53 protein-coding genes (1 of these 53 running past the window's edge) are annotated in these 57,671 nt (G+C 61.6%); 34 read left to right on the forward strand and 19 right to left on the reverse strand.

Going from position 1 to position 57,671, the window contains the following annotated elements:
* Positions 1-103 precede the first annotated feature (103 nt).
* A complete protein-coding gene (trxA, locus tag R4P64_RS09450; RefSeq protein WP_317820448.1) occupies positions 104-475 on the reverse strand; it encodes a thioredoxin in 372 nt (123 codons plus the stop codon).
* Between the two features lie 422 nt (positions 476-897).
* Between trxA and R4P64_RS09455 the strand changes: the two genes are divergently transcribed.
* Positions 898-1,416 (forward strand): C40 family peptidase, encoded by a 519-nt coding sequence (locus tag R4P64_RS09455; protein ID WP_051730183.1) that lies wholly within the window; start codon positions 898-900, stop codon positions 1,414-1,416.
* Between the two features lie 379 nt (positions 1,417-1,795).
* Here R4P64_RS09455 and R4P64_RS09460 read toward each other — a convergent pair whose 3' ends face one another.
* Both R4P64_RS09460 and R4P64_RS09465 read right to left on the reverse strand, forming a co-directional pair.
* Positions 1,796-5,110: a protein kinase domain-containing protein gene (locus tag R4P64_RS09460; protein WP_317820449.1), complete on the reverse strand. Its 3,315-nt coding sequence runs from the start codon at positions 5,108-5,110 to the stop codon at positions 1,796-1,798.
* 149 nt (positions 5,111-5,259) lie between these two features.
* Positions 5,260-6,264 carry a helix-turn-helix domain-containing protein gene (locus R4P64_RS09465; RefSeq protein ID WP_317820451.1) on the reverse strand — a complete coding sequence of 335 codons (1,005 nt, stop codon included), beginning with the start codon at positions 6,262-6,264 and terminating at the stop codon, positions 5,260-5,262.
* Positions 6,265-6,313: 49 nt separating this feature from the next.
* On the opposite strand from R4P64_RS09465, the gene R4P64_RS09470 reads away from it, so the two are divergent.
* Together R4P64_RS09470 and R4P64_RS09475 are read left to right on the forward strand one after the other, a co-directional pair.
* On the forward strand, positions 6,314-6,481 hold the full coding sequence (locus R4P64_RS09470) for a hypothetical protein (RefSeq protein WP_196246688.1): 168 nt from the start codon (positions 6,314-6,316) through the stop codon (positions 6,479-6,481).
* Positions 6,478-7,407: a DMT family transporter gene (locus R4P64_RS09475; RefSeq protein ID WP_317820454.1), complete on the forward strand. Its 930-nt coding sequence runs from the start codon at positions 6,478-6,480 to the stop codon at positions 7,405-7,407. The genes R4P64_RS09470 and R4P64_RS09475 overlap by 4 nt, the downstream gene beginning before the upstream one ends.
* Here R4P64_RS09475 and R4P64_RS09480 read toward each other — a convergent pair.
* The gene (locus tag R4P64_RS09480) at positions 7,352-7,873 is read right to left on the reverse strand and encodes a 2'-5' RNA ligase family protein (protein ID WP_033230829.1); all 522 of its coding nucleotides are present in this window, start codon (positions 7,871-7,873) and stop codon (positions 7,352-7,354) included. The genes R4P64_RS09475 and R4P64_RS09480 overlap by 56 nt on opposite strands.
* 19 nt (positions 7,874-7,892) lie before the next feature.
* Here R4P64_RS09480 and R4P64_RS09485 point away from each other — a divergent pair, with 19 nt between their 5' ends.
* From R4P64_RS09485 to R4P64_RS09500, 4 genes are all read left to right on the forward strand, one after another.
* Entirely contained in the window at positions 7,893-8,990 is a 1,098-nt protein-coding gene (locus R4P64_RS09485) for an isocitrate/isopropylmalate dehydrogenase family protein (protein ID WP_317820456.1), read from the forward strand.
* Between the two features lie 85 nt (positions 8,991-9,075).
* Positions 9,076-10,050: an ABC transporter substrate-binding protein gene (locus tag R4P64_RS09490; protein WP_242484549.1), complete on the forward strand. Its 975-nt coding sequence runs from the start codon at positions 9,076-9,078 to the stop codon at positions 10,048-10,050.
* Positions 10,050-11,006: an amino acid ABC transporter permease gene (locus R4P64_RS09495; RefSeq protein ID WP_084702999.1), complete on the forward strand. Its 957-nt coding sequence runs from the start codon at positions 10,050-10,052 to the stop codon at positions 11,004-11,006. Before R4P64_RS09490 ends, R4P64_RS09495 begins: the two co-directional genes overlap by 1 nt.
* Complete coding sequence (locus R4P64_RS09500; protein ID WP_033230826.1) at positions 11,003-11,764, forward strand: amino acid ABC transporter ATP-binding protein; 762 nt, start codon at positions 11,003-11,005, stop codon at positions 11,762-11,764. The genes R4P64_RS09495 and R4P64_RS09500 overlap by 4 nt, the downstream gene beginning before the upstream one ends.
* Positions 11,765-11,767: 3 nt before the next feature.
* Here R4P64_RS09500 and R4P64_RS09505 read toward each other — a convergent pair whose 3' ends face one another.
* Positions 11,768-12,613, reverse strand: coding sequence for a class I SAM-dependent methyltransferase (locus tag R4P64_RS09505; RefSeq protein WP_033230825.1), 846 nt, complete (start codon positions 12,611-12,613; stop codon positions 11,768-11,770).
* 307 nt (positions 12,614-12,920) lie between these two features.
* On the opposite strand from R4P64_RS09505, the gene rpsA reads away from it, so the two are divergent.
* On the forward strand, positions 12,921-14,408 hold the full coding sequence (rpsA, locus tag R4P64_RS09510) for a 30S ribosomal protein S1 (protein WP_033230824.1): 1,488 nt from the start codon (positions 12,921-12,923) through the stop codon (positions 14,406-14,408).
* 186 nt (positions 14,409-14,594) lie between these two features.
* On the opposite strand, the gene R4P64_RS09515 is transcribed toward rpsA, so the two are convergent.
* On the reverse strand, positions 14,595-14,816 hold the full coding sequence (locus R4P64_RS09515) for a hypothetical protein (RefSeq protein ID WP_033230823.1): 222 nt from the start codon (positions 14,814-14,816) through the stop codon (positions 14,595-14,597).
* 152 nt (positions 14,817-14,968) lie between these two features.
* On the opposite strand from R4P64_RS09515, the gene coaE reads away from it, so the two are divergent.
* Positions 14,969-16,183, forward strand: coding sequence for a dephospho-CoA kinase (gene coaE / locus R4P64_RS09520; RefSeq protein WP_317820553.1), 1,215 nt, complete (start codon positions 14,969-14,971; stop codon positions 16,181-16,183).
* Positions 16,184-16,186: 3 nt separating this feature from the next.
* Here the strand turns inward: coaE and R4P64_RS09525 are convergent, their stop codons facing one another.
* The gene (locus R4P64_RS09525; protein WP_045071025.1) at positions 16,187-16,705 is read right to left on the reverse strand and encodes a DUF402 domain-containing protein; all 519 of its coding nucleotides are present in this window, start codon (positions 16,703-16,705) and stop codon (positions 16,187-16,189) included.
* A 72-nt stretch (positions 16,706-16,777) separates the two neighbouring features.
* On the opposite strand from R4P64_RS09525, the gene uvrB reads away from it, so the two are divergent.
* From uvrB to R4P64_RS09540, 3 genes are all read left to right on the forward strand, one after another.
* Positions 16,778-18,940 carry an excinuclease ABC subunit UvrB gene (gene uvrB, locus R4P64_RS09530; RefSeq protein ID WP_317820462.1) on the forward strand — a complete coding sequence of 721 codons (2,163 nt, stop codon included), beginning with the start codon at positions 16,778-16,780 and terminating at the stop codon, positions 18,938-18,940.
* 46 nt (positions 18,941-18,986) lie between these two features.
* Positions 18,987-19,862: an SCO6745 family protein gene (locus tag R4P64_RS09535; RefSeq protein ID WP_045070036.1), complete on the forward strand. Its 876-nt coding sequence runs from the start codon at positions 18,987-18,989 to the stop codon at positions 19,860-19,862.
* A 160-nt stretch (positions 19,863-20,022) separates the two neighbouring features.
* Positions 20,023-20,475 carry a universal stress protein gene (locus R4P64_RS09540; RefSeq protein ID WP_033230819.1) on the forward strand — a complete coding sequence of 151 codons (453 nt, stop codon included), beginning with the start codon at positions 20,023-20,025 and terminating at the stop codon, positions 20,473-20,475.
* 6 nt (positions 20,476-20,481) lie between these two features.
* On the opposite strand, the gene R4P64_RS09545 is transcribed toward R4P64_RS09540, so the two are convergent.
* From R4P64_RS09545 to R4P64_RS09555, 3 genes are all read right to left on the reverse strand, one after another.
* Complete coding sequence (locus tag R4P64_RS09545; RefSeq protein WP_317820465.1) at positions 20,482-20,964, reverse strand: hypothetical protein; 483 nt, start codon at positions 20,962-20,964, stop codon at positions 20,482-20,484.
* A gap of 50 nt (positions 20,965-21,014) precedes the next feature.
* On the reverse strand, positions 21,015-23,297 hold the full coding sequence (locus R4P64_RS09550; RefSeq protein ID WP_317820467.1) for a HelD family protein: 2,283 nt from the start codon (positions 23,295-23,297) through the stop codon (positions 21,015-21,017).
* 133 nt (positions 23,298-23,430) lie between these two features.
* A complete protein-coding gene (locus tag R4P64_RS09555) occupies positions 23,431-24,300 on the reverse strand; it encodes a DoxX family protein (RefSeq protein WP_033230817.1) in 870 nt (289 codons plus the stop codon).
* A 174-nt stretch (positions 24,301-24,474) separates the two neighbouring features.
* Here R4P64_RS09555 and R4P64_RS09560 point away from each other — a divergent pair, with 174 nt between their 5' ends.
* On the forward strand, positions 24,475-25,953 hold the full coding sequence (locus tag R4P64_RS09560) for an FAD-dependent monooxygenase (RefSeq protein WP_317820468.1): 1,479 nt from the start codon (positions 24,475-24,477) through the stop codon (positions 25,951-25,953).
* Here R4P64_RS09560 and R4P64_RS09565 read toward each other — a convergent pair whose 3' ends face one another.
* The 5 genes from R4P64_RS09565 to R4P64_RS09585 all read right to left on the reverse strand — a co-directional run bounded on the left by R4P64_RS09565 (position 25,954) and on the right by R4P64_RS09585 (position 30,600).
* Positions 25,954-26,892 carry a DUF5996 family protein gene (locus tag R4P64_RS09565; RefSeq protein WP_317820469.1) on the reverse strand — a complete coding sequence of 313 codons (939 nt, stop codon included), beginning with the start codon at positions 26,890-26,892 and terminating at the stop codon, positions 25,954-25,956. It abuts the gene before it with no gap.
* 319 nt (positions 26,893-27,211) lie between these two features.
* Positions 27,212-27,580, reverse strand: a complete 369-nt coding sequence (locus tag R4P64_RS09570) for a nuclear transport factor 2 family protein (protein WP_317543916.1) — start codon at positions 27,578-27,580, stop codon at positions 27,212-27,214.
* A gap of 356 nt (positions 27,581-27,936) precedes the next feature.
* Entirely contained in the window at positions 27,937-29,379 is a 1,443-nt protein-coding gene (locus R4P64_RS09575) for a phospholipase D-like domain-containing protein (protein ID WP_317820471.1), read from the reverse strand.
* Positions 29,376-29,615, reverse strand: a complete 240-nt coding sequence (locus R4P64_RS09580) for a hypothetical protein (protein ID WP_317543920.1) — start codon at positions 29,613-29,615, stop codon at positions 29,376-29,378. The genes R4P64_RS09575 and R4P64_RS09580 overlap by 4 nt, the downstream gene beginning before the upstream one ends.
* Positions 29,616-29,913: 298 nt before the next feature.
* Positions 29,914-30,600, reverse strand: a complete 687-nt coding sequence (locus R4P64_RS09585) for an MBL fold metallo-hydrolase (RefSeq protein ID WP_317820473.1) — start codon at positions 30,598-30,600, stop codon at positions 29,914-29,916.
* A 179-nt stretch (positions 30,601-30,779) separates the two neighbouring features.
* Here R4P64_RS09585 and uvrA point away from each other — a divergent pair, with 179 nt between their 5' ends.
* The gene (uvrA, locus tag R4P64_RS09590) at positions 30,780-33,740 is read left to right on the forward strand and encodes an excinuclease ABC subunit UvrA (RefSeq protein ID WP_181317478.1); all 2,961 of its coding nucleotides are present in this window, start codon (positions 30,780-30,782) and stop codon (positions 33,738-33,740) included.
* 73 nt (positions 33,741-33,813) lie between these two features.
* Here uvrA and R4P64_RS09595 read toward each other — a convergent pair whose 3' ends face one another.
* Positions 33,814-34,521: an alpha/beta hydrolase gene (locus tag R4P64_RS09595; protein ID WP_317543922.1), complete on the reverse strand. Its 708-nt coding sequence runs from the start codon at positions 34,519-34,521 to the stop codon at positions 33,814-33,816.
* Between the two features lie 86 nt (positions 34,522-34,607).
* On the opposite strand from R4P64_RS09595, the gene R4P64_RS09600 reads away from it, so the two are divergent.
* Positions 34,608-35,312: a helix-turn-helix transcriptional regulator gene (locus tag R4P64_RS09600; RefSeq protein ID WP_033230798.1), complete on the forward strand. Its 705-nt coding sequence runs from the start codon at positions 34,608-34,610 to the stop codon at positions 35,310-35,312.
* Between the two features lie 4 nt (positions 35,313-35,316).
* Here R4P64_RS09600 and R4P64_RS09605 read toward each other — a convergent pair whose 3' ends face one another.
* Together R4P64_RS09605 and R4P64_RS09610 are read right to left on the reverse strand one after the other, a co-directional pair.
* A complete protein-coding gene (locus tag R4P64_RS09605) occupies positions 35,317-35,736 on the reverse strand; it encodes a DUF1801 domain-containing protein (RefSeq protein WP_317543925.1) in 420 nt (139 codons plus the stop codon).
* Between the two features lie 22 nt (positions 35,737-35,758).
* Positions 35,759-36,124, reverse strand: a complete 366-nt coding sequence (locus tag R4P64_RS09610; protein WP_033230796.1) for a DUF1844 domain-containing protein — start codon at positions 36,122-36,124, stop codon at positions 35,759-35,761.
* Positions 36,125-36,509: 385 nt separating this feature from the next.
* Here R4P64_RS09610 and infC point away from each other — a divergent pair, with 385 nt between their 5' ends.
* The 6 genes from infC (at position 36,510) to pheT (ending at position 42,461) form a co-directional block, all read left to right on the forward strand.
* Positions 36,510-37,166 (forward strand): translation initiation factor IF-3, encoded by a 657-nt coding sequence (gene infC, locus R4P64_RS09615; RefSeq protein ID WP_172936241.1) that lies wholly within the window; start codon positions 36,510-36,512, stop codon positions 37,164-37,166.
* 44 nt (positions 37,167-37,210) lie between these two features.
* On the forward strand, positions 37,211-37,405 hold the full coding sequence (rpmI, locus tag R4P64_RS09620; protein ID WP_033230795.1) for a 50S ribosomal protein L35: 195 nt from the start codon (positions 37,211-37,213) through the stop codon (positions 37,403-37,405).
* 62 nt (positions 37,406-37,467) lie between these two features.
* Positions 37,468-37,857 (forward strand): 50S ribosomal protein L20, encoded by a 390-nt coding sequence (rplT, locus tag R4P64_RS09625; RefSeq protein ID WP_033230794.1) that lies wholly within the window; start codon positions 37,468-37,470, stop codon positions 37,855-37,857.
* A 23-nt stretch (positions 37,858-37,880) separates the two neighbouring features.
* Positions 37,881-38,705, forward strand: a complete 825-nt coding sequence (locus tag R4P64_RS09630; protein WP_317820479.1) for an RNA methyltransferase — start codon at positions 37,881-37,883, stop codon at positions 38,703-38,705.
* A gap of 133 nt (positions 38,706-38,838) precedes the next feature.
* The gene (pheS, locus tag R4P64_RS09635; RefSeq protein WP_033230792.1) at positions 38,839-39,909 is read left to right on the forward strand and encodes a phenylalanine--tRNA ligase subunit alpha; all 1,071 of its coding nucleotides are present in this window, start codon (positions 38,839-38,841) and stop codon (positions 39,907-39,909) included.
* A 65-nt stretch (positions 39,910-39,974) separates the two neighbouring features.
* Positions 39,975-42,461: a phenylalanine--tRNA ligase subunit beta gene (pheT, locus tag R4P64_RS09640; RefSeq protein WP_317820481.1), complete on the forward strand. Its 2,487-nt coding sequence runs from the start codon at positions 39,975-39,977 to the stop codon at positions 42,459-42,461.
* A 74-nt stretch (positions 42,462-42,535) separates the two neighbouring features.
* Here pheT and R4P64_RS09645 read toward each other — a convergent pair whose 3' ends face one another.
* Positions 42,536-43,585: an Lrp/AsnC family transcriptional regulator gene (locus tag R4P64_RS09645; protein ID WP_317820482.1), complete on the reverse strand. Its 1,050-nt coding sequence runs from the start codon at positions 43,583-43,585 to the stop codon at positions 42,536-42,538.
* Between the two features lie 102 nt (positions 43,586-43,687).
* Here R4P64_RS09645 and R4P64_RS09650 point away from each other — a divergent pair, with 102 nt between their 5' ends.
* The 13 genes from R4P64_RS09650 to R4P64_RS09710 form a co-directional block, all read left to right on the forward strand.
* A complete protein-coding gene (locus R4P64_RS09650) occupies positions 43,688-45,007 on the forward strand; it encodes a flavin-containing monooxygenase (RefSeq protein WP_317820484.1) in 1,320 nt (439 codons plus the stop codon).
* Entirely contained in the window at positions 45,007-45,918 is a 912-nt protein-coding gene (locus R4P64_RS09655; protein WP_033230789.1) for a bile acid:sodium symporter family protein, read from the forward strand. Before R4P64_RS09650 ends, R4P64_RS09655 begins: the two co-directional genes overlap by 1 nt.
* Positions 45,915-46,850: an SDR family oxidoreductase gene (locus R4P64_RS09660; RefSeq protein ID WP_317820486.1), complete on the forward strand. Its 936-nt coding sequence runs from the start codon at positions 45,915-45,917 to the stop codon at positions 46,848-46,850. The genes R4P64_RS09655 and R4P64_RS09660 overlap by 4 nt, the downstream gene beginning before the upstream one ends.
* 65 nt (positions 46,851-46,915) lie before the next feature.
* Positions 46,916-47,428, forward strand: coding sequence for a hypothetical protein (locus R4P64_RS09665; protein ID WP_317820555.1), 513 nt, complete (start codon positions 46,916-46,918; stop codon positions 47,426-47,428).
* A gap of 54 nt (positions 47,429-47,482) precedes the next feature.
* Complete coding sequence (gene argC, locus R4P64_RS09670) at positions 47,483-48,538, forward strand: N-acetyl-gamma-glutamyl-phosphate reductase (protein WP_116101328.1); 1,056 nt, start codon at positions 47,483-47,485, stop codon at positions 48,536-48,538.
* Entirely contained in the window at positions 48,535-49,794 is a 1,260-nt protein-coding gene (gene argJ, locus R4P64_RS09675) for a bifunctional glutamate N-acetyltransferase/amino-acid acetyltransferase ArgJ (RefSeq protein WP_317820489.1), read from the forward strand. The genes argC and argJ overlap by 4 nt, the downstream gene beginning before the upstream one ends.
* Positions 49,791-50,708, forward strand: a complete 918-nt coding sequence (gene argB, locus R4P64_RS09680; RefSeq protein WP_317820491.1) for an acetylglutamate kinase — start codon at positions 49,791-49,793, stop codon at positions 50,706-50,708. The genes argJ and argB overlap by 4 nt, the downstream gene beginning before the upstream one ends.
* Complete coding sequence (locus tag R4P64_RS09685) at positions 50,705-51,904, forward strand: acetylornithine transaminase (protein ID WP_141484361.1); 1,200 nt, start codon at positions 50,705-50,707, stop codon at positions 51,902-51,904. Before argB ends, R4P64_RS09685 begins: the two co-directional genes overlap by 4 nt.
* 5 nt (positions 51,905-51,909) lie before the next feature.
* Positions 51,910-52,848 carry an ornithine carbamoyltransferase gene (gene argF / locus R4P64_RS09690; protein WP_317543944.1) on the forward strand — a complete coding sequence of 313 codons (939 nt, stop codon included), beginning with the start codon at positions 51,910-51,912 and terminating at the stop codon, positions 52,846-52,848.
* The gene (locus R4P64_RS09695) at positions 52,845-53,324 is read left to right on the forward strand and encodes an arginine repressor (protein ID WP_033230782.1); all 480 of its coding nucleotides are present in this window, start codon (positions 52,845-52,847) and stop codon (positions 53,322-53,324) included. The genes argF and R4P64_RS09695 overlap by 4 nt, the downstream gene beginning before the upstream one ends.
* A 47-nt stretch (positions 53,325-53,371) precedes the next feature.
* On the forward strand, positions 53,372-54,571 hold the full coding sequence (locus R4P64_RS09700; RefSeq protein ID WP_033230781.1) for an argininosuccinate synthase: 1,200 nt from the start codon (positions 53,372-53,374) through the stop codon (positions 54,569-54,571).
* Positions 54,572-54,574: 3 nt separating this feature from the next.
* Positions 54,575-56,017 carry an argininosuccinate lyase gene (gene argH / locus R4P64_RS09705; protein ID WP_095886403.1) on the forward strand — a complete coding sequence of 481 codons (1,443 nt, stop codon included), beginning with the start codon at positions 54,575-54,577 and terminating at the stop codon, positions 56,015-56,017.
* 144 nt (positions 56,018-56,161) lie between these two features.
* Positions 56,162-57,671: the 5' portion of an acyl-CoA synthetase gene (locus tag R4P64_RS09710; protein ID WP_095886402.1), read on the forward strand. The gene runs 1,472 nt beyond the window's last position; 1,510 of the gene's 2,982 nt are visible here — the first part of the coding sequence; the start codon lies at positions 56,162-56,164; its stop codon lies off the right edge, out of view.

Here is a 57,671-nt window from a genome sequence, read left to right on the forward strand (position 1 = left end):
CCCCGGGCGTTTTTGGGCCCCGCCCCCCACTGTTTTTTTTCAAATAAATTGGGGCGCTGGCATTAATATTGGGTGGCCCGGCCGCCACTTTTTGTTGTAACAGTTACTCGGCGGAAGTCGACTGCTCTGCGATCTGCTTGCGAACCTCGTCCATGTCGAGCGCCTTGACCTGAGTGATCAGATCCTCGAGCGCGGGGGCGGGCAGAGCGCCGGCCTGGTTGAACACGAGGACGCCTTCGCGGAAAGCCATGATCGTCGGGATGGAGCGGATGTTCGCCGCTGCTGCGATACCTTGCTCGGCCTCGGTGTCGACCTTCGCATGGACCACGTCGGAGTGCTTGTCCGCGGAAGCCTCGAAAGTGGGAGCGAACTGGCGGCACGGGCCGCACCACGAAGCCCAGAAGTCCACGAGCACGACATCGCTGCCGTTGATGGTTTCGTCGAAGTTTGCCTGGGTGAGTGTCTGGGTGGCCACGAGGGTCCTTTCCATAGTTCGGTGCGCTGTGAAGCAGCAGCTGTTGAGGTGTGCAACGCCGAGGAATCGCCAATTCTTCCCTGCTGCGCCGACCGGACTGCGCACGAGGCCGCGTGGACGGGGCCGAAGTACCCGGTCAGGTACCTACGTCTACCTTTCTGAAGAGTCTTGTTAGTGCATCTACCTGCATAAATGCATATTTGTCTGGGGTTGAACGAACTCGTAGGTCTGGAGATCTGCACCAAATTTGCGGCTCCGGGTGACGCGCGGCACATAAATTACGTGGTACCAGGCGGAAAACCGAAACAGGTATGCCATGGGCAGTTCAGCGGAAGTCAGGAGCGCGAACCGCCGACAGAGTTGTGGGCATCGCCGCAACCCGATCGGGCAGCGGGACATCCTGAAGGGAAATCCACAAGCTCATGGCTGTACGCACAACCTCTCGAACCAACGCCGCTCTGACCCGCATTCTTCGAAGCGCCATCATTATCGGTGCACTCACCGCAGGAGCCTTTGCCTCGACTACCGCCGGCGCGAGTGCTCAACCGCTGGCGGCTCCGTCTCAGTCGACGCACGTTCAGCAGGTTGCGTTCTACTCGTCAGCCGGATCGCAGGCGGTGAGCGCGGCGGAGTCGAAGGTCGGGGCACCGTACGTGTGGGGCGCGACCGGACCTAGCTCGTTCGACTGCTCCGGATTGGTTCAGTGGGCATACGCGCAGGCCGGAGTGTCCATTCCCCGGACGACCTACGCACAGGAAGCCGGTGGTGTCCCCGTATCTCGAGGAGACCTGCAGCCGGGTGACCTGGTGCTCTACTACGGCGGCGACCACGTTGGCATCTACGCCGGCAACGGCACGGTAGTGCACGCGCCGACGTCCGGACAGTCGGTCACGTACGCGCCGGTCGACTCGATGCCTTTCCACGCCGCACGCCGGTACTGATCCAACGCCCCACAACGTCGCGAGGTGCAGAGAGTGATGGACAGTCGAACTACAGATATTCGATGCCTGACAATTCTGCACTGCGATGGGTGCGGAAGGTTGTCCGCACCACTGACGCAGTCCTGCCCTGAATGTGGCTGTCGGTTTCTCCACTCGGTTCCGTGCTGCGGCACAGGCACCATCGTCTCCTGGCGATATGTGCAAGGAGAGAATTGCGGGTCAGCATCTGCGCGGATTCCGATCATCGCGATTGTCGAGTTGGATGAAGGTCCGTGGTTGTACACGCTGATCGATTCTGTCCGGCACGCGATGCCTGACAAGCAGTCGCGAGTCGAGTTTCGGTGCAAGGAGCCGGGCGATCGGTTTCCCCACTTCAGCCTCACGTGACGTTTCGTGCCTGTTCGACAACCCATCCGGCGATCTGAGCACGCGAGCTGAACCCGAGCTTGGTCAGAATATGTTCGACGTGTCCCTGAGCAGTGCGAATCGAAATCACCAGTTTCGCGGCGATCGCTTTGTTCGTCAGCCCTTGGGCAACGAGGTCGGCGACTTCCGACTCGCGTTTGGTCAGGCTCGGTCCGATTTGGTTCGACGGAACAGTGACCGGTGGATTCTCGTCGAGCGCCAACGCCGTGGCCTCCGAGATCTTCAGCTTCGCGCCCTTCTTGAACTCGGTGTCGAATTTTCGAGCACCGAGCTGGAGTTTTGACACTCGTGCGCACTCCTCGTGATTGGCAGTCATGCCGAGAACACGGATCGCCGGAGTATCGATCTCGTCCAATAACGTCTGCACTGCGCCCATCAGCGCAGCGGCATGTCCGTAGCGCTTCGCGTCTGCCGCGATCCATGCCAGCACTTCCATGCACCATGCCGAACCGAACGGATCGTCCACGAGCCGAGCCAGTGTCAGCCCCTTCTTCAGCTGCGATTCCGCTCGCGCTTGGTTACCGTCGGACCACAATGCGAGCCCGAGATTCCAGCACGAACGTCCCCGGTACACGATCTCGCCCAGCGGTTCGGTGATCGAGAGCGACTCCTCGTAGCACTCGATGGCCCGGCTGGTGTCGCCAATTTGGTGGTAGGCCAGGCCGAGATGGTTCAGTGCCCAGACATGTCTCAGCAGGTTGTCCTCGGGGCGGAACACTTCGAATGCATGTGAGATGTCCGTGACTGCCTGCTTCGGGTTGCCGCTGAAGAGGGCAAGAACACCGCAGGCGTACGACGCGAGCGCATCCGCGTCCGGACTTCCCAGTGACTCCGCGCTCGCGCGCGCTTCCTCGGCAAGAGCAGCGCCCGCCTCGGTGTCGCCTTGGATGGATGCAAGCCGACAGTCAGCGTAGAGCGCTTCCAATCGGGCGACCGTCGGTGTCTCGGAGTCGCAGGCAAGGATTCGGTCGAACCAGTGTCGAGCTTCGCTGAACAGCCCTCGGGAGAACCAGAACGGAAAAATTGCCACGGCCATCCGAAGCCCAGCCTCCGTATGGTCTACGCCTGATTCCGAGATGCACAGCTCCATGGCCTCGTGCAGATTCGGCTGTTCCCGCCCCAACCGATCGATCCAGTCCAGTTGATTGGGTCCGATCCACTCGGCTGCTGCCCGTAATGCCAACTGCTCGAACCACTCTCGATGTCGACGTTGTAATTGTCCGGCTTCGCCGCATTCTTTCAATTTCTCCGCGCCGTACTCTCGCAGGGTCTCGAGGAATCGATACCGAACCACGGACGTCGGCTCCTCTCGAATGAGGATCGACTTGTCGATCAGCGATACAAGCACGTCCAGCACATCGGCCGATGTCAACTCGTCAGCGCAGATTCCCTCCACAGCATCCAACTCGAAGCCGCCGGTGAACACGGACAGCCGGGCCCACAGCTTCTGTTCGAGCGGGGTGCATAATTCGTAACTCCAGTCCATACACAACTGAAGGGTTTGCTGGCGCGTCGGAGCCGTGCGGTTGCCTCCGGTCAGAAGCCGGTACCTGTCAGTGAGATGCTCGAGAATCTGAGTGGTGGACATCGAACGCAATCGGGCCGCCGCCAACTCGATGGGAAGTGGAAGCCCGTCGAGTTGATGGCAGATCTGCGTCACCGAGGCCCTGTTGTCCTCGGTGATCGCGAAGGTCGGAAGCACAGCGCATGCACGTTCGATGAACAACGTCACCGCGTCGTATCCCGACAATCCCTGCAGGGAGGGTGTTTGATCGTGATCCGGGACGGTCAGTGGTGACAGTCGGAGCACGCTCTCCCCGCCGATTCCGAGTGGTTCGCGGCTCGTGGCCAGGATTCGCAGCTCCGGGCAGGTCTGCAATAACGCTTGTGCCAGTGCAGCAATAGCATCGAGCATCTGCTCACAATTGTCGAGCACCAACAACGTTCGATGTGGACGCAGGTGCTCGACCAACGTCTGCTGTACCGGTCGGGCGGAGAGGTTCCGTAGCCCGAGGGAGGCGGTCACTGTTTCGGCCACCAGGGGCTCGTCTCGGATCTCGCCCAGTTCGACCAACCAGACTCCGTCGGGAAATGCTTGCCGGCAACTTCTCGCAACTTGCAGCGCAAGTCTGGTTTTACCGACACCGCCGACCCCGGCCAGTGTCACCAGCCTGTTGGCGGCCAGCGCCTTCTTCGTTTCGGTCAACTCGCGGCGACGCCCGACGAAACTGGTCAGATCGAGCGGTAGGTTCCCCATGTCGTCTCGGCCACGCGTCGAGGCGTTTCCGGACACGGGGTCGGTTCCACGTGGTGGCGCGAAACTGGTGCGAGGCTTCGAGCTGTTCGAATTCGGGTCACCGAGTTCGGGACTCAATGCCATCTCGTCCAATGACCATCCGCGACGGCGTTGAGTTTGCCTGAGTTCCTCGCCGAATTCTGCGGCAGATGTGGGTCTGTCACCGGGATACACGGCCATCGCGTGTTCGAGGACTACACGTAAGTCGTGGGGGAGGTCGGGTTCGGTGGCGACGTCCGGAACCTGTCTGCCGGAAATGGCTGCGAGCAAGGTCGCGCCGAGGCTGTAAATGTCAGCAGCGGCATCCGACTGATCTCCGCGCAGGATCTCCGGAGCCGTGAACGCCGGCGAACCGGTGACGATGCCCTTGGCGGTTTCGAAGGCGTCGACCACGTGTACCCGCGGCCGGTCGTTGCGATAGCCGTTCACGTGAGCAATGCCGAAATCGGCAAGTTCAGGTTCGCCGTAGTCGCTCAGAAGCACGTTGGCCGGCTTCACGTCCCGATGGAGGATCCCCGCGCGGTGCGCAGTTTCCAACGCGCCCGCGACCTTGATTCCCAGGCGACATGCCGCCTCGCATTCGAACCGGCCATGGGCGTGGATCCACGCTGCCATCGAACCTTGAAGGTGGTACGGCATCACAATGTACGGCCGACCGCTGCTGGTCGCGCCCACCGACAGGACATTGAGAATATTCGGGTGCCCGGTCAATCGGCCCATCGCACGCTGTTCACGAAGGAATCGGGCGAGATTCTCGCTGTCGAATTCGCCGGTCAACACCTTGACGGCCACGACGCGGTCCAGAGCGGGCTGGGAACAACGGAATACCACACCGAATCCGCCGCGGCCGATCTCGCGGGCATCTGCGAATCCGGCCACCGTCAGTTCCGCGGTGACCAGGTCAGCCCGTACCGGGCCGTCGTGCTGTGTTACTTCGCCGAGCTGCGTCGGCGGTGGATGATTCTCGATCATCAGTTACTTCGATCCGGTGCACTTGCTTTCGGTGTGTAAACGTCACCGAGAAAGCCTCGAGCGGACCGCAGCGCGGTCGCTTGAACATGCACACGTCACTTCTCGGCGAGTATCTACAGGGTAACTCTGCGCGCGAATTGTGGGGAAAATCACGCCAGGGATTCGGGCTGTGTGACAGCCCGGAATGTTCGCCGGTAAGCCTGTGGTGTCGTGCACCGCAGCCGGAGAAAGTGTTGGCGAAGGACTGCGCCACCGCCGAAACCCACCCGCTCGGCTATGACGTCGATGGGCAGATCACTGTTTTCGAGTAATTGCTGCGCCGCGAGGACGCGTTGATCGCTGAGCCAGCGAGCCGGGGTTGCACCTGTTTCTGATTGGAAACGGCGGGCGAAGGTTCGAGGCGACATGTTGGCGCGCGCCGCCACCCGCGTCACTGTGAGGTTCTCGGCAAGGTGTGCCGTCATCCAGTCGAGTAACGGACTCAGCGTTGTATCGGGAACTGTGGCAAGGGGACTGGCGACGTACTGGGCTTGTCCACCGTCGCGGTGTGGCGGAACAACCATGCGTCTGGCGATCCCGTTCGCGACGCGACTGCCCTGTTCTTTCCGGACAATATGCAGACACAGGTCGATGCCCGCAGCTGTTCCGGCACTCGTGAAAACAGGATCCTCGTCGACGTACAACACGTCTGGATCGACCTTGGCGTCCGGATAGGCGTCGGCCAATCGCTTGGCGTGGCGCCAATGGGTGGTGCACCGCTTTCCGTCGAGTAAGCCTGCCGCTCCCAATATGAAGGCGCCGGTACACAGACTTGCCACCTTCGCGCCGCGGCTCACCGCGTCCTGGAGTTTGAGAAGGAGCGGATCGGCGCTCGAATCGGGGCGCGGGGCGCACATGTAGTCGTCGTCTGCGGCGTAGGTCCCGCCGGCCGACACGATGATCAGATCCGCGTCGTCGAGAGCGTCCAGGTTGTACGGAACGTCGATGCCGTATCCGAACCGGGTTCGGATCGGTCCTGGAACAGCTGCGACCAACGAGAAATCGTACGTCGGCAAGTTCTCGTCCGAGCGATCGAATCCGAACACCTCGCAGGCCACCCCGAGTTCGAAAGCCTCCGTCATCGGCATCAGTGGGACCACCACTTTTTCGAGCATGTGTCGAGTCTGACAGAAAAATGACGTCGTGGCAGAAAATCGTTCAAGTATGGCATTTCTGCCACTATTGCTGCATGTACTACTGCGTCAAGCTTTGTACATGGCAATCATCATCGTCAGTCTGATCGTCCTCGTCACCCTCAACGTCCTGGCTCTGACCGGGCGCACTCCCGACACTCGCCGCGACGTGAGCCCCCACGGCGAATTCACCTTGTGAGGGCGAGCCTGCTCTTCCAGTACGTCGCCGCGTCGATGGTGTGGGGCGCAAGCTTCCTCTTCATGAAGATCGGCCTCGAAGGATTGTCCTTCACTCAAGTTGTCCTGTGGCGCTTGGTTTTCGGTGCACTGGCGTTGGTGATCGTTTCGGCGATCAATCGGATCGGATTGCCGCAGGATCGTCGAATCTGGAAGCACATGTCCTTTCTGGCGGCGATGCAATGTGTAGCTCCGTGGCTGTTGTTCAGTTGGGCCGAGCAGAGCATGTCGTCGGGGCTCGCCAGCATATACAACGCCACGACACCGCTCATGACGATGGCGGCGTCCCTCGCATTCCTGCCCGGGGAGAGCTTGACCAGATTCAAAGCCACAGGCCTCATGCTCGGGTTCTTCGGTGTTCTGATTGTGCTGTCCCCGTGGAACATCGGAGTTGGTGGAAGCGTCAGCGCGCAGATCGCCTGTCTTGGAGCTACCGCGTCGTATGGCGTCTCGTTTGTCTACCTCCGTCGCTTCGTCCTTCCGCTCGGTGTTGATACCCGCACCATCGCGTCGCTGCAGATCAGCATCGGGGCATTGTTCATGGTGCTCGCGTCGCCGGTCATCGCGAACACACCGATGCACCTGACACCGGCAATCATCGGGTCGATGATCGCTCTCGGCGCATTCGGAACAGGATTGGCATTTATCTGGAACACCAACGTCGTGCAGGGGTGGGGTCCGACAGCGGCCTCGACTGTCACCTATCTCAGCCCAGTCGTCGGCGTTGCGCTCGGCGGGCTAGTGCTCGGCGAGAGCATCGGCTGGAATCAACCACTCGGGGCGTTGATCGTGATCGCGGGAATCCTGGTCACCAGGCGGGCAACTCGATCGCTCACGCCGGCGGTGTCAGTGACCACTCCAATTTCTGTTCGCCGTCCCACCGTCTGATCGGACCGCAATCGCCGGCGATCACGTCCTTGCTCAGTAGGGAGATCGCGCCGCCCAGTTGATCCGGCTCGATCCGCCGAGCCAACGTCACATGTGGCGTCCACGTACCCGGTTCGATGTGCCCGGGAATGCCACTGGACCCGGCTGCGGCGTCGAAGACATCACGGTGAAGTCGCAGGAGAGCTCTCGACGGGATGACAGAACGTGCCAATACGAACTGCCTGCCGCCGAACACGATGTAACCACCCAATCTGATTTCGAAGGGTGGTAGCGAGAACCGTCTGGTCAGGACCTCGTCGACCTCAGGCGGAATCGCGCGCGCGACAAACAACGTGATGTGCGGTCGATTGCTCTCGCGCACCATTTTTCCCTGACTCGGTAGACCTGCGTCAGCGAGCGCAGACCACTGACCGCGTATCGCCGACTCACTCGACTCGCCGAGTAACAACTCCACCGACTGGACCATGATGGGTAATGATTGCCCGATGACAGGTACGAGTGCAATCGGATCATCGGGCCTGCGGCTGGGACTCATGCGCGGCGACGGAATCGGTCAGGACATAGTCCCGGCCACTCGGGAGATCGTGGACGGCGCAATGTCCTCGGTTCACGCCCAACCCGTGGAGTGGGTGGAACTGCCGCTCGGCTTCGAAGCCATCGACAGTCACGGGACACCGATTCCCGACGAGACACTCACCGCACTCGAGCAGCTACCCGGATGGATCCTCGGACCACATGACAGCGCGTCGTACCCGAGCGAGTTTCGTGGACAGCTGACGCCCGGCGGTGTGATCCGAAAGAAGTTCGAACTCTTTGCGAACATCCGTCCGGCCGCTGTTCTGAGCGGAGTGAAGGCGACCGTTCCGGGCATGGACTTGGTGATCGTCCGCGAGAACACCGAGGGGCTGTACGCAGACCGCAACATGGCTGTCGGTAGCGGTGAATTCATGCCGACGCCGGACCTCGCACTCTCGGTTGGCGTTTTCACGCGCGCAGCGTGCGAGCGAATAGCCCGAACGGCGTTCGCTCTGGCGACGCGTCGACGCAATCACGTCACCATCGTCCACAAAGCGAATGTCCTCACCCTCACCACCGGGCTTTTCCGCGATGCCTGCCGCACTGTGGCCGCCGATTTCCCTCATGTCGTTGTCGACGACGAACATGTCGATGCCATGGCCGCACTTCTGGTTCGGCGAGGTGGAGAATTCGATGTCGTAGTCACCGAGAACATGTTCGGCGACATCCTGTCAGACCTGGCAGGAGAGTTGGCCGGCTCGCTCGGGACAGCGCCGTCGATCAATGTCTCGGACACTCGAGTCATGGCGCAGGCTGCGCACGGAGCGGCGCCGGACATAGCGGGCAAGAACCGAGCCAACCCCACAGCCATGTTTCTCTCGAGTGCGATGATGCTGGACTGGCTGGCAGATGTCCGTCGCGAACCTGTGTTGTCGGCTGCGGCGAGTCGAATCAGAAATGCGGTGAACGCCACTATTTCCTCGGGAATCGCGACCGCTGACCTTGGCGGCCTTGCGTCCACCAGCGAATTCGCCGAAGTGGTGTACGCGCATACACTTCGTCGCTGATTCTTGTATCGCACGGGTGGGGAAGGAGTTCGGAATCGTTAGTCGAGGAAGTCCTGCCGTACCCTACCGTTCTACTGAATTTCGAATGAGCGTTGCTCGATGCGGCGATCGACGAGTGGAGAGCAGAGTCGTGGTCGGTGAAAACGCGCGAGCAAGAGTGTTTCGTCGCGGGGGAGTACGCATACATCTCGTTCGGCTCCTGTTGGTCGGCGTGATTGTCGCGCTCTGCGGGGGATGTGTGGTCAACGACGAAGGTCTTGTGCCGGAAGGTCCTCCACTCACGGTGCAGAAGGTGCCTGAGATTGCGGCGCTGTTGCCACCGAAGGTCGCTGAAACCGGCAAGCTCCAGATCGGGGTGAACATTCCCTACGCGCCCAACGAATTCAAGGACGCGGACGGCAACATCGTCGGATTCGACGTCGACTTGATGAAAGCTGTTGCGGCAGTGCTCGGAGTCGAGGCGGTCTTCAACCAAGCGGACTTCGACAAGATCATTCCCGCAATCCAATCGGGGAGCTACGACATGGGAATGTCGTCGTTCACCGATTCCAAGGAGCGCGAGAAGACGGTCGACTTCGTGACCTACTACAGCGCAGGCATTCAATGGGCGCAGCGCCCGGACAATCCTGTCGATCCGAACAATGCGTGTGGGCTGCGGGTCGCGGTTCAAACCACGACAACCGAGGACATCGACGAAGTGCCTGCAAAGAGCGAGGCATGTGTTGCCGCAGGCAAACCGCCGATCGAGAAGGTCAAGTACGACAGCCAGGACGACGCGGCGAATGCGCTCATCCTCGGCCGAGTCGACGCACTGTCCGCGGACTCGCCGGTCACCGGCTACGCGATCAAGCGCAGCAAGGGCCGAATGGAAGCGGCGGGTGAGCCCTTCGATTCGGCACCGTACGGTTGGCCGATCGTCAAGGGCTCGGAGCTGGGTCCCGCACTTCAGCAGGCCATGCAGTACCTGATCGACAACGGCGTCTATCAACAGATCGCTCAGACGTGGAGCGTCGAGGCCGGCGTCATCGAAGTATCCAAGATCAACGGCGCGGAGAGCTGATGAACATGACAACAACCGAGAGTGGCGATCCGGCGCCGATCAAGGCGATCCCACTGCGCAGACCTGGTCGCTGGATCGCTGCGATCGTCGTAGTGGTGTTGTTCGGACTGTTCGTCTACGGGGCGGCGACCAACGACGCGTTCGGATGGGGGACCTACGGTCGGTATCTGTTCGACTCGCGAATCAGCGCGGCCGCATGGAAGACCATCCAACTGACAGTGCTGTCGATGGTGATCGCGATAGTCCTTGGCGTGATTTTGGCTGTGATGAGGTTGTCACCCAACCCTGTCCTCAGGACAGCCGCTTGGGGGTATCTCTGGATTTTTCGTGGCACGCCCGTCTACGTCCAATTGGTGTTCTGGGGGCTGTTTCCGTCGATCTACAAGAGCCTCGATCTCGGTATCCCGTTTGTGCATCAGTTCGTGCACATCGATCTACAGGGAATCCAGGCGGCGTTCCTTTTTGCCGTCATCGGGTTGGCATTGAACGAGGCTGCCTACATGGCGGAAATCGTCCGAGCCGGAGTGAGTTCGGTCAACGAGGGACAGACCGAAGCATCCATCGCGTTGGGCATGACGTGGAGCCAGACCATGCGCCGAACGGTTCTCCCACAGGCAATGCGCGTGATTATCCCGCCGACGGGCAACGAGTTGATCAGCATGCTCAAGACGACGTCGCTGGTGTCCGCAGTTCCGTACAGCTTGGAGTTGTACGGTCGGGCCAGAGATATTTCGGGTGCAAACTTCGAGCCGATTCCATTGCTCATGGTTGCGGCAACCTGGTACCTCGCGATCACCAGCCTGCTGATGATCGGCCAGTTCTACGTCGAGCGGTACTACTCGAAGGGTGCCACGCGAGCACTGACCACACGCCAGCTTCAGGCGCTTGCCGATGCACAAGGCAACGCGACGGTAGTGGAGACACTCCCGGACACTCCCGGAGGAGAACGCAAATGACACCGATGGTCAAGGCAGATCGAGTATGCAAGAACTTCGGCGCACTCCAGGTCCTCAAAGGCGTGTCACTCGAAATCGATCGTGGGCAGGTGCTCTGCCTGGTCGGTCCGTCCGGGTCGGGCAAGTCGACTTTCTTGCGCTGCATCAACCACCTCGAACAGGTCAATGCCGGACGCCTGTATGTCGACGGCGACCTCGTCGGTTACTCGGAGAAGAACGGCAAGCTTTACGAACTGCACCCACGGGCGGCGGCGAAGCAACGTCAGGACATCGGCATGGTGTTCCAGCACTTCAACTTGTTCCCGCACCGAACTGCGTTGGAAAACATCATCGAAGCGCCCACCCAGGTGAAGCGCGTCAGCAAGAAGAAGGCAATCGAGCGGGCAAAGGATCTGCTCGATCAGGTCGGTTTGAGCGCCAAGGCAAACGCATACCCCGCCCAGTTGTCCGGTGGACAGCAACAGCGCGTTGCCATCGCGCGGGCACTCGCGATGGACCCGAAACTGATGCTCTTCGACGAGCCGACGTCGGCTCTCGATCCGGAACTTGTCGGTGAAGTTCTGACAGTCATGAAACAACTCGCCAAAGACGGAATGACGATGGTCGTCGTCACTCACGAGATGGGCTTCGCCCGTGAGGTTGCCGATCAGCTGGTGTTCATGGACGGCGGAGTTGTCGTCGAATCCGGTGAGCCGCGACAACTTCTGGCCAACCCGCAGCAGGATCGCACCAAGGCATTCCTGTCGAATCTGCTGTAGCTCTCAGGGTTTGACGGCGCTGAATATCGCGGTGCCCGGAAAGAGCTGGCCGCGTAGGGGACTCCACTGTCCCCACTCGCGGTCCAGCCACTCCGGCCACTCCGGTTCGATGATGTCGTGAACCTGCAAGCCGGCCGCCACTAATTCGCGGACGCGGTCGCCGATCGTGCGGTGGTGCTCGACGTAGGTGGGCACGCCGTTGTCGTCGACCTCGACGTAGGGCGTTCGGTCGAAGTAGGGGAGTGTCGCGGTCAGTCCCTTGGGACCTGGATCGTCGGGGAAGATCCAGCGAATCGGATGGTTGACCGCGAACACCCACTTGCCGCCCGGCCGTAGAACTCGCGCTACTTCGTTCATCACTTGCTGCGAATCGGCCACGAACGGAACGGCTCCGAAAGCGGAGCAGACGATGTCGAAGCTCGCGTCGGCAAACGGCAGCAATTCGGCGCTCGCCTGGATCAGCGGTACGCGTGGTCCGCCGGCAGTCATAGCGTCGACTCCGCGCGAGAGCATGCCCATCGAAATGTCGAGTCCGACGGCCCGGGCGCCGTGACCGGCCAGCCACCGGGCGCAGGGTGCGGAGCCGCACCCTACTTCGAGGATGTCCTTGTCGACGATGTCGCCGAGCAGGTGGTGATCGCCTTCGTGTAGACCCTCGGGGCACCACACGAATTCACCGTCTGCGCTGTTCACGCCCAGAAACTCGCCATGAGTGCGGTGGTAGTCCTCGGCGTCTGCGTCCCACCACGCGCGGCTGGCGCGGTCGCTCGCATCGGAGTCGACCCGGGCCCTGCCGACTCCGCTGGTCCCGAGAATGGAATTGGCGGCAGCGTGGCGATCGTCAGACATGTCGAACAGACTAGAGCGCTACCAGCGGCGACAGGGTACCCGGGTTTGCCCGCTCGCACCGCCGACGCGTAGTCTTACCCACGCGAGTGTCTGTCATTCAGTCGAATATCTGTACTAGGCCTTTACCGAGGCCTTGGATCGGCGTGAACGAGAGATCTTGTGGTGCACCGTTCGGGTGCGGAATGTGTTTCGGTTTCCGGTTGTTAGTTTCTGTGCAACTGGGTACTGCATTCCGGTACCTACAATGTTGCATCTCGTCCGACAAAATCCATCAACCGACCACAACTCGTCCGGAGCAATTCAACATATGCCCTCCACAACCGTCACCTCGCCGCAGGTTGCCATTAACGACATTGGCTCTGCCGAGGACTTCCTCGCCGCCATCGACGCAACGATCAAGTACTTCAACGATGGCGACATCGTCGAAGGCACCATCGTCAAGGTCGACCGCGACGAGGTTCTGCTCGACATCGGTTACAAGACCGAAGGTGTCATCCCTTCTCGTGAGCTCTCCATCAAGCACGACGTCGACCCCAACGAGGTCGTCTCCGTGGGAGATGCGGTCGAGGCTCTCGTCCTCACCAAGGAGGACAAAGAAGGTCGACTGATCCTGTCGAAGAAGCGTGCTCAGTACGAGCGTGCCTGGGGCACCATCGAGGAGCTCAAGGAGAAGGACGAGGCCGTCAAGGGCACCGTCATCGAGGTCGTCAAGGGCGGCCTCATCCTTGACATCGGCCTTCGTGGCTTCCTCCCCGCCTCGCTCGTCGAAATGCGTCGTGTCCGCGACCTCCAGCCGTACGTCGGCAAGGAGATCGAGGCCAAGATCATCGAGCTCGACAAGAACCGCAACAACGTGGTCCTGTCGCGCCGTGCATGGCTCGAGCAGACTCAGTCCGAGGTTCGCAGCGAATTCCTGCACCAGCTCCAGAAGGGCCAGGTCCGCAAGGGCGTCGTGTCCTCCATCGTCAACTTCGGTGCATTCGTGGACCTGGGCGGCGTAGACGGTCTGGTTCACGTTTCCGAGCTGTCTTGGAAGCACATCGATCACCCGTCCGAGGTTGTCGAGGTCGGCACCGAGGTCACCGTCGAGGTTCTCGACGTCGACCTGGACCGCGAGCGCGTCTCCCTGTCGCTCAAGGCAACGCAGGAAGATCCGTGGCGTCAGTTCGCCCGCACGCACGCCATCGGCCAGATCGTGCCCGGCAAGGTCACGAAGCTGGTTCCGTTCGGTGCATTCGTGCGCGTCGAAGAGGGAATCGAAGGCCTCGTTCACATCTCGGAGCTGGCTGAGCGCCACGTCGAGGTTCCGGACCAGGTTGTCGGCGTCGGCGACGATGCACTCGTCAAGGTCATCGACATCGACCTCGAGCGTCGTCGTATCTCGCTGTCGCTGAAGCAGGCCAACGAGGATTACAACGCCGAGTTCGATCCGTCCAAGTACGGCATGGCCGACTCGTACGACGAGCAGGGCAACTACATCTTCCCCGAGGGCTTCGATCCCGAGACCAACGAATGGCTCGAGGGCTTCGACAAGCAGCGCGAAGAGTGGGAGAACCGCTACGCCGAGGCTGAGCGTCGTCACAAGATGCACACCGTTCAGATGGAGAAGACCGCTGCAGACGAGGCCGCTGAAGCTGCCACCGCTGCTGCCGGCTACTCCTCGGAGACGGCTTCTGCAGACGACGAAGAGGCTCCGGCCTCTGCAGGCTCCGCTCCGGCAGAGTCCGCTGGTGGATCGCTTGCAAGCGATGCACAGCTCGCCGCACTTCGCGAGAAGCTGTCGGGCAACGCATAAGGATTACTGCTTGATCTGATCAAGCGAGATCTGTGAAAGAACCCCGCGCCTGCGCAAGCAGGAGCGGGGTTCTTTTGTTGTGTGGCACAAGTATTGGCGTCACGCCGGTTGTCGCATGGGAGGAAATGCGACAGCCACCAGTCTGGCGACTGGTGGCTGTCGGATGAAAGCTGCGGTGCTGCTAGGTCAAGCGGTGGTGGCCGGAGCCGGAACCCAGTACGTCGCGGTGGCTTCGGCTGTGCGCTTGCGCATCGACGCGAAGCTGTGACGGCCCTGGCTCACGAGAACGGTGAACCACGTTCGCCGGTGTTCGGCCAATGCAAAGGCAACCTCGGGAAATTCGATACAGTGCACGCCGTTCGGCATTCCGAGGCGATGCTGACCAAGATGGTCACGATCTGCTCGCATGGCGTCCACTTTCTCGAGAAGGTGCAGGGCGTTCGCTAGAACTTAACCACACGGATTGCCTTTATTGTGGTATTTGCGTCTCGAGTTGTGTGGCGTGTTCAATTTCAGGACTCGAATCTCGTGCCGTGAGCATAGGTGAGAGACTGTCCGTTGTGTTGAGAGTTGGCCTCACTGGAGGCATCGGAGCCGGCAAGTCGACTGTGTCGAAAATCCTCACCGAACTGGGAGCAGTGATCGTTGATGCCGATCTGATCGCCCGAGAGGTCGTAGAACCCGGTACTCCGGGGTTGGCTGCGTTGGCGCAGGCGTTCGGTGACGGCATCATCGCGCCGGACGGCACCCTCGATCGACCCGCGCTTGCGGCGTTGGCGTTTGCCGACGACGCTTCCCGTGGCACTCTCAATTCGATCCTGCATCCGTTGATCGGCCATCGTACGGCCGAAGCCATTGATGCTGCGCCAGCGAATTCTGTTCTGGTGCAGGACATCCCGCTGCTTGTCGAAGCTGGAATGGCTCCGGCGTTCAATATGGTTGTCATCGTGTACGTCGACGCCGAAGAACGCGTCCGGCGGTTGGTCGAGTCACGTGGGATGCGCGAGAGCGATGCCAGGGCGCGAATCGCGGCGCAGGCCACCGACGATCAGCGCCGTCCCGTTGCGGACGTCTGGCTCGACAACAGCGGTGATCCAGGAGCCCTGGACGCTGTGGTCCGTGAACTGTGGGCAGGTCGAATCGCACCGTTCGAGGAGAATCTGCGCACCGGAACAGCGGTTCGTGTACTTCCTGAGCTGAGCCCCGCGGATCCGCAGTGGCCGGTGCAAGCAACTCGCCTGATCAACCGGTTGGCGCTGCTGTGTGGTGATCGAGCCACGCGTATCGATCACATCGGTTCCACTGCCGTACCGGGACTCGACGCGAAGGACGTGATCGATCTTCAGATCACTGTCGAACACATCGGGATTGCGGACGACTTGGCCGCTGACCTTGCAACTGGTGGTTTTCCGCGTCTCGAGAACATCGTCGCGGACGATCCGAAACCTGCCTATGTCGGGGGTGAAACCGATCCGAGCGTGTGGGCGAAGCGGATTCATGCCGGCGCAGATCCGGGTCGGCCGGTGAACATCCATATTCGTGTCGACGGTTGGCCGGGCCAGCAATTTGCCGTGTTGTTCCGTGACTGGCTGCAGGCGGATGACGACGCCCGTGCGGAGTATGCCGCGTTGAAGGTCCGGGCCGCGGAGCACGCGTCCGGAATAGATGATTACGACAAGGCGATGGATGCGTACCTCGCAGTCAAGACACCCTGGTTCGACGCGGCGTTCCACCGTGCGTGGGAATGGGCAGACAAGTCGGGTTGGACGGCCTGACGCCTACCGCCAGGTGATCGGCATGCCCAACGACGACAGCCACGCGCCGAGATCGTGACCGTGGGCGGCAATGCCGTCGATGGTGCGGGCAGCGGTCAGCATGGCCTGTTCGGACGTCTGGGCGTCGAGTATTCCGGATGCGTGCGCTTCCAGGAGTTCGTCGACGTCGAGTAGTTCGGTGCTGCGGCCGGTCTGCACAATCAGATCGAGATAGTGGTCTTCGGATCTCCATGCGTGCTCACCGCGCGTGAATGTGCCGATGTCGATGTAGTGATCCTGGTCCCGTTCGTGCCCCGGCGTGAAGTGGAAGATCGACGCTCGGATTCCGAGGTCGGGAAGTATCCACGACTCCAGGTAGTGGAATTGTGGATGGTCTGCGTGTCGGCCCATGTACAGGCCCCATGGCTCTTCGCGGTAGGTTTCGACCTGGCGAACGAAGCCCTTGGGGTCGATGTTGGTTCGGGCCTCTAGGTCGAAAGTTTCGACTTTGGGCGGGTGAATGTGAATACGTGCTTCGCTCATGTTGCAAGAACCTACCGCTGCGACGAGCTTGTGCCCACGCATGATGTCGGTGGGTGCGCATACCCTGGTTTCATGGCGTTTGCTTCCGAACATCCAGTCGTCGCACATTCCGAGTTTCGTCCGGTCAGCGACATCGAGCGCTCTGACGGCCGCTTCGAGGTCGTCAGTGAATACGAGCCTGCCGGCGATCAGCCCGCTGCCATTGCCGAGCTCGAGAAACGGCTCAACGAGGGCGAGAAGGACATAGTCCTGCTTGGTGCCACCGGCACCGGCAAATCTGCGACGACCGCCTGGCTGATCGAGCGCGTGCAGCGGCCGACGCTGGTGATGGCACCGAACAAGACCTTGGCTGCTCAGTTGGCCAACGAGCTTCGCGAGATGTTGCCGAACAACTCGGTTGAATACTTCGTCTCGTATTACGACTACTACCAGCCTGAGGCATATATCGCTCAGACGGATACGTATATCGAGAAAGACTCGTCGGTCAACGACGACGTCGAACGCCTGCGTCACTCCGCGACGTCGAGCCTGCTCTCGCGACGGGACGTTGTTGTGGTCGCGTCCGTGTCGTGCATCTACGGTCTCGGTACACCGCAGTCTTACCTCGATCGCTCCATCTCGCTCGAAGTGGGCGTCGAGGTTCCGCGTGATGCGTTTCTGCGCCTCCTGGTCGACGTGCAGTACAACCGCAACGATGTTGCGTTCACCCGTGGTTCGTTCCGCGTCCGGGGTGACACGGTTGAAATCATCCCGTCGTACGAGGAGTTGGCGGTTCGGATCGAGTTCTTCGGCGACGAGATCGAGGCGCTGTACTACCTTCATCCGCTCACCGGCGACATCGTCCGGAAAGTGGATACCGTTCGGATCTTCCCCGCGACCCACTATGTTGCCGGGCCCGAGCGTCTCGAGCGTGCGGTCAAGGACATCGAGGCTGAACTCGAACAACGACTCGAAGAGTTGGAGGGCAAGGGCAAACTGCTCGAGGCGCAGCGGCTACGGATGCGAACGCAGTACGACTTGGAGATGATCAAACAGGTCGGATTCTGCTCCGGAATCGAGAACTATTCACGGCACATCGACGGCCGTGGACCTGGCACCGCGCCGGCTACGCTGATCGACTACTTCCCCGAGGATTTCCTGCTGGTCATCGACGAGTCACATGTGACCGTTCCACAGATCGGCGCCATGTACGAGGGTGACATGTCGCGTAAGCGCAACCTGGTGGAGTTCGGTTTCCGCCTGCCGTCGGCGACGGATAACCGGCCGCTGACGTGGGAAGAATTCAGTCAGCGCATCGGTCAGACCGTCTACCTGTCGGCAACGCCAGGCAAGTACGAGTTGGGGCAAGCCGGCGGTGAGTTCGTCGAGCAGGTGATTCGTCCGACAGGTCTCGTCGATCCCGAGGTGATCGTCAAGCCGACCAAGGGGCAGATCGACGACCTGGTTCACGAGATCCGGGAACGCGCGACAAAGGACGAGCGAGTCCTTGTCACGACATTGACCAAGAAGATGTCGGAAGATCTCACCGATTATCTGCTCGAACTCGGAATTCGGGTTCGCTATCTGCACTCCGACATCGACACGTTACGTCGCGTCGAACTGCTGCGGCAGTTGCGACTGGGGGAGTACGACGTCCTGGTCGGTATCAACCTTCTGCGTGAGGGCCTCGACCTTCCCGAGGTGTCGCTGGTTGCGATTCTCGATGCCGACAAGGAGGGCTTCCTGAGGAGTTCCACCAGTCTTATCCAGACCATCGGCCGTGCTGCTCGTAACGTGTCCGGCCAGGTTCACATGTACGCGGACAAGATCACTGCGTCCATGGCCCAGGCAATCGAAGAGACCGAGCGTCGCCGTGAGAAGCAGGTCGAATACAACAAGAAGATGGGGGTTGATCCGCAGCCTCTCCGCAAGAAGATCGCCGACATCCTCGATCAGGTCTACGAGGAAGCCGAGGACACCGCTGCGTCCGTCGACATCGGTGGTTCCGGACGTAACGCGACGCGTGGCCGTCGAGCGCAGGGCGAAGCAGGCCGCGCGGTCAGTGCAGGAGTGTACGAAGGCCGCGACACCAAATCGATGCCCCGGGCCGAATTGGCAGACCTGGTCAAGGAACTCACAGATCAGATGATGAATGCCGCCCGGGACTTGCAGTTCGAGTTGGCCGGTCGTTTGCGTGACGAAATCTCGGATCTCAAGAAGGAGCTTCGAGGCATGGACGCGGCCGGTTTGAAGTAGATCGGTGGGATGTGTGTGAATCGGGAACGCCCGCTACGGTTCACATATGGATGCACAGACTGCCGGCAAGACCGGCCGTACTCTCGAACTTCTCCATTCGTTGGCTTACTTCGTTCCGGAGACGGAAAAGGAATTGGTTGCGCTTGGGCTCGAGCCGGGCCGGATGGTGTACTTCGCGGGTCGCGCTGCGCCCTTGGGTACTCCACCCGCCACCGTCGTGACGTCGGCGTTCTACAACTTCAACCCGGAGTTGGTCGCCAGCGTGATTCCGCGCGCGTGGGACCTCGCGAAACCATCGGAGATTGTTGCTGCGCGCTACCGCGCCATCGACGCCGCGTACGTTCGTCTCCTCGGTGAAGAGGTGACGTCGTCACAGGACATGGCTGAAGCTGCCGAGTTGGTTTCTATTGCGGCACGGAACATCCCCGGCGTCGAGGGACGTCCGCTGTACGCCGGTTGGGCTTCCGTCGAGTGGCCGACCGTGCCGCACCTCGCGTTCTGGCACGCACTGACTTTGCTGCGGGAGTACCGCGGTGACGGACACATCGCCGCACTGCAGACTGCCGGACTGAACGGGTTGGAAGCCTTGATCACCCACACCGCCACGGGTATCGGATTCCAGCAGAAGTTTGCTCAGAGTCGTCGCGGGTGGTCTGCCGAGCAGTGGGCGCAAGGTGTCCAGGATCTTCAGGATCGAGAGTTGCTCGATCGTAAGTCGGGAGCACTGACCGAGGACGGGCAGGAACTGCGCGACGTCGTGGAGGACTTGACGGACGATCTGGCTTTGGCGCCGTGGGACGCCTTGGGCGAATCCGGAGCAGACAGGCTTCTCGAACTGGCAGCGCCGTGGCGTGCTGCACTTACTGAACAGGACGTGTTTCCCGCAGCGCTTTTCGGTCCGCGATTCGGAAACCTGCGCTGATCCGGAATTCAGTGTAATTTTTTTGATGTGACTGCAGATCACATTCACTGCGGTCTTGTGGTGTGTATGGCAATTGGCACTATCGCTGCGCTCTGCCCGCTAATGTCAGCAGCGCTGACTTTCCCGTAACCGCTGACTATCTCGTAACCATGGAGGATGAATGAGTGCCTACCGGACCGTTGTCGTAGGAACCGATGGCTCCGAGTCGTCACTGAAAGCAGTCGACCGGGCCGCAAGCATTGCAGCAGATGCCAGTGCGCAATTGATTATCGCGTGCGCGTACTACCCGGCAGACCCCAAGGACGTCAGCGCTGCGGCAGATGTACTCGGCGACGAGGCATACCAGGTCACAGGTTCGACACCTACCTACGAAATCCTCCGAACGGCTCGGGAGCGCGCACATGCTGCCGGCGCGGAGAAGGTCGTGGAACGGGCAATCGTCGGAGCGCCCGTCGAGTCGTTGCTCGCCTTGCTCGACGAGGTCGAGGGTGATCTGTTGGTCATCGGTAACCGTGGACTCAACACACTGACCGGGCGTCTACTCGGATCGGTACCGTCGGATGCTGCACGAAAGGCAACATCCGACGTTCTGATCGTTCATACCGTTCGCTGAAAGTTCTCAGCAGTACTCGGTCTCGGCCGCGTCGACGATCACGGTTCCCAATCGATAGGGATCGGCACTGATCGGCGATGCGGCCGAACTGTTTTCGGTGCTCTCCACGTCTTGGAGTTGGCCTGGTCGGCTGGTGGCGCCGTTGTGCGTCACGCTGCGCAAATTCTCGATGATCATCGTTCGATCCGTGCCCACCGCCAACTGACGGCAGATTCCGTCCCCGAGTGCTTGCAGGGTGTCGTCGGTAAGCGGTGTGGTGACGCCGTCTGCCGTGATCGCGTCCCGGAACCGTTCGAGTGCCTGAAGCTCGGGTGAGTCGGCCGTGGCAGTGGCAGGTGCGGCGCCGTCGGCGGTATCCGACGGCGAAGACTCGGCCTGTGCGCATCCGATCAGCATCCCGGCGCACAGGCCGATCAGCGCAGCTCCGACGACCTGTGGGCGGCGACGGAGTAGCCACTGCGGCATGCGTGCGGCGATCGGAGCGGTCACGAGAAGATTTCCTTCAGTAGAAGTGGCACGAGAGAACCTACTCGGTCGCATCACATCACGGGTGTGAATGCAGCTTCGGCGATGTTGTCGAGCACAGCCGGAAGCGATTCGATGTGAATGATGCCGAGCCGCTGTGTTGCTCGGGTCAGTGCGACGTACAGGTCATTCATTCCCCGCGGCGATTCGTCGAGGATATCCGAGGGTTCGACGATGAAAACGGTGTCGAATTCCAGGCCCTTGACGTCCTTGACGGAGAGCACGCTGACAGAGTCGCCGGCGAGGCCGGACAGGTTCTTCACCGTCTCGTGCCCGGCGATCACCGCAGTCAAGCCTGCGTGAGACTCGTGCTCGATGCAGCGACGCACCGTTTCCTGGAGATTCTCCGCTGTGGTTTTCAGTGACCACGGTGCAAAACCGCTATCTCTGACCGACCGGGGTACTGCTTGCGTGGGATCGATTTCCTCGAGCACCCGGTGTGCCACATCCATGATTTCCGACGGGGTTCGATAGTTCACGGTCAGCTGTGTGAGCTTCCAACGCTTCGCGACGTACGGTTCGAGGATCGTCTGCCATGACGACGTGCCGGCGGGATCACCGGTCTGCGCTGTGTCGCCCACCAACGTCATCCAGCGATTCGGTATGCGGCGCATCAACATTCGCCATGCCATAGCCGACAACTCCTGGGCCTCGTCCACGATCACGTGACCGTAGGTCCAGGTTCGATCACCCGCGGCGCGCTCGGCAGTGGTCTGATGCTGGCCCAAATCGTGACGCTGGGCGAGTTGACTGGCGTCGATCAGGTCGTAGGCCATCAGGATTTCGGGGTCCATCTCGTCTTCGAGATCCTGCGGCGCCGACCCTGTCAGAATATCGAGAGCGCCCTGTGCGTCGGCAATCTGAGCGCGCCATTGTCGTTGTGCCCGTTCGCGTTCAGCGGCGTCGTCAACGCCGAGAATTTCGGCCAGCTCGTCGAGTAGCGGCGCGTCCGCGGCACTGAATCCGGGGCCGACGCTCTGCAACAAATCCGAGCGCTGGTTGTCGTCGAATTGTGGAGCGGCTTTTTCCAGTCGTCTCGGTGACGTCCAGAGTTCGGCGAGAATCTGTTGCGGCGACAACTCGGGCCATAGTGAGCCGATTGCGGACATGATGTCGGCGTCTTCGCGCATCTCGTCACGGATGTCGGCGATGTCGTCTCGACTCAGGAGCGAACCGCCGTCCACCAGATTTCCGCCGATGATCTCGGCCATCTGTAGAGCCAGCGCTTCGATGACCGCTGATACGAAGATCGGCCTGGCCAAGTTGTGCGGCCGGCGGGACGAGCGGGCACGGCCACGGGCCTTGGTGACTGTCTTTCGATCCAGTTTCAGGTCGTAAGTGTCGAATCGGAGAACTATCGGCGATGACGGTACTTCCTGGCGATCACGGACAGCGTTCTTGAGTACGTCGAGGATGTCGAGTGAACCCTTGATCTCACCGGCGGCAAGCGAATCGATTCGTGTTGCGCGCACTCCGGGATACAGGTCGCCGATGGTGGAGAGTAGAACGCCGGTTTCACCAAGTGACGGGAGTACCTGACTGATGTAGTCGAGGAACGTTGCGTTGGGGCCGATGATGAGTACTCCGGCCTTCGCCAATTGCTGGCGATAGGTGTAGAGCAGGAACGCCGCACGGTGGAGCGCCACAGCGGTTTTGCCGGTACCGGGGCCACCCTGAACCACGAGCACACTCTTGTGTTCGGATCGGATGATCGAATCCTGCTCGGTCTGGATGGTTTCGACGATGTCGTTCATCTGGCCCGTGCGGGCGGCGTTCAATGCGTCGAGTAGCGCGCTCTCGCCGGCTACGCCACCGGCTTCGGTGACAACGCCGGCAGCGCGAGCTGCGTCGAGGTCGAGGTATTCGTCGTTGATTCCGGTGACCGCGCGGCTACGGCTACGGATGTGGCGTCGACGCTTCACGCCCTCAGGCGCCGCTGGTGTCGCGAGGTAGAACGGGCGGGCCATCGGGGCGCGCCAGTCGAGGAGGAGCGTCTCGTAGTCGTTCTCGGTGTCGAGAATTCCCAGGCGGCCGACGTAGCGATGTTCGTCGTCGAAATCGATTCTGCCGAAGCACAGTCCATTTTCGGCTGCGTCGTACTTGGCTAGATCCTCGGTGTACATCGCGTTGAACGATTCGCGTTCACTGCGTGCCTGCGGGGTTCCACCGCTTTCCAGCAAGACGGTGCTCAGGCGCGATTTGGCATGCTTCCGGAGCTCGTCGAGACGGGAATACAGCATCGTCACGTACTGCTGCTCGAGCTGTTGCTCGGTGTGTGACGGGTCCGCGTCGGGCAAGGGTTCTCCTAGGCTTGGTGAAAGAAGTCGAGCACCGCAAAAGTGCCAAGACAGTCTAGTTCGCTTAGGTGAATGGGGTGTATCCAACGAGGTCAGGCCACCCGAGGGTGGCCTGACCGGACGTGTGATTGTGTCAGTGCGTCAATTCGTCGCGCTTCTCGCGGGCCTTCGCCAGGGCGATTTCGGCGCGTTTGCGAGCTCGTTTGCCGAGGACCTCGGACTGCTCGGATGCAGTCTCCGCCCATTCGTTGCTTTTTTCGAGCGCAAGTTCTGCAAACTCGGCGCTGCGCTTGCCGGCCAACTCCGCCAGTTCGGACCCACGCTCGCGGGCCGTTTCTGCCAGTTCCGCCCCGCGCTTCTGGGCAACTTCGAGAATCTCGGGGCCTCGTTCCTTGGCGATCTCGAGCAATTCGGCACCGTGAACCTTCGCAGCTTCGGCTAGCTCGGTCCCACGCTCCGAAGCAACGGCGAGTGCGTGCTCGAGGCGTTCCCCGGTGTGCTCGTCGTGGTTCGCGGCTGCCAAGGGCAGCGTCGCCGCGATCGAGGCCTGCGCCTTCCTGGCGGCGCGGCGACCGCGCCAGCCGAGTGACGGTTTGCCCTCGGTGTCGACGGCGGCGATCATCAGGCCGCCGAGCAGACTGACGTTCTTGATGAAGTTGGTGCGTTGCATCGCACGAAGCGTGGGGTCCGACTCGTTCCAGAAATCATGGCCTGCAACTGTGGTGGGGATCAGGCTTCCCGCCAGTGCCAACGACGCGATGCGTGGAGCCTTTCCGCTTGCCAGCAATGCCCCGCCGCCGATCTGGATTACCGCGTTGAGCTTGATCAGTGTCTCTGGATCTGCGGGCAATTTTTGTGTCACCGCGCCGGGGAGTGTTTCCACTGATTTGTCGATCAGTGGAGTTGCTTTTGCCGCACGTTGCGCAGGATTGCGGAGCGCATCGATCCCCCCGGCAATGAAAATGGTGGAAAGTAGTGGACGAGCAATTCGACGTACCAGCATGTTCCAAGCCTCCCGATGTAGGTTCTTTCCACACTAGCGATCAGAACGAAACCTGGGACAGGTTACGTTTTGCCGGCCGCTGTGGGAAGACTGCAAAAACCGCGTCCATCAGCGAAGAATTAACCGAAACTCGGCTGCGACACACCTTGGGACGACGGCGTGGGAGGTTTGACGATGGATCGCAACGTCGACGTAGTGGTGGTCGGTGGTGGCCCAGCAGGTATGACCGTGGCTGGTGATCTTGCGCGGCTGGGGCGCTCGGTGGCTGTAGTGGAGAAGTGGCTGACGATCAACCCGTCCAGCCGGGCGTTTGCAACGATGGCGCGAACACTGGAGTTGCTCGACGCGCGTGGACTCGCCGACCAGCTACTTGCGACCAGCTCGACCACCCCGGGGATCAACCTTTTCAAGGGTGCAAAGCTGGACCTCACCCACCTGAGATCTCGCTACCGGTTCGCCATGATTACCCCGCAGACCAACGTGGACCAAGCTCTCGAGCTCTATGCCAAGGACCAGGGAGCAGACATTCACCGTGGTATCGCGCTTGTCGATCTCGTTCAGGACGACGCCGGAGTCACCCTCACTGCTCGCCCCAAAGACGATGACAACTCTTCGTCCACGATGACGTGGCGCGCCAAATACGTCGTTGGGGCGGACGGCGCACACAGTACGGTTCGCGGTCTGGTCGGGATGGATTTCCCCGGGAAATCCGTGCTGTCGTCAGTGGTGTTGGCTGACGTGAAACTGACCGCCGGACCGCACGACGGTGGCCTCACGCTGGGGGACACTCCACGTGAGTTCGGATTCCTCGCGCCCTACGGGAAGGAGGAGAGCGACGGTGCGTGGTATCGCTCGATGACCTGGGATCGACAGCGTCAGGTTCCCGATAGCGATCCGGTGGGCGAGGCCGAGATCGTGGGTGCGCTGAACCGGGCAATGGGACGCGATGTGGGCGTCGTCGACGTTGGTTGGCATTCGCGTTTCCATTGTGACGAGCGTCAGGTTCGCGACTATCGCAGCGGCAGGGTGTTTCTGGTGGGGGATGCCGCACACGTGCACTCGCCGATGGGCGCACAAGGAATGAACACCGGAATTCAGGATGGTGTGAACCTGGCCTGGAAACTCGGCGCTGTATTGGCCGGCGCCGACGATTCGATCCTGGATACCTATCACCGCGAGCGGCACCCGATCGGGAAGCAAGTGGTTCGGCGGTCGGGGCTGATGATGCGCGCCGTCACCATGCACCCGCGACTCGCCAGGTTCATGCGCGATCGCCTTGCTGCGCATATTCTGTCGATCCCGAAGGTGCGTGACCTCGTCGCCGGCAGTTTTGCGGGCACTGAGCTGCGTTATCCCTCGCCGGACGGACAGAGTGATCTAGTCGGGACTCGTGCGACGGAAGTGCCGCTACACGAAGGGCGACTCACGGAACTGCAGCGCCTGCCGGGTTTTGTTCTCATCCGCGAGCGCGCGAACACCTCGACGATGCAGAAACCGGGACCAGATCTACTCGTCCAAGCGCAACGCAAGGACGACGGACCGTCGCTTCTGGTACGGCCTGACGGTTACGTAGCGTGGGCAGGGAGTTCTACTTCTCGAGCGGGAGAAGAGGGTTGGCCGGCAGCGCTGTCGCGGTGGACCGGAGCGCGATAGTCATCGCTGCGACGCCCAGCGATTGGGGTCGCTCTCCAACGAGGCTCTGTCCCAGCGCCCCGAATCGGCGGCAGCAGCGTAGGTGGTCTGTAGAAACGCAAGCAGTGTCGCGTCCGGGTCGGTGGCCGCCCGGACTGCTTCGTACGGCAGAAGAAACTGACCGAAATCGTTGCTGTAGAACGCTGCCGACGGTTCGACGCGATAGCCCTCGAACGCCGCAGGTGCGGGGTACGAGTACGAATAGAACGCGCCTTCCTCGCCGCCGCCCGGCCAGAAGCCGCAGCTGCTCAATTCGTGAGAGTAACCTTCCACCATCACCCAGTCGCCACAGTTGGGGGCTCCCCCTGGATGTGGTGGCGCAGTGCGTCCGGAGAATCGTGTACAGGCGAGGTCCATTGCGCCCCAGAAGAAATGGACCGGAGATACCTTTCCGATGAATCCCGCACGGAACGACGCGATGACGCGGTCGGCCTGAACGAGTTGGCGCCAGAACAAGTGGACGGCTTCGGCGTCGTAGGAGCAGTGGACGTGATCGTCGGCAAACGGAAGCGCCGGATCGACTTCATTCGGTGTTGGCTGAATTTCCACTGAAATGCCCAGGGCGCGTAGTGCTTCCATCGTGCGTGCATAGAACGTCGATACCGATTGAGGTTCGAGTGGAATCTCGTGTGACGCCCCGGAGCTATCGCGGATGCGTAGCTGGTGTTCGCAGAAATCGAACTCGATATCGAAAATGCGGTCGCCGTAGGGGATGGACGATGTGGTCAACCCTCGCGGAGTGACATAGAGCGTGACCTGCCACCAGTGGTTGACCAGTGGTGAACACGCGAGCCGTATCTTTCCCACGATCTGCACCCACATGTGCAGGGTGTCGCGGGTGTCGGTCCAGTCGTCCACTCGCAGTGCTGGCCAATCCGCCGGTCTATTGGATGTTGTCATTTGACGTCCTCCGCACTCGATCGGCAATCGGGCCTACTTCGGAGTCTGGCACGAGTGGGTTCGACATGTACATAACCGCTTTGGACTACACCAGCGGGTGCCTCGCGACAACAGCGAAGTTCAACGGGATCTTCGGCGACCCCGGCGGCAATGTCCATCCGTGGACACAGGGGATGAGGTCAGGGAACGCCAGCCAGTCCGTGTAGGGCAGTTCGGCCGCCGCTTCCAAGTTCGGACGCCGCCCCCAGACAGGTAGTCGTCGGTGACGTTCCATGGTTGGAAATACTTCAACCCGTTACCGAGGGTGCTAGGTGGTGGCTCAAGCGGGCTGGTCTGCACTCGGTGTAATTGTGAGGCGTTCGAGTCGACCGGAGTCGTCAAGTTGGAAGCGGTAGTCGAGGTCGACCATCCCACCGGGGAACGTTCCTTCGAGCCGGCACCTGATCGAGGTCGTTCTAGTGGCGGCGTCGCTGTTCGTGGATATCGGCGTTGTGGTGTACGTGTACTGACTTGCGACTCGACCCAGCCATGCCCTGATCTGGGTGACCCCGATGTAGTCGTGCCCGTCGTCTGTGACATGTGCATCTTCGACAAAGAGCGATACCGCGGCTGTGCGATCCTCCGCTTCAGCGAGGGTCAGATAAGCGCGTACGGCGTCTGGGCAGTCTGCAATCAGCGGATTCGACATGGCAGTTCCTCCAAGATGTTTTCGGTGTGGTCAAAAAAGGGGGATCGGTAGGTTTAGTCACGAAACGAGGATGGTGCCGTAGCAGGGCGGAATCTGCGCCTGGATAGATGAAAAGCGTCGCGGCCGACATTGATCAGCGATTGGAGCGATCAATCGAGTCGCACTACTGCGAGCAGGTTGAGATCAGGTTCGCGCTGCCAGCGCGTCCAGCGCGGCGACCCCTCGGCCCCGCGCCGTTGCCGTGTGTTCCGCACACGACGACTGCATGGCGACCTCCAACGTCAGGGATGTCGAATATGTCGTGACGACTTCCATTGTTAATTCTCCGATCGACAGGTCGTGGAGCGGTTCGAGTCTCAGCGTCTGTCGAGGAGACGGCGTATCCCGTCGATTCGGTCGCTCAGCCTCGGTTGCGTACGTTCCGGATCCATCAGTGCATTTTCAGCGAGCACGTGGTCTTCGCTGTCGACTGTGTTTCGGTCGAATTCACGCAGACTGCGGGCGTCGGAGGACGCAAGTGTGCGAACCGTCGTCAACAGTGAGTGCTCGCGCAACGCGTCGTCGATCTCATTCTCGGTGACGTCGAGGTGCTCGCTGAGCAGTCGGCGCCGCAGTCCGACGATCGAGGCCCGCAACTCGACATCTGAATCGTCGTAGGATTCGACGGCGATGTCACATTCGGTGTCGAAGCCCATCGAACGGTTGTTGAGGTTCGACGACCCGATTCGCAGGAGTCGATCATCCATCACCAGGATCTTTGCGTGCACGTAAATTGGTGCACCAGAAGAGGTCACGGGATAGAACGCACCGAACCGGTCATGGACGTCGGCGGTCCACAACAGATGCAACAGGTCGTGGCGTGCCCCGTCCATCGCCTTTTGTTCCAGCCACCCGTCGGCATTGCGCGGAATGACCAGAACGATCTCCGGTCCGTCGGCCTCACGCAGGCGTGCAGCGATCGCCTCGGCCAGAGTGCGTGAGGCGAGGTACTGGCTTTCGATGTACAGCGTGTGTTCGGCACCGGCGATGGCCGCGAGATAAAGCGCCTCGATCTCGCGTACTTCAGTGCGTTCGTCGAGTTCCGGCAGAGTTCTGGCGATGGCTACGTCGACAACCCGCAACGTGGGCGCCAGATTGACGGGCCACGGTGTTGCCGTGCTCTGGACCGGTCTCAGATCCTCGCCGGTTGCGGATTTCCAGCGTGCCCGCGCCAATTCGCCGATGGCCGCGGCCGCATCGCCGTCGACCGCTGTGGTCGCGTCATGCCAAGGGCCGTAACGCCTTCCGCTCGGTGTGATTCGGTAGTCGTTGTGATCGACGTGATCCGGGGTGTCCCAGCGGTCCACCGTCATGTCGATGCCGCCACAGAACGCCAAAGCATCGTCGATGACGATGATTTTCTGATGGTGCGCGGCGCCCACTGGGTGGGCGCCGTCGATTTCGAACCGAAGGCGCTCGTCGGTCAACCAGTTCGACACGAAGACTGGAGTCATGCCGCGTCCGATTGCGGTGAAGGCCCCTACGTTCCATTTGAGTACGAGGATTTCGAGGTCGGGTTTCTCGCGGACAAGCCAGCGTAGGAACCTGCCCAGCCGATTGGGGCCGTCGAGCGTCTTCTCGCGCGGCTCGAGTTTGATGCGCGTGTCGAAGTCCCAGCCGATCAACATGATTCGTTTTTCAGCTTGCAGCATCGCGGACTTCGCATGATGAAAGTAGTCAGCGGCATCGACAATGCAGGCAAGATTATCTGCCGACTCGATGCGCCAGCAGGTTTCGCCCGGAGCCAGAATTCTGCTCACACGTCGACCAAATCGGCGTGGGCAGTTTCCGACACTGCTTCCTTGGATACTTCTCGCGCCGCGACGCCGACAGGTGTGGCGAGTAACTCCGTAAGCTCTTCCCCAGCAACGGCGCTGGCAACCGACCCGAAGATTTTGACCTCGGATGCTCCGTGGCGGCGGCGCACCGACTCCCGCTCAGTGCGCTTCGCGCTCGACACGGACCGCAGTTGCCGACTGTGGAGCAGTGCGGTCATGTGGGCTCCTTGGAAGTGACGGTTCGCGATGATGATACCGCTCAGCTAAAGAAGCCGAGGAGCTGTCCTAGCTCCCCGTTCCAGCTATCGCGGCCATGAGTGACGGACCCTGGGTAGGTGTTGCGGCCCAGTAAGCTGCGTGGCCGAGGAGCTAGTCCGATTGTCGACAACTTGGAGTCGAAGTCCATTCCGTCTGAGTCGGCTGCTGAGCGACTTCCCCGGACTGACCACGTCCGTCGACGGGCGGTCATCCCCAACGCGCGTGGCGGGGCAGCGCTGGGGATGTGCGGTGCAAGGGTCACCAACCGCGTTCGTGCCACTCCTGCAAGTGCGGACGCTCGGCGCCGAGTGTCGTGTCCTTGCCGTGGCCGGGGTAGACGATGGCGGAGTCGTCGTAGCGTCCGAAGAGCTTGGTCTCGACGTCGCTGAGCAGTGAGGTGAATTTCTCGGGATCAGCGGTCTTTCCGACTCCGCCTGGAAAGAGCGAGTCACCGGTGAAGATGTGAACCTGGCCGGACGGTTCGGTGAGCACGAGTGCGATGGAGCCGGGGGTGTGGCCGGACAGGTGGATGACATCCAAGCTCAGGTTGCCGACCGTGACGCTGTCGCCGTCCTCGAGCAGAACGTCCGGGGTCACGGGAAGTGCTTCGGCATCGAGGGGGTGCGCAGCGGTTGGCACGTTGGTGGCAGCGTGGACGTCTTTCAGTGCCAGCCAGTGGTCGCCGTGCTGGTGTGTGGTGACGATGGAGTCGAACACCGGAGCTTCCTGCTCGATCAGCGCAACGATTTTCTCGGCTTCGTTGGCCGCGTCGATCAGGAGTGATTTCCCGGTTGCGGAACAGACCACGAGGTAGGTGTTGTTGTCCATGGGGCCGACTGACATCTTCGTGATGGTTGCACTGTCGATGGTGCGTCGTTGGGGCGCAGAATCGGGGGAGAGCTGACCGGTATAGGAGTTGTCGATCACGATGGGCTGATTCGTCATGATTCGCAGGCTACCTTCGAATAGGGGCTGGTAGAACGCTGGGTTCGTGCTTGCAGTCAAAATTGTCGGTGGCTCGGCCTACCATGGCGTCGTTCGAGGACTCGCTGCGTTTGAGTGCTCGAGATGTCGGTGATGTCGCTGGTGGACAGCCCAGATGAATGACGATGAAGGGAATTGGTGTGTCGGATCGCCTGATCGTGCGGGGTGCGCGAGAGCACAATCTGCGAGGAGTCGACCTGGATCTCCCGCGAGACAGCATGATCGTCTTCACGGGTTTGTCGGGTTCGGGTAAATCCAGCCTTGCGTTCGACACGATCTTCGCCGAAGGACAGCGTCGGTATGTCGAGTCACTCTCGGCGTACGCGCGTCAGTTCCTGGGCCAGATGGACAAACCCGACGTCGATTTCATCGAAGGCTTGTCGCCTGCGGTGTCGATCGATCAGAAGTCGACCAACCGGAACCCTCGATCAACCGTCGGAACCATTACCGAGGTCTACGACTACCTTCGTCTCCTCTACGCCCGCGCGGGTTCCGCTCACTGCCCGGTATGTGGTGAGAAAATCGCGCGTCAGACGCCTCAACAGATCGTCGATCAGGTCCTCGACATGGAGGAGGGCATCAAGTTTCAGGTCCTCGCTCCGGTGGTGCGCACCCGCAAGGGTGAGTTCGTCGACCTTTTCGAACAGCTCAATACGCAGGGTTACTCACGTGTACGGGTTGATGGTGTCGTCTACCCCTTGACCGATCCGCCGAAGCTGAAGAAGCAGGAAAAGCACGACATCGAAGTTGTCGTCGATCGTCTTCAGGTGAAGGCAAGCTCCAAGCAGCGACTCACGGATTCGATCGAGACCGCTCTCCGCCTTGCCGAGGGCATTGTTGTTCTCGACTTTGTTGACCGTGAAGAAAACGCGCCTGACCGGGAGCGGCGATTCTCCGAAAAGCTGGCGTGCCCCAACGCCCATCCACTCGCGATCGACGATCTCGAGCCGCGTTCGTTCTCGTTCAATTCGCCGTACGGAGCCTGCCCGGAGTGCACGGGTCTGGGTATTCGTAAAGAGGTAGACCCCGAACTTGTTGTTCCCGATGCGGAATTGAGTCTCGAGGACGGAGCAATCGCGCCGTGGTCGATGGGGCAGAGTTCCGAGTACTTCGGGCGCTTGTTGTCCGGCCTCGGCGACATCCTCGGCTTCGACATGAAGACGCCGTGGAACAAGCTTCCAGCCAAGGCGCGCAAGGCAATTCTCGAGGGCAGTGAGGAACAGGTCCACGTCCGGTACAAGAACCGGTACGGCCGTACCCGATCTTACTATGCGGAGTTCGAGGGCGTCATGCCCTTCCTGCATCGCAGGCTCGAGCAGACCGAATCCGATCAGATGAAGGAACGCTACGACGGCTACATGCGCGACACCCCGTGTCCCGCGTGTGGCGGTGCGCGACTGCGTCCGGAAATCCTTTCTGTGACCATTGCCGCCGGAGATTTCGGCAGCAAGTCCATCGCGGAGGTGTGTGAACTCTCGATCTCCGACTGCGCAGATTTCCTGAACAGTCTCACGCTCGGTTCACGCGAAGAAGCCATCGCGGGACAGGTGCTCAAGGAAGTTCAGGCCCGCCTCGGATTCCTCCTCGACGTCGGCCTCGAGTATCTCTCGCTGTCGCGTGCCGCTGGCACCCTGTCCGGTGGTGAGGCCCAGCGAATCCGGCTGGCAACGCAGATCGGTTCGGGTCTTGTCGGTGTGCTCTACGTGCTGGACGAGCCGTCCATCGGTTTGCACCAGAGAGACAACCGTCGCCTGATCGAAACGCTGACTAGGCTTCGCGATCTCGGCAATACCCTGATTGTGGTCGAGCACGACGAAGACACGATTCGTACCTCCGACTGGGTGGTCGACATCGGTCCGTACGCCGGTGAGCACGGCGGCCAGGTAGTTCACAGCGGTCCCTACGAAGAGCTGCTCACCTGCGACGAGTCGATTACCGGCGCGTACCTGTCCGGGCGAAAGTTCATCGAGGTCCCCGAGATCCGTCGCCCGGTCGATCGTAAGCGTCAGGTCACCGTTGTCGGTGCGCGTGAGCACAACCTCGACGGCATTGACGTGAGCTTCCCGTTGGGTGTTCTCACCGCGGTCACCGGCGTTTCCGGTTCGGGTAAGTCGACATTGGTGAACGACATCCTGGCCACCGTCATGGCCAACAAGCTCAACGGCGCGCGTCAGGTGCCTGGCCGCCACACCCGAATCAACGGACTCGACCAACTCGACAAGTTGGTTCAGGTTGATCAGTCGCCGATCGGCCGTACCCCGCGGTCCAACGCGGCCACGTACACCGGTGTGTTCGACAAGATTCGTACGCTGTTCGCTGCCACAACCGAAGCCAAGGTGCGCGGCTATCAGCCGGGGCGTTTCTCGTTCAACGTCAAGGGCGGTCGCTGCGAGGCATGTTCGGGTGACGGCACCCTCAAGATCGAGATGAACTTCCTGCCCGACGTGTATGTACCCTGCGAGGTCTGCCACGGAGCTCGGTACAACCGCGAGACACTCGAGGTTCACTACAAGGGCAAGTCCATCGCCGAGGTTCTGGACATGCCCATCGAGGAGGCGGCGGAGTTCTTCCAGCCGGTCACCTCGATTCACCGGTACCTGAAGACTCTGGTGGATGTCGGTCTCGGTTACGTGCGACTGGGACAGCCGGCGCCGACGCTGTCCGGTGGTGAGGCACAGCGCGTCAAGCTTGCCGCCGAGCTTCAGAAGCGTTCCACCGGACGTACCGTCTACATCCTCGACGAGCCGACAACCGGCCTGCATTTCGAAGACATTCGCAAGTTGCTGATCGTCATCAACGGATTGGTCGACAAGGGCAACAGTGTCATCGTGATCGAGCACAACCTCGATGTCATCAAGACATCGGACTGGGTTGTCGACATGGGTCCCGAAGGTGGATCCGGCGGCGGAACCGTTGTGGCAGAAGGAACTCCGGAAGAAATTGCTGCAGTGCCCGAGAGCTACACCGGCAAGTTCCTCAGCGAGGTACTCAGTGCGCAACAGGCTCCCGTGAAGAAGAAGACTGTGGCGAAGAAGCGTGCCGCGAAGGCTACGGCCCCCAAGAAGGCTGCGCCGCGGAAGAAGTCCGCATCGGTGGCCTGAGAGGGTGAGATAGGCGCGATCGCGATGATGCCGGGACGGTTTGTCGTCCCGGCATCACTGCTGCGTCGTGACGCTATGCGTCTGCTGCGTCGAGAATGGTTTCGGCCAACTCCTTCGGGCGTGACCACATCGGCCAGTGTCCGGTCGGAAGATCGACGTACGTCACCGGCAACTTCGCAAGTTCGACGGCAATGGGAAACCCACCATCGGCCATCTGTTTGATGACGTCGGAGGGATAGCTGCTGCACACCACAGTGGTGGGAACCGAATAGCGTCTCGGATCGGTCAGGACGATCTGATCTCGAGCTGCGCCCGCAGGCTCGGGGACAGCGCGGTCACGAAACGCCGTCAAGGCGTCGTCGTCGAGTCCCTCGATGCTGCTCCCGTCTGCTTCCAGTTCGGCCCAAGGCGGTAGTGGAACCTCGATCGCATCTACGGCGAGATCGGGTCGAAGAGCGGTGCCATCCGGCATCGGACCGCTGTCGACGTAGACGATGCGCGCAATCTGGTCGGGTACGCGATCGGTCGCGGCGTACCCGGACGCTCCGGCGCCGCTGTGCACGACCAGGATCGTGCGTTCGTCCGACCTCGAGACGGCGTCGACGATTGCGCTGACGTGGGAATCGAGAGTCACGGTGTTCCGGGGCGAGTCCACCGACTCGAGTCCCGGAAGTGTTAGTGCGGTTACGTGGGTGTCAGGGCGTTGAAGATGGGGGAGTACCGCGTCCCACGCCCATGCGCCGAGCCAGAATCCGGGAACCAGAACGATGTGAGTTTTCATGAGCCCATAGTGGCGGGCTATCGGTGACAACTGCGTGTCACCGATTTTGTCACCGTTTGGTATCGAAATTTGGGACAATCGGAAACGTGAATCGAGCGGCCAGATTGCACGCACTCCTCGAGGAGTTGCGTCGTCGTGGCGATCGCGGGTCAAATGCGGCGCAGTTGGCGGCGCAATTCGGTGTCACGCCGCGCACAGTCAAGCGTGACATCGAGACATTGACGGAGTCGGGATCCGCGATCGAAGGTCGCTGCGGACCTGGCGGCGGTTACCGTCTGATTGGGCGCGCGACGCTGCCTCCGGTGAATTTCACTGTCCCGCAGGCAGTGTCGATCGCCCTGGCCTTGACTGCTGTCGGAGACGCTCCGTTCGCGGACGACGGACGGGCAGCCCTGGCCAAACTACTCGACGTCATGGACGCCGACAGTCGGGCCAGAGTTGAGGAACTCAGCGGGCGCGTCTGGGTTCGGCATGACGAAGAATCTGATGACGAATCAGGAGTGAATCGGCGCGCGATCGAGCAGGCTTTGGAACGTAAGTGTGTTGTGTCGTTGCGGTACATCGACGGAGACGGTGCCGAATCGACGCGTGCGGTCGAGCCGCATCTGCTGGCTCACGCCCGAGATCGGTGGTTCGTGATCGGTTGGTGCCGAACGAGGGACGCGGTTCGGTGGTTCCGTCTCGATCGGATCCAGAAAGCGACGCTGACCAAGGAGCTTTTTGTTCCTCGAGAGACTGCGCTGTTCGGAGAGCCGCCGCCGACGGCTCGCTCGGCAGCTGACGCGAGTTGACGGCTCAGGAGTTCATGTTCAGGGCCGCCGCAACGGATTCCGTGACAAGTTCTTCCAAGACTGAGCGATCGATGTCACTGAGCCGTTTGACATAGAGGCAGCCTTTGCCGATCTTGTGCTTGCCCAGGCGGCCGAGCGTCGAGGCGTGCTCGTCGAAGTTCACTGACAAATAGAGAGTCAGTGCGGTCGCTCGAGGTGAGAACCCGATCAGTGCGGTGTCACCTTCGTGTCCGCTTGCATAGCGATAGTGGCGGGCACCGAATCCGATGATGCTGGTTCCCCACATCACCGGCGGTTCGCCGGTCGCAGCCGACAGCACGGAAATCAGTTCCGCACTGTCGGCGCGTTTGACCGGGTCGGCAATTCGATCGACAAAGGCACCGACGTCGTCTGGAGTCGGCTGCGTTTTGTTCGCGGTTGCCATGTGCGTGGTCGCCGTTCGTGACTCAGTAGACCGGTCCGGTGAACTTCTCGCCCGGGCCCTTGCCCGGCTCGTCGGGGTGCGACGACGCTTCGCGGAACGCGCGCTGGAGGGCCTGCAGGCCTTCGCGAATGGGACCCGCGTGGGGGCCGAGGTATTCGACGGATGCGGTGACCAGTCCGGCGAGCGCGGTGATGACGCGGCGCGCTTCGTCCAGGTCCAGGTAGGGGCTGGCCGACGGGTCGGCGTCGGACAGTCCGAGCTTCTCTGCTGCGGAGCTCATCAGCATCACGGCGGCGCGGCTGATGACCTCGACTGCGGGAACCTCGGAGAGCTCGCGGACATCAGGGTTCGCGTCGGTGTTCTGATCTGCTTCGAAGTTCTCACTCATGTCTGCAAGGATTCCATCACGGTCCGGAGCAGTTCAATCTGCCCTTGTCTTGTGCAGGCACGATTAGATTCATCGCCGCCGGCCTGATACTCTTGTCCCAACGACCGCCTCCGACATGTTCGGGGGCAGCAAGTGGAGCCCGACTCCCACCTCTGCGCGGCAGGTGAAACTGCAGTTCAGTGGTTCCGGTCACCTGACGAAGAATCTATTCTTCATCAGGTTCCTCGTTTAGTCGAGGAGATTGTTCCTGGCGTGAGCTGGGTTTGATCTGATCGGTCGACATCGGGCCCCGCGGAGAAATATCACCGCGGGGTTTTTTGTTGGGGTTTGGGTAGAACTAGCTGCGTGCGGTCACAAGACCGCACCGTTCAACCTAGGAGGCCCCATCAGCACTGAGACCCGCATCAACGATCGAATCCGCGTTCCCGAGGTCCGTTTGGTCGGACCTGGCGGTGAACAGGTAGGCATCGTGCGTGTTGAAGATGCACTCCGCTTGGCTCTGGAAGCCGACCTCGACCTTGTCGAGGTAGCTCCTGATGCCCGTCCGCCGGTCTGCAAGATCATGGACTACGGCAAGTTCAAGTACGAAGCTGCACAGAAAGCCCGTGAGTCTCGCAAGAACCAGACTCTTACGGTCATCAAGGAGCAGAAGCTTCGCCCCAAGATCGACGCCCACGACTACGAGACCAAGAAGCGCAACGTTGTTCGCTTCCTCGAAGCTGGTTCCAAGGTCAAGGTCACGATCATGTTCCGCGGTCGTGAGCAGTCACGCCCCGAACTCGGCTACCGCCTTCTGCAGCGTCTGGGAGCAGACGTCGCAGACCTCGGTTTCGTCGAGACCTCGGCTAAGCAGGACGGTCGCAACATGACGATGGTTCTGGCGCCGCACAAGGGTGCCAAGACCCGCGTCAAGGCTCAGGAAAGCGCTCAGGCGCCCGTCGCTCAGGCGGCTCCGAAGCCGGCTCCCGAAGCTCCGGCAGCTCCGGCAGCCCCGGCAGCCCCGGCAGCCGAAGAAGCGGCTCCCGAAGCTCCGACCAGCTAGTCGATTCCCCAAGCACCATCACGTAACAAAGAACTGAGGACTCCATGCCCAAGATGAAGACCCACAGCGGCGCCTCGAAGCGATTCAAGGTTTCCGGTTCCGGCAAGCTCCTGCGCCAGAAGGCCGGCCGTCGCCACCTTCTCGAGCACAAGGCCAGCAAGGTCACCCGTCGTCTCGACGGTGTCGCTGTCGTCAGCCCTGATGACGCACCGCGCATCAAGCGCATGCTCGGCATCTGAGTCGTCCCCCTTACTGACCACCCGGGGCCGAATCTCAGCCCCTAGATTGACAGGATTTTCACGTGGCACGCGTAAAGAGGGCGGTCAACGCCCAGAAGAAGCGTCGTTCAATTCTTGCTGCATCCAGCGGCTACCGTGGACAGCGTTCGCGTCTGTACACCAAGGCCAAGGAGCAGCAGCTCCACTCGATGGTTTACGCATACCGCGACCGTCGTGCACGCAAGGGTGAGTTCCGGAAGCTGTGGATCACGCGTATCAACGCTGCAGCTCGGGCCAACGACATCACGTACAACCGCCTGATCCAGGGCCTGCGCCTGGCTGAGGTCGACGTCGACCGCAAGATCCTCGCCGAGCTCGCCGTCTCCGATGCAGAGGCCTTTGCCGGCCTCGTTGCACTCGCGAAGGCCGCTCTGCCGGCTGACGTGAATGCGCCTGCCGGAGAAGCAGCCTGATCGACGCATCACAGCAACGGCCCGTGGATCCGCTCACCGAGCGGACTCCGCGGGTCGTTTCTGCTGTCAAGCTCCTGCGCACAGCAGAACGACGTAAAGCAGGACGATTCCTGGTCGAGGGCGAAAACTCCGTCACAGAAGTCTTGAAGGCCAACGGCTCAACCGCCACCGTGGTCCGTGATCTCTTCTACACAGAGGCCGCTGCCGATCGGTATCAACACGTCATCGATCTGGCGTTGAGCTCCGGAGTTCGCGCTGCTCTCGTCACCGACCGCGCAGCTAAGGCACTGAGCGACACCGTGACTCCGCCCGGCCTGGTTGCCGTGTGTGATCTCCTCGATGTTCCTCTGTCGGACGCGATCCGCCCGGATACCAAGCTCCTTGCCGTTCCGGTCGAGGTCAACGAACCGGGCAACGCGGGCACGGTAATTCGGATTGCCGACGCAGTTGGTGCTGATGCCGCGATCCTGGCCGGAGACAGCGTGGACCCGCACAACGGCAAAGTGGTTCGATCGTCGGCGGGCAGCCTGTTCCACCTACCGGTTGTTCGTGAACGCGATACCGATTCGGTGATCGAACAGATCCGCGCCGCCGGTATTCAGATCCTGGCGACTGCTGCCGACGGAGAGGTCGACCTCGACAACGCGGACGAGTTGTTGAGCAAGCCGACGGCCTGGCTGTTCGGAAACGAAGCGCACGGTCTTGATCCGGACATAGCGGCCCGTGCTGATTACCGTGTCCGTATTCCGATCCACGGGCGCGCCGAGAGCCTTAATCTGGCGACTGCAGCCGCTATCTGCCTCTATGCGAGTGCGCGGGTGCAAAATCGCGACACCGATCAGGGCTGACGAACAAGACGGAAGTGACCTCTCGGAATTCCATTTGCGGAAGCCTGAGAGAATGCAAGAGCGTAACAATGCTCGACACAATGCTCGACCGCAGTAGAGAAGCAAACCGAGAAGCGACAGGAGTGTCACAGCCGTGGCCAAAAATGAGGGCGCGACCCCGCCGGACGTCGATGCGAGTGCGCTCACCGAAGAGGCGCTGACCGCGGCCGCGGAGAACGCAGAGAAGGCGCTCGCGGAGGCAGCGGACCTGGATGCACTGGCTCAGGTCAAGGTTGAGCACATGGGGGACAAGTCCCCGATCGCCCTCGCTCGCCGTGGTCTCGGCAGCCTTCCCGGTAAGGAAAAGGCCGAAGCGGGCAAGCGTGTCAACATCTTCCGTACGCGCATCAGCTCTGCGTACGACGCGCGTCGCGAGGTTCTCCTTGCCGAACGAGACGCCGCGGTGCTGGTCGCCGAGGCAATCGACGTCACGCTGCCATCCGATCGTTATCCAGTGGGTGCCCGTCATCCCATCAGCTTGATCTCCGAGCAGGTCGCCGACGTGTTTGTCGCGATGGGCTGGGAGGTCGCCGAGGGACCGGAGGTCGAGACCGAGCACTTCAACTTCGACGCTCTGAACTTCCTGCCGGATCATCCCGCGCGGACCATGCAGGACACATTCCATCTGGCGCCGGAGAACTCGCGTCAGGTGCTGCGTACGCATACCTCGCCGGTGCAGGTGCGCACGATGCTCACGCGTGAGGTTCCGATCTACGTCGTCTGCCCCGGTCGCACCTTCCGTACCGACGAACTCGATGCGACGCACACGCCGGTGTTCTCGCAGGTCGAGGGTCTTGCTGTCGACAAGGGTCTGACGATGGCCAATCTTCGCGGAACTCTGGACGCATTCGCACGTGCATTGTTCGGTCCCGAGACTCGGACGCGTATGCGCCCCAACTACTTCCCGTTCACGGAACCGTCGGCTGAGGTCGACGTGTGGTTCGCGAACAAGAAGGGTGGCGCAGGGTGGGTCGAATGGGGCGGCTGCGGCATGGTCAACCCGAACGTGCTGCGTGCCAGTGGAATTGATCCGGACGAGTACTCGGGATTTGCGTTCGGTATGGGCCTCGAGCGGACTCTGCAGTTCCGCAACGGCATCCCGGACATGCGTGACATCGTCGAAGGCGACGTGCGTTTCACGCTGCCATTCGGCGTTGCCGGCTGACCGGTCCGGTATCCGGACCTTTTCGACCAACAGACTTATCGAGAAAACGAGAGAGCTGAGCTGACGTGCGAGTAGCGCAATCCTGGCTGACCGAGATCCTGCAGCGGGCAACTCCGGAGTGGGAAGTCACTCCCGAAGAGTTGGACGCTGGGTTCGTCCGGGTAGGACTCGAAGTCGAGGAACTGGACACACTCGAGGCAATCGACGGCCCCCTGGTGGTCGGCAAGGTCCTCGAAATCACCGAACTCACCGAGTTCAAGAAGCCGATCCGTTTCTGCCAGGTCGAGGTCGGCGAAGCAGAGCCGCGCGGCATCGTCTGTGGTGCCCGCAATTTTGCCGAGGGTGACCAGGTCGTTGTTGCGTTGCCCGGCGCTGTCCTACCCGGCGGCTTTGCCATCGCGTCTCGTGAGACGTACGGCAAGATCTCCGACGGAATGATCTGCTCTGTCGCGGAACTCGGAATCGGCAAGGATCACTCGGGCATCCTCGTGCTCGAACCCGGCACTGCTGAGCCCGGCGCAGACGGCAACGAGTTGCTCGGGCTCGGTGACACGATCATCGAACTGAACATCACCCCTGACCGTGGCTACTGCTTCTCGGTACGTGGTCTTACCCGTGAACTCGCGTGCGGCTTCGATCTCGAATTTGCCGATCCTGCTTCGGTTCCCGCCCACCCCGCTGAGGGGCAGGCGTGGCCGGTACAGCTCGAACCGGAGTCCAAAGCGACGCGCTTCGTGATGCGCAAGGTCACCGGCATCGACCCCAAGGCGGTCAGCCCCTGGTGGATGCAGCGACGCTTGCTGCTCTCGGGTGTTCGCCCGATCTCTCCTGCTGTGGACGTCACCAACTACGTGATGCTCGAACTGGGTCAGCCGCTGCACGCATTCGATGCAAACGCAGTGAAGGGCGACCTGGTGATTCGCCGCGCGAAAGCCGGGGAGAAGCTCACCACACTCGACGAGGTCGAGCGCACCCTCGATCCCGAGGATGTGGTGATCGTCGACGATTCCGGCGTCATCTCGTTGGCTGCAGTCATGGGCGGCGCGACCACCGAGGTCGGGTCCGAAACCACGGACATCTTGCTCGAAGCAGCTACCTGGGATCCGCTTGCAGTCTTCAAGACTGCGCGTCGGCACAAGCTGTCCAGCGAGGCCAGCAAGCGTTTCGAGCGCGTTGTGGACCCGGCGATCCCGGTTGCCGCAGTCGACCGCGCAGCAGCACTGCTCGTCGAGATCGCTGGTGGCCGTATCGAACCCGTCCTCACCGATGTCGGTGCGGTTGCGCCGCGTGAGGCGATTCGGATGGACATCGACCTTCCCGATCGCGTTGCCGGCGTCAGCTACCCCAACGGCACGGCTGCGCGTCGTCTCACCCAGGTCGGTTGCACTGTCGAGGTCGGAGTCAGCGACGAAGGGCACGGCCAGTTGGTCGCAACCCCGCCGTCGTGGCGACCGGACCTGGTTCAGCCTGCTGATCTGGTCGAAGAGGTCTTGCGTCTCGAAGGACTCGAGCAGATTCCGTCGGTTCTCCCGGCTGCACCTGCCGGACGTGGATTGACGCCGAAGCAGCGTCGCAAGCGCACGGTGTCCAAGGCGATTGCACATGCCGGATTCGTCGAGGTTCTGCCGCCGGTGTTCCTGCCCACCAACATCTTCGATGTCTGGGGACTGGACAGCGACGATCCGCGTCGCAATACCAGCAAGGTGCTCAACCCGCTCGAGGCGGATCGCCCCGAACTTGCTACGACGCTCCTGCCCGGCTTGTTGGAGGTATTGGCTCGCAACACTTCTCGTGGCCAGCGGGATCTTGCGCTGTACGGCATTGCCCAGGTTGTGCTTCCGGGGCCTGACACCAAGCCTGTCGACGCATTGCCGGTCGACCGTCGCCCGACGGACGATCAGATCGCAAACCTGATTGCGTCACTGCCCGAGCAGCCGGTACACGTCGCCGCTGTGCTCAGTGGTTTGCGTGAGCTCAACGGCCCGTGGGGCCCCGGCCGTGCGGCAGAGGCATCGGACGCGTTTGCTGCAGTGCGCGTCATCGCAGCGGCAGCCGGCGTCGAGGTTGAACTGCGTGCGGCGCAGTATCTGCCGTGGCATCCGGGTCGTTGCGCCGAGGTTCTTGTCGACGGCAACGTTGTCGGGCATGCCGGCGAATTGCATCCGGCTGTTCTCGAGCGTGCTGGACTGCCCGCTCGCACCTGCGCACTGGAAATCGATCTGGACGCGCTGCCGTTGGTCGAGAACCTGCCCGCTCCGCGTGTGTCGCCGTTCCCGGCTGTTCTGCAGGACGTGGCGGTCGTTGTCGACCGCAACGTTCCGGCCGCCGAGGTTCAGGAAGCTCTACGCGTCGGCGGCGGCGAGCTTCTCGAAGACATTCGTCTTTTCGACGTGTTCGAGGGCGAGCAAGTTGGTGAGGGCCGCAAGTCGCTGGCGTTTGCACTTCGCTTCCGCGGCGTGGATCGCACCCTGACCGAGGACGAGGCCAGTGCCGCGCGTGACGCAGCAGTAGAGGCAGCGTCCAAGGCTGTAGGCGCGCAGATGCGCGGCTAGCAGCACGAGTTGTCAAGGGACCCGAGGCCACACAGCCTCGGGTCCCTTTCTCGTTCAGTCGGATTCGAGAATGTTCAGGCTTCTCGGGGAAGCCAGACATCCGGCGCGATGGTGCCCGTCCGGCGACCCTGCTGGTCGAGTACGTGACCGAGCAGTTTGCGGAGGTAGAGGACGATCGAGCGTTCCCCGATATGCAATTCGGGGCACTCCCTGCGTATTCGGATCTCGAAGGCGTCGAGGTCTGCGGGCGAATGCAGCCACAATTGCACCACCAGATTCTCGCTACCCACGACGGCAAAACAATTCCGCACCTCGGGTGCTCGGCTCAGGAGCCGACCAACCATGTCGAGATGCTCGGCGTCGACACGGCACCACAGGGTTGCGAGAATCGGTAGTCCCGCGACGGGCCGGGCGAATTCGCACCGCAATGCCACCAAACCCGATGAGGTCAATCGGTCGATTTGCCGTTTGCAGGCGGCTGGACTGATTCCGATCGAATCGGCAAGTTCCCGCATCGGGGTGCGGCCGTCGTGAGCGAGCGTGGTCAGAAGTGTGCGGTCTTGTTCCGACACGGCGGCTACTCGCGAAGGTGAGCGTCGCCCACGCGATTCGCCGGCAGCAAGGATGCCGCGCTCGGATGGCGCAAGCGCATTGAGTCGCCACCGGCCGCCCTCGGTGAACCAGCGCGTGATGATCGACGTTCGCAAGCCCTGCACGCCGTCGAGCGTGGCGATCTGCTGGGAGATGAATTGCGACATCGATGCCAGATCCGGTGTTCCGGCTGTGACCAGGAGATCGGCTCGGCCCGTAGAGATTTCGATAGTGACCGCGTGGGCCAACGTCTTCAGGCGATCGGCGACGGCATCGAGTTGTGCCGGTGCACAGTCGATTTCGACAGCAGCTGTCACGATGGCGTCGAGGACGCGAGGTCCAGGGGTAACTGTTACCCAGGCCAGCGCCGAGTCGGAGAGCCGGTTCCACCGGCGGGCGATTGTCGCAGCATCCAGTTCGAGTGGCCCGGCCAGTGAGAGCCATGTGGAGCGCGGGGCGAGTTGAAGCGCATTGATTATCCTCAAGTCGATTTCATCGATATACAGACCTTTGTCGGCATAATCAGCACTCATTCCGTCATTATCCGGCATATCGGCGTTAATTTCGGACTATCTGCCACTCTCGAGCGACAGGAAGAATCTGCGTCGAGCAGGCCGGGTGGACGGAAACAACGGATGAGCACAGAGAACAAGTACGCGGTGATCGGTGCGGGACCGTCGGGTTTGGCCGGGGCTCGTAACCTTGATCGGACCGGAATCGAGTTCGACGGTTTCGAGAGCCACGATGATGTCGGTGGTCTCTGGGACATCGACAACCCGCACAGCACCGTGTACGAATCGGCCCACCTCATCTCGTCGAAAAGCACTACTGCGTTCACGGAATTTCCGATGGCGGATTCGGTGGCCGACTATCCCAGCCATGTGGAACTCGCCGAGTATTTCCGCGACTATGCCGATGTCCACGACCTCCGAAAACACTTCAGCTTCGGAACCACCGTCGTCGAGGTCACGCCGACGGACTCGCTGTGGCAGGTGACTTCCCGTGGGCGAGACGGGGAGATCACGTCCGCGAAGTATCGGGGCGTGATCATCGCCAACGGAACGTTGTCCAAGCCGAATATGCCCACTTTCCGCGGGCAGTTCAGCGGAGAACTCCTGCATACGAGCGAATATCGGAGCGCAGAGATTTTCCGCGGCAAGAGGGTACTGATCATCGGGGCGGGAAACAGTGGGTGCGATATCGCCGTCGACGCGGTTCACTACGCAGATTCCGTGGATCTGAGTGTCCGGCGCGGATACTACTTTGTACCGAAGTACCTGTTCGGGCGTCCGTCGGACACGCTGAACCAGGGAAAACCGTTGCCGCCGTGGATCAAACAACGACTCGACACGCTGGTACTCAAACAGTTCACCGGCGATCCGGTGCACTTCGGGTTTCCGGCGCCCGACTACAAGATCTACGAGTCTCATCCGGTGGTGAACTCGCTGATCTTGCATCACGTGGGACACGGCGACGTGCAGGTTCGCGCTGACATTGACGGGTTCGACGGGAACAGTGTCCATTTTGTCGACGGATCGGTGTCGGATTACGACCTCGTGATGTGTGCGACCGGCTACCACCTCGACTACCCGTTCATTGCCCGCAAGCATCTGGATTGGGCAGGGGCAGCACCGGATCTGTTTCTCAACGTCGCAAGCCGACGACACGAGAATCTGTTTGTTCTCGGGATGGTCGAAGCATCGGGCCTCGGGTGGCAGGGCCGCTTCGAGCAGGCCGAGATGGTCGCGAAACTGGTCAAAGCGCGAACCGACGCTCCTGCGGCAGCCCGAGAATTCGACGCGGCCGCAGCTGGTCCGCCGCCCGATTTGTCCGGGGGATATCGGTATCTGACGTTGGGCCGGATGGCCTACTACGTGAACAAGGATGCCTACCGCGCGGCGATCAAGCGTCATATCGGTCTGCTCGACACAGCATTGACGGAAGGCGGGCAGTGATGCCGATCGACGAGGTGGTTCTCAACTTCAATCCTGGGTCCTTGATGATTCTCAACGTGGTTCTGGCCGCGATCATGCTCGGGATCGCACTCGACACGTCGGTCGACGACTTCCGTCGTGCGTTGACCAAACCCAAGGCGATGGCGGTGGGCATCGCGGCGCAATTCGTACTGCTACCCGCCGTGACATTTGTTCTGACACTGGTTCTTTCGCCGGCTCCGTCGGTTGCGCTCGGCATGATATTGGTGGCGTGCTGCCCACCAGGCAACATCTCGAACGTCCTGACCCACCGCGCCGGCGGCGACGTCGCACTGTCGGTGTCGATGACGGCTGTGTCGAACGTGCTCGCGATCTTCCTGATGCCGCTCAACTTTGCCTTCTGGGGGAGCAGACGCCCGGAGACCGACGCGCTGCTGGCGTCGGTGAACCTGAACGCCCTCGAGATGGTCGTGCAGATCGCGCTGATCATCGGGGTGCCGTTTGTCATCGGAATCTGGGCTGCCCGGAAGTTTCCGGAACTGGCGGCGAAGGCCCAACCCTGGGTGAAGAACGGCGCACTGATCGCACTGCTGATTTTCATCGTGGCAGGAGTGGCGGGCAACGCGTCGTACTTCGTCGACTACATCGGTGTGGTGCTGATCGCGGTGTTCCTGCATGACGCTGTTGCGCTCGGCCTGGGATACGTGTGCGGTGTCGCGACAGGGTTGAACGAATACAGCCGTCGCGCAGTCTCGTTCGAAGTCGGTATCCGCAACGCAGGACTCGGGCTTGGGTTGGTGTTCACCTTCTTCGACGGCCTCGGCGGCATGGCAATTGTTGCCGGCTGGTGGGGGATCTGGGACATCATCGCAGGATTGGCGCTCGCAACTCTGTGGTCGAAACGACGAATTCGAACGGAGGTAGCAGCGTGACCACTGCACTGATTACAGGTGGAAACGGCTTCCTCGGTACTGCAGTCGTCGAGGCATTGACGGCGCAAGGCGTCACAGTCGTCACCGCGGATCTATCTGTGCCCGAGGTGGCCGTAGACGACGTGCGCCGAGTGCAAGCGGACGTCCGTAGCGCTACGGAGTTGGCCGAAGTATTTGCCGAGCACCGGCCGGACGTCGTGGTTCACCTTGCGTCCATCGTCAATCCGGGCAAGCACACCACCGCGGAACAGGAGTATCGCGTCGACGTCGACGGGACGCGGAATGTGCTTGCTGCCTGCGTCGAATTCGGCGTGCGACGAGTGGTTGTGTCGTCGTCCGGTGCGGCCTACGGCTATCACGCCGATAATCCGCCGTGGATCACCGAGGATGTCGCGGTCAGGGGCAACGACGCATTCACCTACAGCCGCCACAAGCGACTCGTCGAGGAAATGCTGGCCGAATACCGATTTGTGCACCCGGAACTCGAGCAGGTGATCTTCCGTATCGGCACGATCCTCGGGGAGACGGTGAACAACCAGATCACCGCACTGTTCGATCGCCCTCGGCTTCTCAAGGTCGCCGGTAGTGACAGCCCATTCGTATTTGTCTGGCACACCGATGTGGCGGGTGCCTTTGCCGAAGCGGTGACGGGCGATCAGGTCGGCATTTTCAACGTTGCCGGTGACGGAGCGTTGACGGTCGACGATCTGGCAGCACAGATGGGAAAGGGAACTCTGACACTGCCGGCGTGGTTGTTGCGCGGCGTTCTGCGCGTCGGACGCCGTCTCGGTGTGACGGAGCACGGTCCGGAACGGGTCGGTTTTCTCCAGTACCGGCCGGTTCTCGACAATCGGCGACTCAAGGAGCAGTTCGGTTACGTTCCCGCGTATTCGAGCCAGGAGGCGTTTACCGCGTATCTCGCGTCACGCTGACGCTCCTGGCGGCCGCCGTGGAAGGATCGAGGTTGTCCGTCGGCGTTTTCGAGAAGGGACTGACGATGACCGAGCACGGTGGTTCTGTACGCGGTGGTTCAGTACACGATGTGGTTGAAGCTGCGCACGCACTCGACGACAAGGATTTCCTGGCCGTTATTCGTGCGGTCGCGGAACGTCGCCCCAGTTTGTCGGTCCTCCTCTCCGTCGTCGATGCGGCTGCTGCGAGTATCGACGAGAGTCGAGCAGTAGCCGATTCAACGGCCGCCGACGCCGAGGTGGTGGAACTTCCCGACACCGTGGTGGAAGTTGACGAGATCATCGATGTCCCGGTGGTGGCCGCGAGCGGCGCAATAATCCCTGAAGCCGATTACACCCAGCCGGATTACACCGAAGCGGGAGTTCCTACCTTCGATCGTGTGCGGGAGAAGATCGAAGGACGATTCGGTACGTCGATCGGTTCGGCGGAGTTGGCGCACGAAAGTCCGGCGGGCAAGACCGTCGACGAGCAGTGGGACGAGCGTCAGAAGGCTGCGAAGGCCAAACTGGAGGAGATTCGGCGTTCGATGGGTAAATAACAACCGGGATAAGTAATTATGCATTCCCTTGCACGATGATGCATAATGATGTGTATGACTGAGGAGATACGCAAGCCGATCAGAGTCGCCGTCGCCGGTGCCAGTGGGTATGCCGGTGGTGAGGTTCTGCGTCTGCTTCTCGGACACCCCTCGTACGCCGACGGCAGCCTGGTGATCGGTTCGCTGACTGCCGGTGGAAACGCGGGTTCGACGCTCGGCGAGCATCACCCCCACCTTCTTCCGCTGTCGGCTCGGGTTCTGGAAGAGACCACGGTTGACATCCTGGCCGGGCATGACGTGGTGTTCCTGGGCCTTCCGCACGGTAACTCGGCGCAGTACGCCAAGGCGCTGCCCGAGTCGACGGTCATCATCGACTGCGGCGCGGACTTCCGGCTTCAGGACGGCGCGTTGTGGGAAAAGTTCTACAAGAGCCCCCATGCCGGAACGTGGCCGTACGGTCTTCCCGAATTGCCCGGCAACCGTGAGAAGTTGATGGGCGCAACGCGTATCGCCGTACCGGGTTGCTACCCGACGGCCGCAAGCCTTGCCTTGGCGCCCGCAGTTGCGGCCGGAATTGTCGGCTCGCACGTCAATGTTGTTGCCGTGAGCGGCACTTCAGGTGCCGGCCGGGCTCCCAAGGCTGATTTGCTCGGCTCCGAGGTGATGGGTTCGGCCCGTGCGTACGGTGTCGGCGGCGTGCATCGCCACACACCCGAGATCATCCAGAATCTGAAAGCTGCAGGCGGACAGGACATCAGCGTGTCGTTCACGCCCGTACTCGCTCCCATGCCGCGCGGCATCCTCGCAACCTGCACTGCCGCCACCACGGCGACCGAAGCGCAGGCGCGGGAAGTATACGAAAACGCCTACAAGGACGAGCCGTTCATCCATGTGCTGCCTGCCGGTGTCTTCCCGCAGACCGGCGCAGTGATCGGGTCCAACGCAGTACAGATCGGTATCGCCGTTGACAGCGACGCCGGTCAGCTCGTTGTGATTTCAGCAATCGACAATCTCACCAAGGGCACGGCCGGTGGCGCAGTGCAATCGATGAACCTTGCCCTTGGTCTACCCGAGACCGCAGGTCTCTCTACCGTGGGAGTAGCTCCGTGAGCACCGACAATCCGCAGCAGCTCGACGACGCAACCGAATCCGACGTCAAGCACGTCGCCGGGGGCCGCCTGCTGCGCACTCAGGGTGTGACGGCACCTGCCGGATTCCGCGGCGCCGGAATTGCCGCCGGTATCAAGAAGAGTGGCAAGTCCGACCTCGCGCTGGTGCTGAACGAAGGACCTGATCTTGCGGCCGCGGGCGTGTTCACCCTCAACAAGGTGAAGGCTGCGCCGGTTTTGTGGTCGCAGCAGGTGCTCACGACGGGCAAGCTGCGCGCAGTTGTGCTCAACTCCGGCGGTGCCAATGCATGCACCGGTGCCGGTGGATTTCAGGATGCGCACAAGACCGCCGAGGAAGTGGCGTCGGCGCTGAGCAACTGGGGCACCGAGACGGGCGCGATCGAGGTTGCCGTGTGTTCCACCGGACTTATCGGTGACCGGTTGCCCATGGACAAGCTGCTTCCCGGTGTCACCGAGGTAGTGCACGAACTTGCCGGCGGTATTTCCGGTGGCACCGACGCGGCGTACGCGATCATGACCACCGATACCGTGCCGAAGCAGGCGTCGCTGCACCACGCAAACAAGTGGAATGTCGGCGGCATGGCAAAGGGTGCGGGCATGCTCGCGCCCGCGTTGGCGACAATGCTGTGTGTCGTCACGACCGATGCCGTTGCGACCGCTGAGCAGCTCGACACCGCGTTGCGCGCCGCAACCCACCTGAGTTTCGATCGCCTCGATGTCGACGGTGCCACGTCGACCAACGACACCGTGCTGTTGCTCGCGTCCGGTGCCAGTGGCGTCGCCCCCAGTCAAGACGAATTGAACGCTGCCGTGTTGGCAGTGTGCGACGACCTCGCCGATCAGATGATGGCCGACGCGGAGGGCGTCACCAAGCGTGTGAAGGTGACGGTTCGCGGTGCGGCCTCCGAGTCCGACGCCTTGATCGGTGCCCGGACCATCGCGCGTGACAGCCTGGTCAAGACCGCGCTGTTCGGTTCCGATCCCAACTGGGGGCGCGTCCTTGCTGCCGTCGGTATCGCGCCCATCGAACTTGACCCCGATCGAATCAGCGTGTCCTTCAACGGAAGTCCCGTCTGCATTGACGGCGTCGGTGCACCGGGCGCGCGCGATGTCGATCTCAGTGGCATCGACATCGAACTCGATATCAACCTCGGGATCGGCGACGAGTCCGTGACGATTCGCACGACGGACCTGTCGCACGCGTACGTCGAAGAGAACTCGGCGTACTCGTCATGACCGATGTGTTGAGTTCTATCAGCGAACATCAGAAGGCGCACGTCCTGGCCGGAGCGTTGCCGTGGCTGCAGCGTTTCCGCGACAAGATCGTTGTCGTCAAATACGGCGGCAATGCGATGGTCGACGACGAGCTCAAGACCGCGTTTGCCGCGGACATGGCGTTTCTGCGTACCGTCGGCATCCACCCTGTTGTGGTTCACGGCGGTGGACCGCAAATCAATGCCATGCTGGCCCGGCTGGGCATGAAGGGCGAGTTTCGTGGCGGATTCCGGGTCACGACGCCCGAGGTCATGGACGTCGTCCGGATGGTGCTCTTCGGCCAGGTAGGCCGTGAGCTCGTCGGACTGATCAACGCGCATGGACCGTACGCTGTCGGAATTTCCGGCGAAGACGCCCACCTGTTCACCGCGACGCGTCGTACCGTTGCAGTGGAAGGCGAGCAGACCGATATCGGCCTGGTTGGCGACGTCACCACGGTGAACCCCGACGCGGTGCTTGATCTCATTGCGGCAGGACGCATTCCGGTGGTGTCGACAATCGCTCCCGACGTGGACGGCGTTGTTCACAACATCAATGCGGATACGGCTGCAGCGGCCTTGGCCGAAGCGATCGGTGCGGAGAAGCTGGTTGTTCTGACCGATGTCGAAGGGCTGTACACGGATTGGCCGGACCGTTCCTCGCTCGCGAGCGAAATCGACACCGACGCATTGGCACAGCTTCTGCCGAGTCTCGACGCGGGCATGGTGCCGAAGATGGAGGCCTGCCTGCGCGCTGTGCTAGGCGGAGTTCCGTCGGCGCACGTGATCGACGGACGGCTTGCGCATTCCGTTCTACTCGAACTTTTCACAGGTGAGGGCATCGGCACGATGGTTGTGCCCGGAGCCGACATCAGCGAGCAGGGAGTCAACTCATGAGCACGATCGAATTGCAGCAGCGGTGGTCCGCTTCGCTGATGAACAACTACGGTGTACCTCGGGTAGCTCTCGTACGCGGCGAAGGCGCCGTTCTCACCGATGCCGACGGTAAGCAGTACGTCGATTTCCTCGCCGGCATTGCCGTCAACATTCTCGGTCATGCGCATCCCGCAATCATCGAGGCTGTGACGGATCAGCTGTCGACCCTCGGGCACGTCTCCAACCTGTATGCGAGCGAGCCTGTCGTCGAATTGGCAGAGCAGTTGCTCGGACATCTGGGCAATGTGTCCGGTCGGGCGTTTTTCTGCAACTCGGGTACCGAGGCCAACGAAGCCGCCTTCAAGCTCGCCCGCGCCACGGGACGCAAGAAGATCATCTCCGCCGAGAACTCCTTCCATGGCCGGACGATGGGTGCCTTGGCACTGACCGGTCAGCCGGCCAAGCGGGCGCCGTTCGAACCGATGCCTGCCGGCGTCGAATTCGTTCCCTACGGCGATATCGAGGCTCTCGACCGGGCTGTCGATTCCGATACCGCGGCAGTGTTCCTCGAACCGATCATGGGTGAAAGCGGCGTTGTCGTGCCGCCAGAGGGATACCTGGTCGAAGCTCGCCGGATCACGGCGGAGCGGGGCGCTCTGCTGGTACTGGACGAGGTGCAGACCGGTATCGGCCGGACCGGCTGGTTCTACGCTCATCAGGCTGTCGGCATCGTTCCGGACGTCATCACTCTCGCGAAGGGGCTCGGCGGCGGAATGCCGATCGGCGCCTGCATTGCGACCGGCGCTGCGGCAGAGCTGTTCGGTCCCGGAAAACACGGGACGACGTTCGGTGGCAACCCGGTGTGCGCTGCGGCGGCACTTGCCGTGCTGAAGACCGTTGCGGACGAAGACTTGATCTCGCGCGCAGACAGCCTTGGCAAGTCCATCACCGCAGGCATCGAAGAACTGGGCCATCCGCTGGTCGACTACGTCCGCGGTTCCGGACTTCTGCTCGGTGTGGTGCTGACGCAGGACGTTGCGCCCGCAGTGGAAAATGCAGCACGTGAAGCCGGGTATCTTGTGAATGCAGCGAATCCCGGAGTCATCCGGTTGGCACCGCCGCTGATCCTCACCGACGAGCAGGCCGAGGCGTTTGTGGCGGCACTACCTGCCATTTTCGATCACGCATTATCGGCTGATCAGCCGGGGGAGAAGTGACTACCATGGTGAAACACTTTCTCAGGGACGACGATCTGACTCCTGCGCAGCAGGCCGAGGTCCTCGCCCTGGCTGCCGAGCTCAAGAAGAATCCGTTTTCGCGTCGCCCACTCGAGGGGCCGCGCGGCGTCGGAGTGATCTTCGAGAAGAACTCGACGCGCACGAGGTTCTCCTTCGAGATGGGCATCGCACAGATGGGCGGCCATGCCGTTGTCGTCGACGGTCGGAGCACGCAGCTCGGCCGCGAGGAGACATTGGCCGACACGGGACGCGTCCTCTCCCGTTACGTCGACGCCGTGGTGTGGCGCACGTTCGGCCAGAAGCGCTTGGAGCAGATGGCAACGGGCGCAACGATTCCCATCGTCAATGCACTCTCCGACGAGTTCCATCCGTGTCAAGTTCTGGCCGATCTGCAGACACTGGCCGAGCACAAGGGTGATTTGACGGGTCTGAACCTCACCTACCTCGGTGACGGTGCCAACAACATGGCGCACTCGCTGATGCTCGGCGGCGTCACGGCCGGCATCAACGTCACGATCTGCGGTCCGGAGGGCTTCGAACCGGCACAGTGGATTCTCGACGCGGCACGTATGCGGGCCGAGGAAACCGGCGCCACGATCACGGTTACCCGGGATCCGCAGAAAGCTGCCGCTGGTGCAGATGCACTCGTCACAGACGCGTGGACGTCGATGGGTCAGGAAAACGACGGTCTCGACCGGGTCGGTCCCTTCCGTCCGTACCAGATCAATGCCGACCTGCTGGCACTCGCCGACCCCAAGGCCGTTGTCCTGCACTGCCTTCCCGCCCATCGAGGGGAAGAGGTCACAGACGAGGTGCTCGACGGCCCACAGAGTGTTGTGTGGGACGAGGCCGAGAACCGCTTGCACGCCCAGAAGGCCCTACTGGTCTGGCTGCTGGAGCAGAGAACCGCAGGCGCGGCGTGAGCATCGCTCCTACTCGGGCCGGTCGCCAGTCGCGCATCATCGCGCTGCTGGCGGCGCACCCGGTTCGCAGTCAGACGGAACTTGCGTCGCTGCTGGGAGAAGAAGGCATCGAGGCGACACAAGCAACGCTCTCGCGTGACCTCGAAGAGCTGGGAGCGGTGAAACTCCGGGCAGCGGACGGCGGCGCTGGTGTGTATGTGGTGCCCGAGGACGGTAACCCCGTACGCGGTGTGTCAGGTGGTACTGATCGTCTGTCGCGACTGCTCGGAGAGCTGTTGGTGTCCACGGACTCCAGCGGAAACATGGCGGTACTCCGGACACCACCGGGGGCTGCGCACTACCTGGCGAGTGCACTTGATCGTGCCTCGCTGACCGATATCGTGGGGACTATCGCGGGGGATGACACCATCTTCGTGATGGCCCGGGAACCGCTTTCCGGAGCGGAACTCAGCGCCATGATCGAATCCCTCGCCTGACCCCTTATTCTTGATAGAAGATTTTCAACCGAAGGAGCACACACACCATGGCCGATCGCGTCGTACTCGCCTACTCAGGCGGGCTGGACACCTCTGTTGCCATCAGTTGGATCGGTAAGGAGACAGGCGCTGAAGTTGTCGCCGTCGCCATCGATCTGGGACAGGGCGGCGAGGACATGGAGGTCGTGCGCCAGCGCGCACTCGACTGCGGCGCAGTCGAATCCGTTGTCGTCGACGCTCGTGACGAGTTCGCGGACGAGTACTGCCTGCCGACCATCCAGGCCAACGCCCTGTACATGGATCGCTACCCGCTCGTGTCCGCGATCAGCCGTCCGCTGATCGTCAAGCACATCGTCGAGGCCGCACGTTCGCACGGCGGAACCATCGTCTCGCACGGTTGCACCGGCAAGGGCAACGACCAGGTTCGCTTCGAGGTCGGCTTCGGCGCCCTCGCTCCCGACCTCTCGGTCATCGCACCGGTTCGTGACTACGCGTGGACCCGCGAGAAGGCAATCGCTTTCGCGGAAGAGAACAACATCCCGATCAACGTGTCCAAGAAGTCGCCGTTCTCGATCGACCAGAACGTCTGGGGCCGCGCCGTCGAAACCGGATTCCTCGAGGATCTGTGGAACGCGCCCACCAAGGACGTCTACGACTACACCGAGGATCCGACGGCCAACTGGAACGCACCCGACGAGCTGATCATCAGCTTCGACAAGGGTCGCCCGGTTGCCATCGACGGCCGTCCGGTCTCCGTCCTCGAAGCCATCCAGGAACTGAATCGCCGCGCCGGCGCTCAGGGAGTCGGCCGTCTCGACGTCGTCGAGGACCGCCTCGTGGGCATCAAGAGCCGCGAGATCTACGAAGCTCCCGGAGCGATGGTGCTCATCACCGCTCACCAGGAACTCGAGCACGTCACCCTCGAACGCGAACTCGGTCGCTACAAGCGTCAGATGGAGCAGCGTTGGTCCGAGCTGGTCTACGACGGCCTGTGGTTCTCCCCGCTCAAGGATGCTCTCGACACGTTTGTCGAGAAGACGCAGGAACGCGTCACCGGCGACATCCGTCTCTTCCTGCACGGTGGAGCCATCACGGTCAACGGCCGTCGTAGCCCCGAGTCGCTGTACGACTTCAACCTCGCAACGTACGACGAGGGCGACAGCTTCGACCAGTCCGCATCGAAGGGCTTCGTCGAGATCCACGGTCTGTCGTCGAAGGTCGCCGCGAAGCGCGATCTGGGTCTGTAAAGAATGACTGCGCACGGTGTCGGAGACGCCCAAAAACACGGCACTAATGAAGGCGCGTTGTGGGGCGGGCGGTTCGAATCCGGACCGGCCGCCGCCATGGCGGCCCTGAGTAAGTCGACTCACTTCGACTGGGTTCTGGCTCCGTACGACGTGCGGGCGTCGCAGGCTCATGCTCGCGTGCTGAACAAGGCCGGTCTCCTCAGCGAAGCCGACCTTGCCACCATGCTCGACGGTTTGGAGCGCCTCGCCGCTGACGTCGCAAGTGGTGCCTTCGGGCCCAGCGAGTCCGACGAGGACGTGCACGGCGCACTCGAGCGCGGCTTGATCGAACGAGTCGGTCCCGAGGTCGGTGGGCGTCTGCGTGCCGGTCGTTCGCGCAACGACCAGGTGGCGACGCTGTTCCGTATGTGGCTCCGTGATGCGGTGCGCCGCGTTGCGGACGGAGTGCTCGACGTCGTCGACGCTCTTGCCACTCAGGCAGCTGCACATCCGGACGCAGTCATGCCGGGTAAGACGCACCTGCAGGCCGCTCAGCCCGTGTTGCTCGCGCATCACCTCCTGGCACATGCACATCCGTTGTTGCGTGACGTTGCGCGTCTGCGTGACTTCGACGTGCGAGCTGCGGTGTCCCCGTACGGTTCCGGCGCGCTCGCCGGTTCCTCGCTCGGGCTCGACCCCGAAGCCATTGCGGCAGAACTGAAGTTCGACAGCTCGGCGGAGAACTCGATCGATGCCACGGCGTCGCGCGACTTCGCTGCCGAGGCTGCGTTCGTGTTGGCGATGATCGGCGTCGACCTGTCGAGGATGGCCGAAGAGGTCATCATCTGGAGCACACCGGAATTCGGCTACATCACGCTCGCCGACGCGTGGTCGACCGGATCGTCGATCATGCCGCAGAAAAAGAACCCGGATGTTTCCGAGCTCACGCGCGGTAAGTCGGGTCGTCTGATCGGCAACCTCACGGGATTGTTGGCGACGCTGAAGGCGCAGCCCTTGGCGTACAACCGCGATCTGCAAGAGGACAAGGAACCGGTCTTCGATTCGGTTGCGCAACTCGAAATGTTGCTCCCGGCCATCACCGGCCTGGTGCAGACACTCGAGTTTCACACCGAGCGCATGGCGGAGTTGGCTCCGGCCGGCTTCACGTTGGCCACCGACATCGCGGAATGGATGGTTCGTCAGGGCGTTCCGTTCCGTGTCGCACATGAGGCCGCAGGCGCGTGTGTGCGTGTCGCCGAGGCTCGCGGCGTTGGACTCGAGGATCTGACCGACGAGGAACTGGCCGGAGTCGACGCGTCGTTGACGCCTGCTGTTCGGGAAGTGCTGACCGTCGAGGGCTCCATCGCCTCACGCAACGCACGTGGCGGAACCGCAGGTGTCCGGGTGGCCGAGCAACTGAACGGCGTACGCACGCTGGCTCAGTCGCTGCGAGAGTGGCCCCTCTAAATCAGTCATCGGTTGTCGGTGTTGTCGTACGCGGTCAGAGAGGATTTTTCCTCACTGGCCGCGTACGTGTTCTCGGGGGCAGTAGGCTTGTTTAGCTCGACACGAATGCGACAGAGTTTTTGACGCGAGTTACTTGGGAGTGAAATGGTGGGATTGAATTCCAAGTCGGTGCTGGGTCCGCTTCGGCGGGTGGTCGCGACAGCGCAGAACGGCCTGGAGGTTGTTCGTCTGGGTGGACTCGAGACGGATCTGACAACCTCGCCGTTCGAGATCGTCGAACGTGCGCCGATGTACCGTCTGCGGCGGTATTTTCCCGACACCGATCCAGGGGAGACCGGTCCGCCGATCGTATTGGTCCCGCCGATGATGATGTCGGCCGGTGTGTACGACGTGACGCGCGATCAGGGGGCAGTCGGCATCCTGCACGAGATGGGACTTGATCCGTGGGTGGTCGACTTCGGTGAACCTGACGCACAGGACGGTGGCTGGGGCCGTAATCTTGCAGACCACATCATCGCGCTCAGTGAGATCGTCGATCACGTTCATCGGCATACCGGCAAAGACGTTCACCTGTCCGGGTATTCGCAGGGCGGAATGTTCGCCTACCAAGCTGCGGCATATCGGCAGAGCCGAAACATCGCCAGTCTCATCACTTTCGGAAGTCCCGTCGACACACTTGCGGCGCTCCCATTCGGTATTCCGGCCGGGATAGCCACGTGGGGAGCAGACTTCCTCGCGGATCACGTCTTCAACAGGCTGGCGGTCACGGGGTGGATGGCCCGGACAGGCTTCCAATTGCTCGATCCCGTCAAGACGCTCAAGTCGCGTGTCGACTTCCTACTGCAACTTCACGATCGTGAGGCACTCCTGCCGCGCGAACAGCAACGACGCTTCCTGGCGACGGAGGGATGGGTCGGCTGGTCCGGGCCCGCTGTTGCCGAACTGCTCAAGCAGTTTGTCGTGCACAACCGGATGATGTCGGGCGGGTTTGTCATCAAGGATCAAGCGGTGACGCTTGCGTCGATCACCTGTCCCGTTCTGGCTTTTGTCGGCGAGGTCGACGACATCGGGCAACCCCAAGCGGTCCGCGGGATCACGCAGGCAGCGCCGCGAGCTGACGTGTACGAATCAACTTTGCGCGCTGGGCATTTCGGTCTGGTCGTCGGTTCCGTCGCTGCAAATCACACGTGGCCGACAACAGGCGAATTCGTCCAGTGGATCGAGCAGGGCGGAACACGGCCGGCCCGCGTCGAGCGCATGCCGCAGGGCCCGTACCCCGAGGACGAGACCGGGGTGTCGATGAGCAATCGGATCATTCACACCGTGGCCTCGGTAGCCGAGGTCGGCGTCGGCGTGACCAAGGGCATCAGCGATCTGGCCAGCGGAGCATTGCGCGGGACTTTCGAATTGTCCGGCGAGGCTGCTCGGGCGCTTCCCAGGTTGGCCAGGCTCAATCAGATTCAGCCGCACACCAAGATTTCGCTCAGTGCGCTCTTGGCCGAGCAGCGCCGTAAGGCTCCGGCAGGGGAGTGCTTCCTCTTCGACAACCGGGTCCATACCTACGAAGCCGTCAACATCCGCATCGACAACGTTGTTCGCGGTTTGATTTCGGTTGGAGTGCGCCCGGCAGCGCACGTCGGCATTCTCATGGAGA

The organism is Rhodococcus sp. IEGM 1366 (assembly GCF_033142425.1).
Lineage (GTDB): Bacteria > Actinomycetota > Actinomycetes > Mycobacteriales > Mycobacteriaceae > Rhodococcus_F > Rhodococcus_F globerula.

Coding starts and splice junctions, on each gene's coding strand:
- R4P64_RS09455 (WP_051730183.1), top strand. CDS start 898: ATGGCTGTACGCACAACCTCTCGAACCAACGCCGCTCTGACCCGCATT.
- R4P64_RS09460 (WP_317820449.1), bottom strand. CDS start 5,110: ATGATCGAGAATCATCCACCGCCGACGCAGCTCGGCGAAGTAACACAG.
- R4P64_RS09465 (WP_317820451.1), bottom strand. CDS start 6,264: ATGCTCGAAAAAGTGGTGGTCCCACTGATGCCGATGACGGAGGCTTTC.
- R4P64_RS09470 (WP_196246688.1), top strand. CDS start 6,314: ATGGCATTTCTGCCACTATTGCTGCATGTACTACTGCGTCAAGCTTTG.
- R4P64_RS09480 (WP_033230829.1), bottom strand. CDS start 7,873: ATGGTCCAGTCGGTGGAGTTGTTACTCGGCGAGTCGAGTGAGTCGGCG.
- R4P64_RS09485 (WP_317820456.1), top strand. CDS start 7,893: ATGACAGGTACGAGTGCAATCGGATCATCGGGCCTGCGGCTGGGACTC.
- R4P64_RS09490 (WP_242484549.1), top strand. CDS start 9,076: ATGAGCGTTGCTCGATGCGGCGATCGACGAGTGGAGAGCAGAGTCGTG.
- R4P64_RS09495 (WP_084702999.1), top strand. CDS start 10,050: ATGAACATGACAACAACCGAGAGTGGCGATCCGGCGCCGATCAAGGCG.
- R4P64_RS09500 (WP_033230826.1), top strand. CDS start 11,003: ATGACACCGATGGTCAAGGCAGATCGAGTATGCAAGAACTTCGGCGCA.
- R4P64_RS09505 (WP_033230825.1), bottom strand. CDS start 12,613: ATGTCTGACGATCGCCACGCTGCCGCCAATTCCATTCTCGGGACCAGC.
- rpsA (WP_033230824.1), top strand. CDS start 12,921: ATGCCCTCCACAACCGTCACCTCGCCGCAGGTTGCCATTAACGACATT.
- R4P64_RS09515 (WP_033230823.1), bottom strand. CDS start 14,816: ATGCGAGCAGATCGTGACCATCTTGGTCAGCATCGCCTCGGAATGCCG.
- R4P64_RS09525 (WP_045071025.1), bottom strand. CDS start 16,705: ATGAGCGAAGCACGTATTCACATTCACCCGCCCAAAGTCGAAACTTTC.
- uvrB (WP_317820462.1), top strand. CDS start 16,778: ATGGCGTTTGCTTCCGAACATCCAGTCGTCGCACATTCCGAGTTTCGT.
- R4P64_RS09535 (WP_045070036.1), top strand. CDS start 18,987: ATGGATGCACAGACTGCCGGCAAGACCGGCCGTACTCTCGAACTTCTC.
- R4P64_RS09540 (WP_033230819.1), top strand. CDS start 20,023: ATGAGTGCCTACCGGACCGTTGTCGTAGGAACCGATGGCTCCGAGTCG.
- R4P64_RS09555 (WP_033230817.1), bottom strand. CDS start 24,300: ATGCTGGTACGTCGAATTGCTCGTCCACTACTTTCCACCATTTTCATT.
- R4P64_RS09560 (WP_317820468.1), top strand. CDS start 24,475: ATGGATCGCAACGTCGACGTAGTGGTGGTCGGTGGTGGCCCAGCAGGT.
- R4P64_RS09565 (WP_317820469.1), bottom strand. CDS start 26,892: ATGACAACATCCAATAGACCGGCGGATTGGCCAGCACTGCGAGTGGAC.
- R4P64_RS09570 (WP_317543916.1), bottom strand. CDS start 27,580: ATGTCGAATCCGCTGATTGCAGACTGCCCAGACGCCGTACGCGCTTAT.
- R4P64_RS09580 (WP_317543920.1), bottom strand. CDS start 29,615: ATGACCGCACTGCTCCACAGTCGGCAACTGCGGTCCGTGTCGAGCGCG.
- R4P64_RS09585 (WP_317820473.1), bottom strand. CDS start 30,600: ATGACGAATCAGCCCATCGTGATCGACAACTCCTATACCGGTCAGCTC.
- R4P64_RS09595 (WP_317543922.1), bottom strand. CDS start 34,521: ATGAAAACTCACATCGTTCTGGTTCCCGGATTCTGGCTCGGCGCATGG.
- R4P64_RS09605 (WP_317543925.1), bottom strand. CDS start 35,736: ATGGCAACCGCGAACAAAACGCAGCCGACTCCAGACGACGTCGGTGCC.
- R4P64_RS09610 (WP_033230796.1), bottom strand. CDS start 36,124: ATGAGTGAGAACTTCGAAGCAGATCAGAACACCGACGCGAACCCTGAT.
- rpmI (WP_033230795.1), top strand. CDS start 37,211: ATGCCCAAGATGAAGACCCACAGCGGCGCCTCGAAGCGATTCAAGGTT.
- R4P64_RS09645 (WP_317820482.1), bottom strand. CDS start 43,585: ATGAGTGCTGATTATGCCGACAAAGGTCTGTATATCGATGAAATCGAC.
- R4P64_RS09650 (WP_317820484.1), top strand. CDS start 43,688: ATGAGCACAGAGAACAAGTACGCGGTGATCGGTGCGGGACCGTCGGGT.
- R4P64_RS09655 (WP_033230789.1), top strand. CDS start 45,007: ATGCCGATCGACGAGGTGGTTCTCAACTTCAATCCTGGGTCCTTGATG.
- R4P64_RS09665 (WP_317820555.1), top strand. CDS start 46,916: ATGACCGAGCACGGTGGTTCTGTACGCGGTGGTTCAGTACACGATGTG.
- argC (WP_116101328.1), top strand. CDS start 47,483: ATGACTGAGGAGATACGCAAGCCGATCAGAGTCGCCGTCGCCGGTGCC.
- argB (WP_317820491.1), top strand. CDS start 49,791: ATGACCGATGTGTTGAGTTCTATCAGCGAACATCAGAAGGCGCACGTC.
- R4P64_RS09685 (WP_141484361.1), top strand. CDS start 50,705: ATGAGCACGATCGAATTGCAGCAGCGGTGGTCCGCTTCGCTGATGAAC.
- argF (WP_317543944.1), top strand. CDS start 51,910: ATGGTGAAACACTTTCTCAGGGACGACGATCTGACTCCTGCGCAGCAG.
- R4P64_RS09700 (WP_033230781.1), top strand. CDS start 53,372: ATGGCCGATCGCGTCGTACTCGCCTACTCAGGCGGGCTGGACACCTCT.
- argH (WP_095886403.1), top strand. CDS start 54,575: ATGACTGCGCACGGTGTCGGAGACGCCCAAAAACACGGCACTAATGAA.